Source organism: Nocardia sp. NPDC024068 (assembly GCF_040638875.1).
Classification (GTDB): domain Bacteria; phylum Actinomycetota; class Actinomycetes; order Mycobacteriales; family Mycobacteriaceae; genus Nocardia.
On sequence record NZ_JBEZYU010000044.1, the window covers coordinates 1 to 49,199 of the forward strand.

Here is a 49,199-nt window from a genome sequence, read left to right on the forward strand (position 1 = left end):
GCCGGCTGCTGCGCCGGGAACCCGGCGGCGATCTGGTGACGCATGCCGACCTGTCCGGGGTCACCGACAAACCATGGAACGATATCGTTGTCGACCACGAGTCTCGAGGGCTGACAGCAGACGCTAAGGGGGCCGAACCCCGCGCGCGCCAGCGCGCCAATAACGCAGTAGCCTGCGGGGGTGATCAATACTTCGGCGGATGAGGGGATTTACGGCGCCCCGGTTGAGATTCGGGTTGCGGCTTCGGTGTCACAGCTGCCGATCGTGCGTGGGCTCGCCGAAACCTTGGTCCTGCTCAGCGATTTCACCATGGACGAGATCGCCGATATCCGGCTTGCGGTGGACGAGGCCTGTTCCACATTGATCGGAGTGGCGGCCGCCGGGACCAGTCTGCGCTGTGTGTTCACCATCGGCGAGTCCGAGCTGCGGGTGCAGGTCGACGGAGTGGCCGCCCAGGAAGGTCTGCCCGACGCGCGGAGTTTCGGCTGGCATGTGCTGCGGACGTTGTCCGATGCCGTGGACGCCCGGCAGGAGCCCTTCGATCAGCAGGTTTCCGGATATCCGACAACGGTCGAATTCCGTCGGGTCCGGGGGAAAGCGTGACCGACAGGGAGAAACCGCTCGAATCCTCCGGTAGCGAGTACGACGGCCGAGCCGCGAATACCGAGCCCGCGGCGACCGAATCGGCGAACACCGAGGCCCCGAACACCGAGGCTGCCGGCGCCGACGACGCGAATACCGAGGACGACAGCACCGAGGACGACACCGAGCTGGCGGATCCGCCGCAGGTGAGCGGGTACGACGATGTCGCCGATCTTTTCACCCGGCTGGCGGCCACCGAACCGGAGTCGGCCGATCAGGCCCGGCTGCGCAACGAACTGATCGCCCGCTGCATCCCACTGGCCGACCATATCGCGCGGAAGTTCAGCGGCCGTGGGGAGCCGTTCGACGATCTGACGCAGGTGGCGCGGGTGGGTCTGGTCCACGCGGTGGATCGGTTCGATATTTCCCGCGGCTCGAATTTCCTGTCGTTCGCGGTACCCACCATCATGGGTGAGGTACGCCGCTATTTCCGGGACAACACCTGGGCGATGCGGGTGCCGCGCCGGGTGAAGGAAACCCATCTGCGGATCGGTGCCGCGGTCGATTCGCTGTCGCAGTCGCTGGGGCGTTCCCCGACGGCCAAGGAGATCGCGGCCGAACTCGATGTCGATCCGGATGAGGTGACGCAGGCCGTCATCGCCGGAAACGCCTACCAGCCGACCTCGATCGATGCGGCGTCGGTGGGCCGCGATACGGATGCTTCCCTGCTGGACACCCTCGGTGAGGAGGAGGCCCAGTTCGACCGTGTCGAGGAGTATGTGGCGATCCGGCCGCTGCTGGCGGGCCTGCCGGAGCGTGAGCGCCGGATTCTGACGATGCGGTTCTTCGAGTCGATGACGCAGACGCAGATCGCGCAGCAGATGGGGATTTCCCAGATGCATGTATCGCGGATTCTCGCTAAAACTCTGGCGCGGTTGCGGGACCAGTCGGCCCGCGAATAGCGCGTCGCGACTGTTGTGCCCGCTTCGCGGGTCGGTCTACCCTCAGACGTGAGAGTTTGAGTGGGAATTTGTCTCAGACGGCCATTTCCGGCCATTTTCGCTGACACCCACCCTTCCTCGGCAGTTCAGAGCAACCGACGAGCCCCGGGTCGGCCCGTAATCCGGCGCTCCTGCGGGTCGCGCGTCGATGACGACGCGGCGGAAAGTGATGACATGTGATGACCGCTGAGACCATCGCCCGGCAGTGCACCCTGTGCGAAGCGCACTGCGGCATTCTGGTGACCGTCGAGGATATGAAGGTCGGCCGGATCGAGGGCAATCCCGATGATGTCCTGTCCAAGGGCTATATCTGCCCCAAGGCGACCGCCATGGCCGGGCTACACGACGACCCGGACCGCTTGCGTACTCCGGTGCGGCGGGTGGGTGACCGGTTCGAACCCATCGGCTGGGACGAGGCGTTCCGCGAGATCGGCACCCGGCTGCGCCGGGTGCGCCGGGAGCACGGACCGCATGCGGTGGGCATGTACCTGGGCAATCCCGCCGCGCACAATTCGGCGATCATGTACGCCATGGCGCTGCGCGCCGGCCTGATGACCCGCAATTTCTACACCGCGTCCTCCATCGACCAGTTCCCGCAGGAATTCGTGGCGTGGCAGATGTACGGCTCGAATTTCATGATGCCCATCGCCGATATCGACCGCACCGACCGGCTGGTGATCCTCGGCGCCAACCCCGCGGTGTCCAACGGTTCGGTCACCACCATGCCGGGCGCCAAGAACCGGATCAAGGATGTGCGCGAACGCGGCGGGAAGGTCGTGGTGATCGACCCGCGGCGCACCGAGACCGCGCGGCTGGCCGACGAACATGTATCGGTCGTGCCCGGCGGGGACCCGTACCTCCTGCTGGCCGTCCTGCACGTCCTGATCACCGAGAAGCTCTACGACCGCACCGCAGTCCACGCGCAGTGCGGCGGACTGGACACACTGCGTGAGCTGGTCACCGGTTTCGCCCCGGAGGATGCCGCCCCGCACGCCGGGGTGGATGCCGAGACGATCCGCCGGCTGGCCCGGGAGCACGCCGCGGCGAAATCGGCGGTGATGTACGCGCGGATCGGGGTGTGCCAGACGCTCACCGGGACGATTACGCACTGGCTGGTCAACACCATCAACGCGGTCACCGGCAACCTCGACCGGCCCGGCGGGCAGATGTATGCCACTCCGGCGGTGGACCTGCTGCCGCTCGCCCGCCGGATGCCGCCGTTCTACGGCGCCTGGACCGATCGCTCCGGAAAATACAAATCGTTCCGTTTCGAGCTGCCGGTCGCGGCCCTCGCCGACGAGATTCTCGACGACGGGCCGGGGCAGATTCGCGCCATGATCACTTACGCCGGTAATCCGGTGCTGTCCACCCCACAGCGCGGACAGCTCGACAAGGCGCTCGGCTCGCTGGATTTCTATGTGGCCGTGGATATGTACATCACCGAAACCACCCGGCACGCCGATATCATCCTGCCGCCGCTGTCGCCGCTCGAGCGTGAGGACGTCGACATCCTGCTGACCATGTTCAGCGTGCACAACAACGTCCGGTACAACGCGCGGGCGGTCGAACCCGCCGGCGACGGTCTCGAGGACTGGGAGATCATGGCCCGGCTGACCACCGAGATCCTGCCGCTGCCCCTGCGTTCGGTCACCGGCCGGGCGCTCAACGCGGTATTCGCCCGCTTCAGTCCGCTGCGGGCGACGGCACTAGGGATGGCGGTCGGACCGCACGGAGTACTGCGGCGGGGACGCTCGGGCATCACCCTCCAGAAGGTCCGGGAGGCACGCGGCGGGATCGACCTGGGGCCGCTGCGGCCGCGGTTGCGTTCCCTGATCGCCACCGAGGACCGGCTGGTGCGGCTCGCGCCGCCGATGTTCGTCACCGAGGCACGCCGGTTGCTCGACGCGGTCCGGACCGCCGGCGCGCCCCGGAGTGACGGATACGATCTGCGGTTGATCGGCCGGCGGCACCTGCGCAGCAACAATTCGTGGCTGCACAATGTGCCGTCGATGGTGAAGGGGCGCGACCGCTGCACCGCGCTGATGAATTCGCACGACGCGCAGGTCCGCGGGCTTTCCGACGGTGCCCGGGTCACGGTCAGTTCGCCGATCGGATCGATCGTGGTGCCGCTGGAGATCAGTGACGATATCCGGCCGGGGACAGTCGCGATCCCGCACGGGTGGGGACACCGGGAACCCGGTGTCGGCTGGACGGTCGCCGCGGCGCTGCCGGGCGCGAATGTCAACCTGCTGCACGATCCGGAGCAGGTGGACCGCATCTCCGGCACAGCCGCCGTGAACAGCACCTGGGTGCGGATCGAAGCCGCCGATACCGCCACCGTGGCGGGGTGAGCCGGCTGCGGGCCCGGTTATTCCGGGCCCGCCCCGCGTTCCCGGTCCCGGCGCAGCTTCGCCGGGGCCACCAGCCACCAGGCGGCGTCCAGCAGTTCGCGCAACTGTTCGGCGTCGACGCGATCGAGGTCGATGAGGATGTACGGGTACCCGTCGTAGTGCGCGGTGGTGTAGAACGCCGGGTCACCGGAGGTCAGGAGGGCCTGCTTCTCCTCCATCTCGCAGCGCAGCGCGAGCCCGCCCTCGGCTTCGCTGCGCAAGCGCGCGAAACTCTTGCCCGCGACCTTCAACGCCGGGGTCCGGTAAGAGGTCGATTCGGCGACCTCCGGCAGCCCGGTGGCCATCCGCACGACGTGTGCCCAGGTGAGGCTCATACCTGCCAGTCTGCCCGGTCGCAGCGCACCGGGCTCGGATATTCGTCACCGCCGAATTCGCGCCCCCGGATGCCCCCGGACGGCTTCCCACCCGGACAGCGCGGGTGCTAGACGGGTTTGCGGAGTGCCGCCACGAACATGGCGTCGGTACCGTGCCGATGCGGCCACAACTGCACGCCGGGTCCGTCACCGATTCCGGTGACACCGGGGAGCAGCGGCCGTGCGTCCAGCTGTTCGGCGCCGGTGCGGCGCACCGTATCCGCGACCACCGCGACCGTTTCCGGGAGATGCGGCGAGCAGGTCGAATAGATGACCACGCCTCCGGGCCGTACCAGGTCCCAGGCGGCGCCCAGCAGTTCGCGCTGCAGCGTGACCAGATCGGCGAGATCCTCCGGCGTCCGGCGCCACCGCGCCTCCGGACGGCGCCGCAGCGCCCCCAGACCGGTACACGGCGCGTCCACCAGAACGCGGTCGTATCCGCCGGTCAGCCCGCTGTCGCGGCCGTCGGCGATATGGACCCGCACCGGCAGTCCGCGGGTGGCGTTGCGGACGAGTTCGGCCCGGTGCGGGGCCTGCTCCACCGCGTCCACCTGATAACCGTCGATACCGGCGAGAGCGCCGAGCAGCGCGGCTTTCCCGCCCGGGCCCGCACACAGGTCCAGCCAGCGGCCACCGTCGTCGCCGTGCAGAGGTGCGCGGGTGAGGGCCAGGGCCACCAGCTGGCTGCCCTCGTCCTGGACGGCGGCCATCTCCTGCTTCACCGGTTCCAGCGCGCCGGGGTCGCCACCGCTGTCGAGGTACACCGCGTACGGCGACCAGCGGCCTTCCTCGCCGCCGGTGACCAGGGCCAATTCCTCGGCGGTGATATCGCCGGGGCGGGCCACCAGATGCACCACCGGCCGGGCGTCGTCGGCGGCGAGCAGCTCGCGGAGTTCCCCGGCGTCGGCGCCGAGGGCGTCGGCGAAGGCCTGGGCGATCCACACCGGATGGGCGTATTCGAAGGCGAGCCGCCCGATGGGTTCCCGCGGCGCGAGCTGTTCGATCCACTCCTCCGGCTTCCGACCGGCGACCCGGCGCAGCACGGCATTGACGAAACCGGCACGCCCGGAACCACTTTCGATCCGGGCGAACTCCACCGACGTATGCACGGCGGCATGCGGTTCCACCCGGGTGCGCAGCAACTGGTAGGTGCCCAGCCGCAGGATGTCCAGCAGCGTCCCGTCGATCTCCTCGATCCCGCGTCCGGCGCATTCGGCGATCACCGCGTCGAGAACGCCGAGAGCGCGGCACGCACCGTAACCGAGTTCGGTGGCCAGCGCGGCATCCCGGCCCTCGACACCGTAGTCGCGGAGCAGTCCCGGCAGGACCAGGTTGGCGTAGGCATCGCGCTCGCGGACGGCCCGCAGCGTCTCCAGCGCCGCCTGCCGGGCGGGATCGGCGAGGACGCGGGCCGGCGTGTCCCGGCGGCCGGCGGATCGGCCGCCGGAACCGGCAGCCCGCTCCTCGGACCGATTCCGCTTGCCGGGTTCCGGTCCTCGGCGCCGCCCGTCGCCGGCCTCGGCGCCGCGGCCCGCGCCGCGTCGCGGCGCACCCCGGCTGCCCTCGACGCCGCGAGGCTCGTTGCGATCATCGGCCCGCCGGGCGCCGCCGCGATCACCGGTTCCGCCGACTCGCTCACCCGAACCGGAACCACCGCGGCCGTCCTGTCCCTGGCGCCGACCTCCACCGGAGGATTGTCCGCGGTCAACGGTCTTTCCTCGTCCTTCGCCGCGGCCGCCGCGCGTATCGCCGACGGCGGAATCACGCCCGCGCTCGTCCGCGCGACGGCTGCCCGGCCGGTCACGGCGTTGTCCCGGCTCTTTTCCCGAGGACGGCGAACCCGGCCGGCCACCGGACCTCGCGCGGGAGTCACCCCGCTCCGGTCCGGACGGCGGGACGTTCCGGCGGGGGTCGGTGTCCCGCTCCCCCCGCCCCGGGCCCTGCCGGCGCCCGTGCGGTTCGGCGCGCCGCTCATTCCGGCCGCCGCTCTCGTCCGGACGATCCCGCTCCGAATCGCCCTGATCCGGAGCGGGTTTCGGGTGGCGGCGGAAGCCGCGCGGCCGGTCGTTCGCCGGGCCGGTCACTCGGCCACCGTGCCCGATGCCGGGCGGGCGCCACGCGCCCAATCGACGGCCGCCATCGCGCGCTTTCCTTGTGGCTGCACCTGCCCCAGACGCACCGCGGTGGTCGCGGTGCCGACGAGCACACCCGATTTGCGCACGTCGAGCTGCCCTTCCGGCAGTGCTTCCTCCACCAGTTCCACCGGGCCGAGTTTCAGGCGGGTCCCCGCGACCGTGGTCCAGGCACCCGGGAACGGCGTGACCGCGCGTATCGCGCGGCCGACCGCGAGAGCGGGCTGATCCCAGCGAACCCGGGCCGCGTCGACAGTGATCTTGGGAGCGTAGGAGACACCGTCCGCGGGTTGCGGAATCGCCTGCAGGGTGCCGTCTTCGACACCGTCGAGGGTTTGTTCGAGCAACGCCGCACCGCTGTCGGCCAAACGGGTCAGCAGTTCCCCCGCGGTATCGGTGACACCGATACGTTCGGTCACGACACCGAAGACCGGACCGGTGTCGAGGCCCTTCTCGATCCGGAACGTGGAAGCCCCGGTGATCTCGTCACCGGCGGCGATCGCCGCCTGCACCGGGGCCGCGCCGCGCCAGGCGGGCAGCAGCGAGAAATGCAGGTTGATCCATCCGTGCGCCGGGATCTCCAGGATCTCCGGCGGCAGCAATGCCCCGTACGCGACCACCGGGCAGCAGTCCGGCGCCAGATCGCGGAGCGCGGCGACGAATTCGGGTTCCGCGGGTTTGTGCGGGGTGAGCACCGGAATACCGTGTTCGTCGGCCAGCTGCCCGACCGGCGACCGCCGCACCGAACGTCCGCGCCCGGCCGCGGCATCGGGCCGGGTCACCACCGCGGCCACTTCGTGGCGGGAGTCGAGCAGCCGGCGCAGCGAGGGGACGGCCGGGTCGGGGGTACCGGCGAAGACGATCCGCATCAGTGATCCCGCTCGGCCAGCGCGCGGCTCGGCCGGATCGTGATCCCGGCGGTGAACCAGTCGGATTCGCGGATGGTGCGCATGGCCTCTTTGCGCAGCGGGGCGTCGAGCCGGTCGATGAACAGGGTGCCGTCCAGATGATCGGTTTCGTGCTGCACGCACCGCGCGAGCAGTCCCTCGGCCTCGAAGTCGACCGGTGCGCCGTCGACGTCCACACCTGTGGCGCGGACCCGCATCGCCCGCCGGGTGTCGTGATTGACGCCGGGGATGGACAGACACCCCTCGGGACCGATCTGTTCCTCGTCGCCGAGTGCGGTCCACACCGGGTTGATCAGGTGACCGCGGGCGTCGCCGGTGTCGTAGACGAAGACCCGCAGACCGACGCCGATCTGCGGGGCCGCCATCCCGACGCCGCCGTCGTCGTACATGGTGTCGGTCAGATCGGTGACCAGCTGTCGCAGTTCGGGGCCGAATTCGGTGACCTCGGTCGCGCGGGATCGCAGGATCGGATCGCCGAAGAGGCGGACGGACTGGACGGTCACGATGACTCCCGAAGACAGGTGGCTGGGCAGGAAGATCTCATTCTAGTGACCCCCGCCCGCCGCTCAGATATTGCCGCCGATGATCACCTCGGGGATGCCGGTACCCAGCGCCACCGGTACGCAGGCGGGTTTCGCCGGGCGGGCGGGGTCGAGGGCGCCGAGCAGCAGTCCGAGTACGAACGGGTCGTACACCATATGGAAATGCCCGGTCAGGTTCGCCGGGCACAGATCCTGGATCACCAGGTTCTCGGCGCCGGGACCGCGGAGGGCGATGTTCTCGAACGGCTGGATCATCTCGTCGACCCGGCTGCCGATGGTGACGTAGCGAACGCCGGGCACGGTATCGCCGCCGGCGTTCAGTGCTTTCATGAACGGTGACCCCTGGGCCTGCTGCACCGCCGCCGGCGAGACGGCCAGCGCGGCCACATCCAGCACTCCGGGGATCTGCTGGGCCAACGGCACCAGGCCGTACATCACACCACCGTAGGTCGGCGAGGCCACGCCCACCCAGGTGCCGACTTTCGGTGCGCCACCGAGCTTGTTGGCGTAGTACCGGGTCACGTTGGCGCCCTGGGAGAATCCCACGAGATCGACGCGATCGGATCGGGTGGCGGCCCGGACCTCGTCGACGAACCACGCGATCTGATGCGCGCTGAGCACGATGTCCTCGGTGCCGTAACTCATGGAACCCGGCCGCCCGCCGTAGTTGAGCGCGAACACGCAGTAGCCCTCGTCCACCAGTCGCGGCCCGATGGCCGACCAGTCGGTGTAGGCGTTCGCGTCGGTGCCGTGCGCGAGGATCACCGGGCGCGGATGCGCGGCGTCCGGGACACATCCGAAATCATTGACGCCCCGGGGTACCGCGTCCGGATGGGATTTCATGAACAGCACCGCCGCCAGATGGTCCGGCTGTGGTGGGCCCGGGTCGGTGGGGATCACGGGCGGAAGGTATCCGGGAGGCTGGGCGATGCTGCCCGCGGTCGCGAGCACCACCGACCCAGCCAGTGCACCGGCCATCGTCAGCAGCCGTAGCGGAAACCTGCCACGCTGCGTACCGTCCCGCCCCGCCGGCCATCGAAGTCGTATCACCACATAATCTTCTCCCCTGCCGGCGCGGCGGGAAAACGGGGCACCGGGTCTTGATCACCCCGTTACTTTTCCGGTGTCTCATCCTCGGCGAGGATGCGATACAAGGCTTTCCGCGCGTCGGTGAGAACCGCCGCCGCCTTGGCCGCCTGATCCGGCGTCCCGGCCGCCGCGACCTGGGCAACAGCGCCCATGAGCGGCGGAATCAGGGCACGCAGATCACTGGTGTGTTCGCCTACTCCCTCCTTGACCTCGGCCCAGGGATCGCCGAGCTCCTCCCGGTGTTCGGTGACATGGGCGTTACCTGTCTCGGTCAGTTGCGCGGTCTTGCGGCCGGCCACCTTCTCGATCGTGATGAGCCCTTCGTCCTCCAACTGGGACAGTGCGGGGTAGATGGACCCCGGACTCGGCCGCCAGAGATCGTCGCTGCGCTCCCGGATCTGCTGGATGAGTTCGTAGCCGTGCATCGGGCGTTCGGTGAGCAGCAGCAGGATCGCCGCCCGCACGTCACCACGGCGGCCACGACCACCGCGCCCCCGGCCACGGCCGAACCCGGGACCGAAGCCCGGGCCGCCGAATCCGGGCCCGAACCCGGGGCCGAACTGCGGTCCGAAGCCCGGACCGAATCCGGGCGGCCCGCCGTGCCGGAACAGGGCTGCGCCCGGTCCGAAATCGGCGCCCGGCCGTTGCCGCCGGGCCCAGCGGCCCCGGCCACCTTTGCGGAATTCCGCGTTCTCGATGTTTTCCATGTTTTCCATAGCAGCCTCCTGCGCCACTCGATCGGTTTTCATAGCATCGACGATATATCGGCAATCTATCCAACGCAAGGGTCGCGGGAGAATTCCCGGCCCGCGATGATGGTCCGGTGCTCGACTACGACCGGGAAGCCGCCCACTACGACCACACGCGCGGCGGCCTGTCCAGGGCCCGTGCCGCGGCTTCCGCGCTCGACCGGCTGATCCCCGGCCCCGGTGTCGTGCTCGATCTGGCCGTCGGCACCGGAATCGTGGCGGCAGATCTGGAGACTGCCGGGCACAGGGTCATCGGCGTCGACCTGTCCGCGGGGATGCTCGCGCAGGCCGCCCGGCGGCTACCGGGACGTCTGGCCCGCGCGGACGCGGCCGCGCTGCCGCTGCCCGGCTCCTGTGTCGATGCGGTGACCGCGGTCTGGCTGCTGCACCTGCTCGACGATGCCGAGCCCGCGATCGCGGAATCGGCCCGGGTACTCCGGCCCGGCGGCTGGTTCGTCACCACCGCCGACAAGGCCGCCGCACACCGCATCGCCTCCGGCCTGCCCCCGGACGATCGGCCGCGAGCCGACGGCTGCGCACTGCTGACCACGCTCGGCGCCCGGTACGGGCTGCACCTCGCCGCCGCGACGTCGTTCATCGGGTTCGGGCAGGCCCGCGCCGGCGGATCCGACCCCATGTATCCCGTCCTCGGGTTCCGGCGCATCGGGTGACGCCGGAACGGCCCGATCAGCCGATATCGAGCGGATCGATCTGCACACGCAGCGGCGCGTCCGCGCGCTGACTGCTCCGGACGGCCTGCGCCGCGGTGAGCGCGCGGGCGAGCGCACCACCCTGCGCACGGGGCGCGCGCAACAGCACTCGCTCCACCTCGAGCGGTCCGCTGACACCGTCGCCGCGCGATCCGGCGGGCATCCGGGCAGCGACGGGAAGCGGGACCGGGCCCAGAATCTCCACCGACGGCGGTAACTCGGCCACGGCGAGCAGGTCGGCGACGGAATCGGGGGTGCCGTCGACCGCCGCCATCCGCGCCGCGGGCGGAAAACCCACCTCGGCACGCTGGGCCAGTTCGGCGGCAGCGTGGCCGGTCGGATCCCAGCGCAGCAGCGCCTGTACAACCGGCACGGCCGGGTCGGCCATGACGAGTACCTGCCCCTCCGGCGATACCAGCGCGGCCGCACCCAGCCAGCGGCGCAGGGTGTCCTCGGCGGCGCGCAGATCCGCGCGGCCCAGCAGCGCCCAGCCGTCCAGCAGCAGCCCGGCGCCGTACCCCCCGGGGAGCACCGGTTCGGCGCCGACCGTGGCCACCACCACCTGCGGTCCCGGTGGGACGGTGTCGAGGATCGCCGACCCGCTCGATCCCCGGATCGGCACTCCCGGGAAGGCCCGGCCCAGTTCTTCCGCCGTGCGCGCCGCCCCGATGACGACCGCGCGCAGGGCCCGGCCACCGCAGGAGGGGCACCGGAAGGCGGCCTCGGTGCGTCCGCACCACCGGCACACCGGGCTCTGCGGGGTCTGATCGCCGGTGGCACCCTGATCGGCACCGGGCAGCGAGAGCGGGCCCACACAGTGCCGGCACCGGGCGGGAACACGGCATTTCGTGCAGGCCAGCGCCGGTACATAGCCGCGGCGCGGCACCTGGACCAGAACCCCGTGTCCGGCGGCGAGGGTCCGGCGGGCGGCGGCGAACGCCGCGCCGGGTATCCGCACCGCACGGGCGATGGGATCACGTTCGAGGGCCATATCGGAATCGCCGGGTGCGCTGATACGCGGCGCGGCGGCCCGCAGGGTCGCGCGGTCGGCCAGCAGGTCGTGCGCCCAGCCCGATTCGACAACCGCCTGGATTTCCGCGGTCCGCGCGAAACCGGCCGCCACGAAGGCGGCGCCCGTGTCGTGCGCGCGGAGCATGGCGACCTCACGCGCGTGCGGATACGGAGAGCGCGGTTCGGCGTAGGTGTCGTCGCCGTCGTCCCACAGAGCGATGAGACCCAGGTCCGCCGCGGGTGCGAACACCGCACTGCGCGTGCCCACCACCACCCGCGCGGTGCCACGCAGGATCGCGAGCCAGCGCCGGTAGCGGGCGGCGGGGCCCAGCCCGGCGGACAGGCCGACCGCGCGATCGCCGACAAGTCGTTCACATTCCGACAACACCCGATCAAGATCGCGCTGGTCCGGGACCATCAGAATCGCGCTGCGCCCGGCGGCGGAGACGACGGCGGCGAGTTCGGCGAGGCGCCGGGCCCAGTTCTCCCCCGGCAGGGCCTGCCATGCCGCGCGCGGGCTCCGTCCCCCGGCCAGGGCGGCGAGGAACGCGTCGCCGTGCCGGTATCGCTGCCAGGCGACCGCCTCCACGCTCTCGGGCACGGCCGGACTCCCGGATTCCCCTGCAGGCGAATGCGTTGCGCTGGGCTCGCGCCGCGAGTCATCGTCGCGGTCCCCCCGCGCGGCGGAAGCCGTCCCGTCATCCGGCGGATCCCCGTCGGGACCATCCGGCGAAAGATCAGGTCCGGAGTGGCCCCGAGGCCGTGCGGGCCCGGGGAAACCGGAAGGTCGTGGGGTCACCGCGGGGATCTCCGCGGCTCCCGGTCCGGCCGGGCCGGTACCCGCGGGCCGCCCGGCCGCGGCCCCGGTCGGGTCGTGCGCTTCCGATCCGGGAACCGGTTCCGTCTGCCCGGACCCGGAGGTTTCGGGCTCGTCCGCTTCCGGCGCCCCCGACCCGGGATCCGCCTCCCGGATCTTCTGCTTCGCAGCGGTTTTCGCGGACCCGCCGTTCTCCACCCGCGCATGCCGGGGCGGAATCGCCAGCCGCAGCACATCGGCGCGGGTGCCCGCGCACCGGGCGGCGACCGTCGTGGCGAGCCGGAGGATCTCCGGGGTGAGGACCTGTTCCGGCGAGACCACGCGCTCGAGACGTACGAGCTTGCCCGAGTGTTCGGATTCGGTGAGCCTGCTCAGCAGGTAACCGTCCACCAGCCGCCCCGCGAACCGCACCCGGACACGGACACCGGGCCGCGCGGTCTCGTCGAACTCCGGCGGTACCAGATAGTCGAAATCGCGGTCCAGATGCGCAGGGGTGAGCAGCGGTAGCACTCTGGCAACCGGATGCGTCAGCGGTTCCGAAGCGGTCGCTTCCTGCACCGGGGCCCGGCGACGGCGTGGTTCCGGACGCGAGCGACCGCCTGCCCCGGACCGGGCCGGGCGGACCTCCGATGCGTCCGGCACGCCCGGCAACCCGGGTTCTGCCGGGCTACCGGACGCCGGGTGCTCCACGCGAGCGGAGACCTACAGTCCCGCGGCGGCGCGCAGCTTCTCCGCGCGGTCGGTGCGCTCCCAGGGCAGATCGATATCGGTGCGGCCGAAATGCCCGTACGCCGCGGTCGGCGCGTAGATCGGCCGCAGCAGGTCCAGGTCGCGGATGATGGCGCCCGGGCGCAGATCGAACACCTCGGCGATGGCCGAGGAGATCCGGGCCGGATCGGCCTTCTCGGTGCCGAACGTCTCGACGAACAACCCCACCGGAGCCGCCTTGCCGATCGCGTACGCCACCTGCACCTCGACCTTGTCGGCCAGACCCGCGGCGACCACGTTCTTGGCGACCCAGCGCATCGCGTAGGCGGCGGAACGGTCGACCTTGGACGGATCCTTACCGGAGAACGCGCCGCCACCGTGGCGGGCCATACCGCCGTAGGTGTCGACGATGATCTTGCGGCCGGTCAGGCCGGCGTCGCCCATCGGCCCGCCCAGGACGAACTTCCCGGTCGGGTTCACCAGCAGCCGGATATCGGAGGTGTCGAGGTCGGGGATCGCGATCTCGGCGAGTACCGACTCCACGACCTTTTCCCGGATATCGGGGGCCAGCAGATTGTCCAGGTCGATATCGGCGGCGTGCTGGGTGGAGACCACGACCGTATCGAGCCGGACCGCACGATCACCGTCGTATTCGATGGTGACCTGGGTCTTACCGTCCGGACGCAGGTAGGGAAGTACGCCGGTTTTCCGGACCTCGGTGAGCTTGCGGGACAGCCGGTGCGCGAGCGCGATCGGCAGCGGCATGAGTTCGGGGGTGTCGGTGTTGGCGTAGCCGAACATCAGGCCCTGGTCGCCGGCGCCCTGCTGTTCGATCTCGTCGTCGGAACCACCGACCCGCGCCTCGTGCGAGGTGTCGACGCCCTGCGCGATATCCGGCGACTGGGAACCGATCGCGATGTTCACGCCGCAGGAGTTGCCGTCGAATCCTTTTGCCGAGGAGTCGTATCCGATCTCCAGGATCTTCTCCCGGACGATATGCGGGATATCCGCGTAGGCCTCGGTGGTGACCTCGCCCGCGACATGCACCTGACCGGTGGTCACGAGCGTCTCCACGGCGACCCGGCTGCGCGGGTCCTGGGACAGCAGGGCGTCGAGGATGGAATCGCTGATGGCGTCACAGATCTTGTCCGGATGACCCTCGGTCACGGACTCACTGGTGAATAGCCGGCTACCGGACGTGCGCACAGTTTCCCTCTTCCTCACGGTTACTCGTGTCCCGGATGGACCGTAGCTCACGGCTCGCGGTCACGACCCTGGACTCTCAGACTATTAGAACGGGCCGACCGATTGGAGCTTCGGAACACTCCGCCGGACAGGTTTCCGAACAGTGCGCCCGTGGCCGGTGATTTTCCGCGTGCCCCGGTGCCGCCCCGGCGATGGCGGCGTGCTCGCCGGTCGTGCCGGCCGGTGCCCGATCCGTACCCGGTCGGCGGGGTGCGGCGCGGGCCGGGGGAGTTCGAATCACGCCGAGCCGAACCCGGTACCGGGCCGAATCGAGCGCCGAGCCGGACTCAGTGCAGCAACGGCGCCAGTGCGTCCAGGACCCGGCTGGCGAGCAGCGCCTTGGAGCCGTGGTCGAGCGCCTGCTCGCTCCCGTCGGCCCCCAGCAGCCAGCCGTCGTTGGTATCCACCTCGAAGGCCTTGCCCTCACCCACCGCGTTGACCACCAGCAGATCGCAGCCCTTCCGGGCCAGTTTGGCCCGGGCGTGGGTGATCACATCGCCGTCCTCGTCGCCCGTCTCGGCGGCGAAGCCGACGATCGCCGTGCCGGGCAGCCGGCCCTCACTTCGCGCCTGGACCAGACCGGCGAGAATATCCTCGGTCTTGGACAGTGCGATGCTATCGGGCTCGGCCTTGCCCTTCTTGATCTTGGCGGCGGCCACCGAGGTGGGCCGGAAATCGGCGACGGCGGCGGCCATGATCACCGCGTCCGCACCGACCGCGTGTTTGTCCACAGCGGTCTTGAGCTGGTCCGCGGTGGTGATGTGCACCAGATCCACCGCGGCCGGAGGCGCCATCTCGATGGTGTTACCGGCGATGAGCGTGACCTGCGCACCGCGCTGAGCGGCCACCCGGGCCAGCGCGTATCCCTGCTTACCGGAACTGCGATTGCCCAGGAAACGCACCGGATCCAGCGGCTCGCGGGTACCGCCCGCGGTGATCACCACCCGCTTGCCCTCGAGATCGCGGGGAACGGCGTCGGTTCGTTCGAGCAGCAGTGATGCCAGTCCGAAGATCTCCTCGGGCTCGGGCAGCCGCCCGGGGCCGGTATCGGTGCCGGTGAGACGGCCGGAGGCCGGCTCCATCACCGTGGCGCCCTGCGCGCGCAGTGCCGCCACATTCGAAACGGTCGCGGCGTGCTCCCACATCTCGGTATGCATGGCAGGCGCGAAGAGAACGGGACATCGCGCGGTCAGCAGGGTGGCGGTGAGCAGATCGTCGGCGCGGCCGTGCGCGGCCCGGGCCATCAGGTCCGCCGTCGCGGGGGCGATGACGACCATTTCGGCCTCCTGCCCCAAGCGCACATGCGGAACCTCGGGCACATCGGCGAACACCCCGGTGTGCACCGGGTGGCCGGACAGCGCCTCGAAAGTCGCCTTGCCCACGAACTGCAAGGCCGCTTCGGTGGGGATCACCCGGACGGTATGACCGGTCTCGGTGAACCGCCGCACCAGGGCGCACGCCTTGTAGGCGGCGATTCCGCCGCCCACCCCGACAACTACCCGCGCCATCGCGCGCCTCCTGCCCTATCGGCCGTTCGCCCCGTCAGCGGGTTGTTATTCGCCTTCGGTGTGCTCGAGCAGATCGCTGTGGATCTCCCGCATGGCCACCGACAGGGGCTTCTCCTGCGGCAGCGGCTCGACCAGGGGGCCGACGTATTCGAGGATTCCGTCGCCCAGCTGGTTGTAGTAGTCGTTGATCTGGCGGGCACGTTTGGCGGCGTAGATCACCAGGGCGTACTTGGACGAGGTGCGGTCCAGCAGCTCGTCGATCGGCGGGTTGGTGAGGCCGACCGGGGTGTCGTAGGCGGGCGCGGCGATATCCGTACTGCTCACTGAGGAAGCTCCTGCGGGGTCGGTGGCTCGGACGCGCGGCGACTCACCGGCCGCGCATCGGGCTACGAATTGGAATTCGTGCTGACGAACAACGATACCAACTGCGCACAGGCGCTGGTCACGGTGTCGTTCACGATCACTGTGTCGAACTCGTCACGTGCGGCCAACTCCACCCGTGCGGTCGCCAGCCGGCGTTCGATGACCTCCGGCGATTCGGTGCCGCGACTGCGCAGTCTGTTCTCCAGTTCCTGCCAGCTGGGCGGCGCGAGAAAGACGAGCACGGCCTCGGGCATCGCCCGGCGGATGGAGCGCGCTCCTTCGAGGTCGACCTCGATCAGTACCGACAGCCCCTCCGACAGGGCGGCGCGCACCGGCGCGGCGGGCGTACCCGACCGCTGCAACCCGCCGTGGATATCCGCCCATTCGAGCAGATCGCCGGACTCGATCATCCCGTCGAACTCGGCCCGGCTGACGAACCGGTAGTCGCGGCCGTCGACTTCATCGGGACGCGGGTCCCGTGTTGTCGCCGACACGCTGAAAACCAGTTCCGGCAGCCGTTCGCGGACACAGCGCACCACGGTGGACTTGCCCACGGCCGAGGGGCCGACCAGTACAACCAGCCGACCCTTCGTCATGTTCTCGATCACCGAGGGCGTCAGGCGCCGAGATCGAATTTGGCGAGCAGCGCCTTGCGCTGCCTGTCACCGAGACCACGCAGCCGTCGGGTCGGCGCGATCTCGAGCTCGTTCATGATCTCCTCGGCCTTGACCTTGCCGACCTTGGGCAGGGCTTCCAGCAGTGCGCGCACCTTCATCTTACCGATGATCTCATCGGTCTCGGCCTGGCCGAGGACCTCTTTCAAGTCGGTGCCGCCGCGCTTCAGGCGATCTTTGAGCTCCGCCCGAGCACGGCGAGCGGCAGCCGCCTTCTCCAGAGCAGCGGCGCGCTGCTCGTCAGTCAGCTGGGGAAGGGCCACGGTTCCTCCGTCTCATCGTTCATTGCATCCAGACCTGCCGAACAACCCGGCAGTCTCAGCGACCGTACCCACGACGCCCCCGGATTGCGAACCCACCCCCCAGGTCAGGGCATGAATCGAAGCCCGTCGCGACCCCTTGCGGAGCGGTACCTTCCCCGGCTTGCCGCGCGGCCCTGCACTCCGGATCGAATCGCGAAATACCTGTTCATCAGGCAGTTTTGGGAACGCGGACAGAGTTGCGGTGCGATAACCAGGACCCTCGACCGCCGTCCGGCTACCCTCCGGCCGCCCTACCAGGAATTTTCTCGGAAATTTTCGGTGGTGGGCGGCGTGGAGGGGTCGGAAGGGCCGAATTTCCCGAATCAGCCGGGCCCGGGCGACCGGCCGGTGTCCGGAAGGTCCGTTCCGGCGGGACGGAATTCCGGACGCCGTCAGGTCGTCGGGGTCTCCTCGATAACGGCAAGCACCGCTTCCAACAGTGGCTGCAACTCCTGTGGCTGTGCCTCACCGAGGGTCGGCATACCGATGACCCGCCGCATCAGCAGCGTGCCGGCGATCAGCGACAGCACGACTTCACCGCGGAGTCGCCCACCCGGACCCGGGATCCGATTCGCCAGGCGCCGGCCGACATGGCGTTCGAGAGCGTCGCGCACGATCTCGGTGGCGCGAGGATTCGACAGGGAACGCAGCATGATCAGAAACGGCTCCGGAGGCTCGGCGTCCGGATTCGTGCGTGCGACGAGTGCCGCGGCGGTCCAGGTTCCCGCCACCTCCGGCCGATCGGCAATGAAAACCGGGGGCGTGAACGAGATATCCACCGCCTCGGCGAACAACTGCTCCTTGGACCCGAAATAACGGTTCACCAGCATGGCGGTGACCCCGGCGTCGCGCGCGATCTCACGCACTCCGGCGCCGTCGTATCCGGCGCGGGCGAAGTGGCCGATGGCCGACTGCAGGATCGCCTCGCGGGTGGCGGCAGCATTGCGGCGGCGGGGCGGGGAAGACGACATACCTCATGGTAAAAGCGGCCGGGCATCTTGTCTACGTACGTAGACTTATGTACTGTGAAACGTAAGTCTACGGCTGTAGATATGGAGTGACGCATGGACACGGGCGATCGGGAAGGCGGACGCCGGTTACCGGCGGCGGGCTCGCCATCCAACCCGCGCGCCGTCTCCTGAGCATTCCTCGACTCGAGAAAGCAGTCACCATGAAAGAATCACAGGTTTTCCTGGTCTCGGGCGCATCCCGCGGTCTCGGGCGCGATATCGTCTCGGCCGCCCTGACCGCCGGGCACCGCGTCGTCGCCGGTGTCCGATCGACCTCGGCGCCGGCCGATCTCGCGGCTCGCTATCCGGATCGGCTGATCGTGGTCGGACTCGACGTGACCAGCGACGAGCAGGTCCGCGCCGCGGTGGCAACGGCTGTACAACGGTTCGGCCGGATCGACGTGCTGGTCAACAATGCCGGCTACGCCAATATGGCGCCGATCGAGGACGTCGATTTCGACGATTTCACCGCGCAGGTCGATACCGACTTCTACGGTGTGGTGCGGCTGACCAGAGCGGTGCTACCGCATATGCGGGCCGAACGCTCCGGTCATATCGTTCAGATCTCTTCCGTCGGCGGGCGACTCGTCCGTGCCGGACTGGCCGCCTATCAATCGTCCAAATGGGCGGTCACCGGTTTCTCCGGCGTCCTCGCCCAAGAGGTGGCACCGCTGGGCATCAAGGTCACGGTGCTGGAGCCGGGTGGTATGCGCACCGACTGGGCCGGATCCTCGATGCGCATCGACCCGATCCGCGCGGAGTACGCCGCCACGGTCGGCGCTGCCGCGGCGACGAGCCGTACAGGCAATCTCGGCGCCAGCGATCCCGCCAAGGTCGCCGATCTGGTGCTGCGGATCGTCGCCATGGCCGAACCGCCCGCTCGGTTACTGGTGGGCCCGGATGCCTACCGCTACGCCACCGCGGCCGGACGGGCCTTGCTGGCCGCCGACGAGCAGTGGGAGTCGCTGAGCGTGTCCACCGCCGCGGACGATGCCACCGCCGGGCAACTCGACCCCTTGGACAACGACAGCGCCACCCGGAGCCGGTGACCCGGCGACGGTGGTGGCCGGCGCCGTGCCGTCACATCAGATAGGCGAACTCGTCCTGGAAACGCGCCAGCCGCTCACGCAACGCTGTTACGGACGGCCCGGCCCGCAGGACGTCGCGGGACACACTGGGCACCGCTGTGGACCACACACGTTCCGGTAACAACGCCCGCACCGCGTCGGCGGTACCGCCCTGGGCTCCCACTCCGGGTAGCAGGATCGGCCCGTTCAACTCGGTCAGATCGGGGATCTCCGCGAGCGTGGCACCGACCACCACACCCACCGATCCCGGCTCGGTTCCCCGGTTGCTCGCCGCCGCCGCGTCGACCATCGCCTGCGCGAGGCTGCGGCCACCGGCATCGGCCCGCTGCACCTCGGCGGCATCCGGGTTCGACGTGGCAGCGAGAACGAATACGCCGCGCCCGTTGGCGCCGGCCAGATCCAGCGCGGGCCGCAGCGCCCCGTATCCGAGGTAGGGCGATACGGTGACCGCATCGGCACCGAGGGGACCGTCGCCGAGCCAGGTGCGGGCGTAGGCGTCCATGGTGGAGCCGATATCGCCGCGTTTGGCGTCGGCCAGGACCAGGGTGCCGGAGGCCCGCAACACCTCGATGGTGCGCTCGAGGACCGCGATTCCCGCCGCACCGTAGACCTCGAAAAACGCGACCTGCGGTTTGACGATCGCCGCGACGCCGTCGAAGGCCTCCACACAGATTTCGGCGAAGCTTTCGAGGCCGTTCGCGTCGTCGGCGAGGTCCCAGGCGGCGAGCAGCGCCGGATGCGGATCGATCCCGACACAGATCGGCCCGCGGGCGCGCTGGGCGGCGGCGAGCCGCCCGCCGAAGGTATTCGTCATCGTCTCGTCCTCCGCCGATTCCGCCTCGCCGCCCGCCACGACCGTCCCGTTAGCCACGCAGCGCCGAATGCAGTTCCTGCAGGGAACGCACACCCAACCCGCCGGCGATACTCGCCTCGATGCCCTGGACCGCCGCCGCCGCGCCCTGCACGGTGGTGATGCAGGGGATGTTCACACCGACGGCCGCGCTGCGGATCTCGTAGCCGTCCACGCGGGGACCCGCATTGCCATAGGGGGTGTTGAAGACCATATCGACCTCCCCGTCGCGGATCTGGTCCACGATGGACGGCTCGGGAGGTGCGCTGCCGCCGCCGGACGAAACGGGGTCGGAATGTTTGCGCACCTGTTCGCACGGGATCCCGTTGCGGCGCAGCATTTCCGCGGTTCCGGCGGTGGCCAGGATCCGGAAGCCGAGGTCGTGCAGGCGTTTCACCGGGAACACCATGGCGCGTTTGTCCCGGTTGGCGATGGAGACGAATACGGTGCCCTCGGTGGGCAGTGATCCGTAGGCAGCGGATTGGCTCTTGGCGAAGGCGGTCCCGAAATCGGCGTCGATCCCCATCACCTCGCCGGTGGATTTCATCTCCGGTGACAGCAGCGAATCCACCTGGCTGCCGTCTGGGCTGCGGAAGCGGTGGAACTGCAGTACCGCTTCCTTCACCGCCACCGGCGCGTCCAGCGGCACATGACCGCCGTCGCCCTCTGGCAGCATGCCTTCCTTACGCAGTTCGGCGATGGTGGTGCCGAGCATGATCCGCGCCGCCGCCTTGGCCAGGGGCACCGCGGTGGCCTTGGAGACGAACGGCACCGTGCGGCTGGCGCGCGGATTGGCCTCGAGGACGTAGAGCACATCGTCCTTGAGGGCGTACTGCACGTTCAGCAGACCTTTGACGCCGATCCCCTTGGCGAGCGCGATGGTGGAGCGCCGTACCGCCTCGATATCGCTGCGCCCCAGCGTGATCGGCGGCAGCGCGCAGGCCGAGTCGCCGGAGTGGATACCGGCTTCCTCGATATGCTCCATCACCCCGCCGAGGAACACCTCGTCGCCGTCGCAGAGCGCGTCGACGTCGATTTCGATGGCGTCTTCCAGGAATCGATCCACCAGCACCGGGTGTTCGGGGCTGAGTTCGGTGGCGCGGGAGATGTAGCCCTCGAGGGACTGTTCGTCGTAGACGATCTCCATTCCGCGACCGCCCAGCACGTAGGACGGCCGAACCAGCACCGGGTAGCCGATCTCGGCCGCGATCTTGCGGGCCTGTTCGAAGGTGGTGGCGGTGCCGTACTTGGGCGCGGGCAGCCCGGCGGCGACCAGGACGTCGCCGAATTCGCCGCGATCCTCGGCGAGGTCGATGGCGGCGGCACTGGTGCCGACCAGCGGGACTCCGGCGGCGGTGAGCTTCTCCGCGAGACCGAGCGGGGTCTGGCCGCCGAGCTGCACGATCACGCCGGCGACCGTGCCGGATTCGGATTCGGCGTGATAGACCTCGAGCACATCCTCGAAGGTGAGGGGTTCGAAATAGAGACGGTCGGCGGTGTCGTAGTCGGTGGACACCGTCTCCGGGTTGCAGTTGACCATGACCGTCTCGTATCCGGCCGCCGACAGGGTCTGCGCGGCGTGCACACACGAGTAGTCGAATTCGATGCCCTGGCCGATCCGGTTGGGCCCGGACCCCAGGATGATCACCTTGTCGCGATCGGGCTGGGGCGCGACCTCGGATTCGGCCGCGGGGTCGAGTTCGTAGGCCGAATAGTGATACGGGGTCTTGGCCTCGAACTCGGCGGCACAGGTATCGACGGTTTTGAACACCGGCCGGACACCGAGCCGGTGCCGCAGGGCCCGCACACCGGTCTCCCCCGCCAGTTCCGGCCGCAGCGCGGCGATCTGGCGATCCGACAGGCCGTGGTACTTCGCCCGCCGCAGCAGCGCTTCGTCCAGGACCGGGGTCTCCAGCAGCTCGGCACGCAGGTCCACCAACCCGGCGATCTCGGCGACGAACCACGGGTCGATTCCGGACGCCTCGGCGACGTCCTCGATGCTCGCGCCGAACCGCAGGGCGCGCTCCACCTGATAGATACGACCCTCGGTGGGCGTGCGCAGATCCGTGAGGATCTCGGTGATCGCGGCGTCGATATCGGCCTGATCGGCGGAGGCCGGCGCCCATCTGCCGTCCTCGGCGGTCCAGAAACCGGTGGCCTTGGTTTCCAGTGACCGCAGCACCTTGCCGAGCGCCTCGGCGAAGTTGCGTCCCAGCGACATGGCCTCGCCCACCGATTTCATGGTGGTGGTCAGCGTCGGGTCCGCGCCCGGGAACTTCTCGAACGCGAACCGCGGCGCCTTCACCACCACATAGTCCAGGGTGGGCTCGAAGCAGGCGGGCGTTTCCTTCGTGATGTCGTTGACGATCTCGTCGAGCGTGTACCCGATGGCCAGCTTCGCGGCGATCTTGGCGATCGGGAAACCGGTGGCCTTCGACGCCAGCGCCGAGGAACGCGAGACACGGGGGTTCATCTCGATGACGATGAGGCGGCCATCGGCGGGGTTCACCGCGAACTGGATATTGCAGCCGCCGGTGTCCACACCGACCTCGCGCAGGATCGCGATACCCAGATCCCGCATGCTCTGGTACTCGCGGTCGGTGAGGGTCAGCGCGGGAGCCACCGTCATCGAATCACCGGTGTGCACCCCCATCGGGTCCACGTTCTCGATCGAGCAGACGATCACGACGTTGTCGCGGCCGTCGCGCATCAGCTCGAGCTCGTATTCCTTCCAGCCCAGGATGGATTCCTCGATGAGGACGTTCGCGGTGGGCGAGGCCGCCAGCCCACCACCGGCGATCCGGTCCAGATCGTTGTCGTCGTAGGCCATCCCGGAACCGAGCCCGCCCATGGTGAACGAGGGCCGCACCACGACCGGGAAACCCAGTTCGTTCACGGTGTCACGGACTTCGTCCATGGTGTGGCAGACCCGGGAGCGGGCGCTCTCGCCACCGACTTTGGCGACGATGTCCTTGAACTTCTGCCGGTCCTCACCGCGCTGGATGGCGTCGAAATCGGCGCCGATCAGTTCGACCCCGTACTTCTCCAGCACCCCGCGCTCGTGCAGCGCGACGGCGGTGTTCAACGCGGTCTGCCCACCGAGGGTCGCCAGCAGCGCGTCGGGGCGTTCCCGCTCGATGACCTTTTCGACGAATTCCGGGGTGATCGGCTCCACGTAGGTGGAATCGGCGAATTCCGGGTCGGTCATGATGGTGGCCGGATTGGAGTTGACCAGCGATACCCGCAGGCCCTCCGCGCGCAGCACCCGGCAGGCCTGGGTGCCCGAGTAGTCGAACTCGCACGCCTGACCGATGACGATCGGACCCGAACCGATGACCAGAATATGTTCGAGGTCGGTACGGCGTGGCATCAGACTCCCTTCATCAGACCGGCGAACCGGTCGAACAAGTACGCGGCGTCATGGGGTCCGGCGGCCGCTTCCGGGTGGTATTGCACGGAGAAGGCGCGGCCGTCGATCAGGCGCACCCCCTCCACGACGCCGTCGTTGGCGCAGACATGGCTGACCTCGGCTTTGCCGAACGGGGTGTCGAACTGCTCGCCGCGCTCCCCTTCCAGCGCGAACCCGTGGTTCTGCGCGGTGATGGAGATACGGCCGGTTTCGTGTTCGACCACCGGGATGTTGATGCCCCGGTGCCCGAACTTCATCTTGTAGGTCCCGCGGCCGAGGGCGCGGCCCAGGATCTGGTTGCCGAAGCAGATTCCGAACAGCGGCAGGCCCTTGTCGAGCAGCCCCTGGGTCAGCGCGACCGCGCCGTCCGCGGTGGCCGGGTCGCCCGGGCCGTTGGACAGGAAGGCACCGTCGGGTTTCAGTTCCAGGATCTGGTCCAGGGTCGCCGACGAGGGCACCACGTGCACCCGCATGCCGCGCTCGGCGAACATGCGCGGGGTGTTGGATTTGATGCCGAGGTCGACCGCGACGACGGTGAATCGGGGGGCCCCGGCGGGTTCGATCGTGTAGACCTGCTCGGTACTCACCTCACCGGCGAGATCGGCACCCAGCATGGACTGCTGACCGTTCACCCGGCCGAGGAGTTCCTCGGTCCCGGCGAGCGCCGGGCCGGAGAAGATACCGGCCTTCATCGACCCGCGGCTGCGCAGATGCCGCACCACCGCGCGGGTGTCGATACCGGCGATACCGACGATGTTCTGCTGTTCCAGCTGATCCGGCAGGGTGCCGGTGGCGCGCCAGTTCGAGGCGCGGCGCGCGGGATCGCGCACCGCGTACCCGGCGACCCAGATGCGCTGCGATTCGTCGTCCTCGTCGTTCCAGCCGGTGTTGCCGATCTGCGGTGCCGTGGCCACCACGATCTGGCGGTGATAGCTCGGATCGGTCAGGGTTTCCTGATAGCCGGTCATCGCGGTGCAGAACACCGCTTCGCCGAGGGTCTGGCCCAGCGCACCGTAGGAGGTGCCCCGGAACACCCGTCCGTCCTCGAGAACCAGGGCCGCGGCCGTCGTCGTGCTCGTCATTGTTCGTCGTCTCCCGTCGTTGCCCGCGCCCAGGCCGGATACACCGTCTTGTCGTCGCCGCGGAATCCGGTGTCGATCTCGGTCCCGGTGGGCAGTGTCCAGCGGATCACCAGCACTCCGCCTTCGGTCATCACCTTGCCCGCGTGCCCGCGTTCGGTCCGGATCACGGTCACGGATTCCTGCGGGATCCAGATCGGCGTGGCGCCCTGGCGTTCCAGCAGGATCCCCTTCTCGTAGCGGCTCAGTTCCGCGGTGGCCCGGTACCCGAGATCGCCCACCGCGATGCGGTCCTGCCAGCTCGGCGCCATGGTGCTGCCGAGGTAGAGGCCCGTGGTCGGCTCCAGCACCCGCGCGCCGGTGTCCTGCGGTACCGGCGGCAGTTCGCCGATCCGCTCGGCCTGCCGGGCCGCGCGATTGCGCCAGCCCCGATACATCAGGTACATCGCCAGCAGCCACAGCGCGACGCAGAGGATCACCCAGAGTGTGCGTTCCATCAGCGCTCTCCTGCCCCGGCGCCGGCGGTCACGGCGACCACACCGTCGCGGGCGGTGATCCGGCCGCGCAGCAGTGTGGTCGTCACCCGGCCGGGCAGCGACATCGTCTCGAAAGGGGTGTTGTTCGCGATACTCGCGAGATCCGCGCCGGCGACGGTCCAGGTGGCGTCGGGATCGACCAGCACCAGGTTGGCAGGCTCGCCCACCGCGATCGGCCGGCCCTGATCGTCGAGCCCGACGATTTCGGCGGGGCGTTCGCTCATCACCCGGGCCACCCCGCGCCAGTCCAGCAGACCGGGCCGCACCATGGTCTCCACGATGATCGACAGCGCGGTCTGCAAACCCAGCATGCCGGGCCGGGCCGCCGCGAACTCGCAGCATTTGTCCTGTTCGGCGTGCGGGGCGTGATCGGTGGCGACACAGTCGACGATCCCCTCGGCCAGCGCCCGCCGCAGCGCCTCGGTATCGGAGAGTTCACGCAGCGGCGGGTTCACCTTGTTCACCGCGTCGTAGGTCTCGAGCCGGGCATCGGTGAGCAGCAGATGATGCGGGGTCACCTCGGCGGTGATCTCGATACCCTGCCCCTTGGCCCATTTCACCAGCTCCACGGTGCCCGCGGTGGAGGCGTGACAGATATGCACCCGCGCACCGGCGTCGCGGGCCAGCAGCGCGTCGCGGGCGACGATGGATTCCTCGGCGGCCCGCGGCCAGCCCGCCAGACCCAGCCGGGCCGCCGTCGGACCCTCGTGCGCGACCGCGCCGCGGGTCAGCCGGGGCTCCTCCGCATGCTGGGCGATGAGCACACCGAGCGAGCGGGCGTATTCGAGCGCGCGCCGCATGATCAGCGGGTCGTGCACACAATGACCGTCGTCGGAGAACATCCGCACCGCGCCCACACCGGAGGCCATGGTGCCCATCTCGGCGAGCTGTGCGCCGCCGAGACCCACCGTGACCGCGCCGACCGGGTACACGTCGACGAGCCCGACCTCCTGCCCGCGCCGCCAGACATGGTCGGTCACCACCTGGGTGTCGGCTACCGGGGAGGTGTTGGCCATGGCGAAGACCGCCGTGTATCCGCCCAGCGCCGCGGCGGCCGAACCGGATTCGATGGTCTCGGTGTCCTCGCGGCCGGGTTCGCGCAGGTGGGTGTGCAGATCCACGAAACCGGGCAGCAGCACCTGCCCCGCGCCGTCGATGATCTCCGCGTCCTCGGTGGTCAGGCCGGTACCGATCTCCCGGATGACACCGCCCGAGATCAGGACGTCGACAGGTTCGCCGTCCCCGTACAGACGCACCCCGGTGATCAGCACCGCCTCCGCCCCCGACCCGCTCACGCCGCGACCTCCTGCACACCGATCAGCAGGCGGAACAGCACCGCCATCCGCATATGGACTCCATTCGTCACCTGTTGCAACACCGCGGCGCGCGGCGAATCGGCCACCGACGACGCGATCTCCATACCGCGCAGCATCGGCCCGGGATGCAGTACCACCGCATGCTCGTCGAGCAACGCCAGCCTGCGCTCGGACAGGCCGTAGCGGATCGAGTACTCCCGCGCCGACGGGAAGAATCCGCCGTTCATCCGTTCCGCCTGCACCCGGAGCATCAGCACGGCGTCCGCGCCCGGCAGTTCGGAGTCCAGGTCCGTGGACACCCGGACCGGCCAGCCCTCGACGCCCACCGGAAGCAGCGTCCGAGGCGCCACCAGCACCACTTCCGCACCGAGGGTGGAGAGCAGGAACGCGTTGGACCGCGCGACGCGGCTGTGCAGGATATCGCCGACGATCACCACTCGCCGCCCGGCGATATCCCCGAGCCGCTGCCGCAGGGTCAGCGCGTCCAGCAGCGCCTGGGTGGGGTGTTCGTGCGTACCGTCGCCGGCGTTGATCACCGCCGGCACGCCGCTACCCGATCGGCGCGACCAGTCCTCGAACCAGCGGGTGATCTGGTGAGCCGCACCGGACGCCGGATGCCGCACGATCAGCGCGTCGGCGCCGGCGGCGTGCAGGGTCAGGGCGGTATCACGCAGCGATTCACCCTTGGAAACCGAGGAACTGCTCGCGCTCACGTTGATCACATCGGCGCTCATCCACTTGCCGGCGACCTCGAACGAGACCCGGGTGCGGGTGGAGTTCTCGAAGAACACGGTCATCACCGTGCGCCCACGCAGGGTGGGAAGTTTGTGCACCTCGCGGCCGAGCAGCGCCTGTTCGAAGCGTTCGGCTTCGTCGAGCAGTTCGGTGGCGGTGTCCCGATCCAGGTCGGTCACCGTCAGCAGATGTCTCACTGTCCCTCCCCCTGATGCAGGAAAACACCGTCGCGGCCGTCGTGTTCGGTCAGCAGCACCGAAACGTCCTCGGTGCGCGCGGTGGGCACGTTCTTACCGACGAAATCGGCCCGGATCGGCAGTTCGCGATGCCCGCGGTCGACGAGGACCGCGAGCTGGACGGCGCGGGGCCGGCCCAGATCGCGCAGCCCGTCCAGGGCGGACCGGACCGTGCGTCCGGAGAACAGCACATCGTCGACCAGGACGACGAGTGCGTCCTCGATCCCGCCCTCGGGCACCGAGGTCCGCTCCAGCGGACGATGGGGTTTGCTGCGCAGATCGTCGCGGTAGAGCGTGATGTCGAGCGATCCCAGCGCCGGGCGTACGCCGGAGAACTCCTCGATCTTGTCGGTGAGCCGGGTCGCGAGCGTGGTGCCGCGGGTCGGGATCCCGATCAGCACCACCCGGGGGACATCGGAATCGCCGGAATCGAGGGCGGTGCGTTCGATGATCTGATGCGCGATACGCGCGATGGTCCGGCCGACATCGGAGGGAGACAACAGCTCCCGGCCCGCCGCCACCCATTCCGGCGTATGCCGTTGCGGGGGTGGCGTCGATTCGGCAGCGCCGGATGTGGCGGCCCGTTCTTCGGGCACAGCCATGCCGACCTCCTTCCCCGCCTCACCGGACGGTCCGTTAAAGGATGTCTTACGCGGAGCAGCCTATCAGCCGCCCACTGGCGTCTTTCACCAGGTGAGAACGCGCACAGGAGTGTGATCCGCGCCATGAACGGGCGCGCCCGGCGCGGATGTGAGGGCGATTACGCCGCCGGCCCGCAATACCTCCGGCCCCGGTCAGCACCGTGATCACGCTGCCCGCCGCCCCGGCAACCGGAAAAGCATGGCCGCCAGCGCACCCACGACCGCGGCCATACCGAAGAAGGCCCCCGCGTACCCGGCGCTGCCGATGAACCAGCCGAGCGCCGCGGCACCGGCACCCAGGCCTCCGTCGTAGGCGATATTCCAGATCGTGCTCGCCGTCCCGCTGCGGCCGCGGCCCAGACGTTCGAGGGTGAGTACGAACGAATCATTCTGACAGGCACCGAATCCCGCGCCCAGCAGCGCCGCCCCGAGGATCAGCAGCGGCCCCGGCGCGGCCGCGAGGGATGCGCCCAGGCATCCCAGCCCGGCCGCGCAGGACAGCACCGCGAACGGCAACAACCGCCCGGCACCGTACCGATCTCCGAACGCGCCCGCCGCCAGCCGCGCGCAGACCAGCCCCGCCGAGGCCGCCAGTAGCGCCCGGAAGCCGGTTCCGGGCTCCTCGATCGCCACCGGCAGGAAGGTGGTGGCCGCCCCGAACGACGCCGCCGTCGCCAGGAACAGCACGATCGGTGCCCCGACCCCCGCGGCGTCGGCCATCGAGGTGAACCGGAACTTCCCGCGCCGTCGGGCCGGCAACCACACCGCCAGCAGCGCACCCGCCAGGCAGGCCACCGTGGCACCCCAGAACACCACCGCGAAACCCCAGGTGCGCGCCGCCCAGACACCACCGGCGAGAACGGCGAGGTTCGGCAGCGCCGCCGCGACTCCGTACCGGGACGCCGCCGAGGCCAGCCGGCCTTCGGCCGCGAGATCGGCGACCAGCGTCGCTCCCGCTGTCACCACCAGCGCGAAACCCACACCGCGCAGCACCGTGATCGCGGCGATCGGCGCCCACTCCGCGGACAGCAGGTACAGCGGCGTCGGCGCCCCGAGCAGCACGGCGCCGACGACCACCATCGTGCGCAGTCCGGCAATCTCGAACAGCCACGGGACCGCCAGTTGCGTGGCCACGGTGGCCGCCATCATGACTCCGGTGGTCGCCCCCACAGCCACACTGTCCGCACCCCCGGAGGCCGCCCACAGCGGCACCACCGGCAGCAATGCGGCGTAATCGACGAACGCCAGGAAGGTCACCGCCAGCAGTACGGCGAATCCGCGCGAGGATCCGGGCCCACCGGACGATCGCGACGCCACCCGCGTACGGAAGCTTCCACCGCCGCCCTCGATCTCCCTGGTCATTCGCCCCTGCACTCCTTCCTTCGGTCTCCACCCACCCTCACCGTCGCGGGGTATTCTGTCCAACAATGAGTTTCTATCCAGGTCATCACGAAACTCGATAGCACCACGACCACACCACCACCCGACTCCACGGACACCGTCGATGGACACCAGGATTCTGCGCAGCTTCCTCGCGGTCGCGCGCACGGGAAGTTTCACCACGGCGGCGCTCGATCTCGGTTACACGCAGTCCACGGTCACCGGGCATATTCACAGGCTCGAACAGCAGCTGGGCCGGCGCCTGCTCGACCGCCTGCCGTCGGGTGCCGTGGTGACCGATATCGGCGCCCGGCTCATCGAACACGCGGAGGACATACTCGACGCCGAGCACCGCCTCCACGACGCGACGCGCGGTAGCACCCGCCCGACCGGCACGGTGCGGATCGTCGCCCCCGAATCCCTGTGCACCTACCGGTTACCGGCGATCATCTCCGCGCTCCGGATCCGGGAACCCGGTATCCAGATATGGGTCGGACCGGCCGGTCTCGGCGAGGCCACCGAGGCGGTGCGCCGGGGTAGCGCCGAACTGGGTCTCATCATGGAACCTCGGGCCCCCGTCACCGAACTGGGGGCGGAACGGATCGGCGCCGAACCGCTTCTTCTCCTCGATCATCCGGACCGATCCGGCACCCCCGCCACCTGGGATGATCTTGCCGCGCGCGACGCGCTCCTGATCGAAGAGGGCTGCGGGTACAGCGACGAGGTGGCCGCCCGCCTGGCCGCCACCGGAGTCCGGCCGGGCCGCCGCTCCCGGTTCGGCAGCGTCGAGGCCATCAAACGGTGTGTGGTCAGCGAATTGGGCTGGACGGCGCTGCCTACGGTCACCGTCGAATCCGAGATCCGCGCCGGCGTCCTGGGCGTGCTCCGCGGCCCGGAGCTACCGCCCTGCGAAATCCGCGTCCTGACCCACCCGCGCCGCCTGCCCGGGCCCGCCACGCTCGCGGTCCTCGCCCGGCTGCGCACGCACTGGAGCCCCTGACGAAGCGAGGAATCACCCCGCCCGGCCGATCATTCGCGGATGGCGAGCACCGTCCCCATCCCGGGAACATCCCCCATGCCGGGACGGCCGTACGGCGCGACGAGATCGTTCCAGGCGCGAAACACGGTGCGCCAGCCGTGCTCGGCGAACCAGGATTCGGAGTCCGGGCCGAGCCCGTTGACCGGGCGCACGGCAGCGCTGTCGTCCGCCACCAGTTCTCGCAGCGCCCGGTACTGCGGCGCGGCGGAATCGACCTCGAACCGGCCGATACCGAATCGACTGCCCGGCGCCGACAATCCGGTAATCGTCTCCGCCACCGCGTGGGCATCGTTTCTCGGGAGATAGTTGAGAACCCCCTCGTCCACCCACAGCGTGGGCACCCCGGGCCCGAACCCCTGCCCCGCCAGCGCACCCGCCCAGTCGCCGCGCAGATCGGCCGACACGACCCGGCGAACACAATCCGGCCGCGCGTCGTGGGCGGCCAGCACCGGCTCCTTGAACTCGAACAGTTCGGGCAGGTCCACTTCGAAGAACACGGTCTCGGCGGGCAGCCCGAGCCGGAATACCCGGGTGTCCAGCCCCGCGCCGAGCAGGACGATCTGCCCGCATCCCTGCGCCACCGCTTCGGTGACACTGTCGTCCACCACGCGGACCGCCAGCGAACGGCCTTCGAAGAACTGGTCGGCCAGTTCCTCCAGCCGCGCCCAACGCCGCGGGTCGAATCCGGTCCGGGCCGCCGCGACGAACGCCGCGGCGAGCGGATCGTCGTAGAGCCGGTCCGGCCGGCGGCTCTCCCGCTCCCTGATCAGCGCCACTCCGATCGCGGTCATGGCCACACCGGCCGTCGGCACATGTACAGAAGGGTCGGTCATCGACGGTTCTCCCCTGCCAAGACTGTTGTGGACCGGCCCGGTGGCCGGCACCACCCGAGACGTTAGCTCCGGGGATCGGCCGCGGCGGTGGGATCCGGCGAGATCTCCCACCGGGAACATTCGGCACAGGACGCACCTACCGGCCGGCGCGACCTATGGGAACATATGTTCGAAGATTGGGTTAGGCTGTGCGCATGGCACTACAGGGATCGCTGTTCGACGGATTCGGCGCGGCGGAACTCGTCCCGCTCACCGGCGTCCGGCGGACCCACCTCACGGCCGGCGCCTGGGTCGACCTACGCCCGGGCTGGCTGCTCGGTGCCGACGACCTGTTCGATCGGCTCGCCGCGACCGTGCCGTGGCAGGCCGAGAAACGGCCCATGTACGACCGGATCGTCGATGTTCCGCGATTGCTCTGCTTCTTCGGCGAATCCGACCCGCTGCCCGACCCCGTTCTGGCCGAGGCACGCGAATCGCTCAGCGAGTACTACGCCCCGGAACTCGGTGAACCGTTCCGCACCGCGGGGTTCTGCTACTACCGTGACGGCCGCGACAGCGTCGCCTGGCACGGCGACACCATCGGGCGCGGCGCCACCCACGACACCATGGTCGCCATCCTGACCCTGGGCGCGCCCCGACCGCTGCTGCTACGCCCCCGGACCGGCGGGCCGAGTCTGCGCTTCCACCCGGGCCACGGCGACCTTCTCGTCATGGGCGGCTCCTGTCAGCGCACCTGGGAACACGCGGTACCCAAGACCCGCCGGGCAACCGGGCCGCGAATCAGCATCCAGTTCCGCCCGCGCAACGTGCGCTGAACCCCGCTACGCGCGCAGCACCGCGCCCACCTGCTGCGCGACCGCCGCCAGCAGCCGATCGGACGATCCCGCCCGGACCATATCCGGCACGGTTTGGCCGGCCAAACCGTCCATCAGCAGCCGGCCGACCGTCTCCGCATCCAGGTCGGGCCGCGCTTCACGCAGTAATGCGGTGATGTGGTCCCGCCAGAACCGATGGAACTCCCCGGTGCGCGGATGCGGCGGGACCGACCGATAGACCTCCATCAGCGCCAGATTGTCGATCACCAACCGCGCCATGGCGTCGAAGAAGGCGAGCAGCCGGTCGGCCGCGGCCGCCCCGGGCCCCAGGGGCGGCGGACCGTCGGTGACGGCCGCCATCAAATCGGCCGCACTTTCGGCCACCAGTTCGTGCAGGAGACCCGCCCGGTTTCCGAACCGATGGAAGATCGTCCCCTTTCCCACTCCGGCCGCGGCGGCGACCCGATCCATCGTGACGGCCTCGGGTCCGTGTTCGGCGAGCAGTGCCGCGGTGACATCCAGGATGACGCGCCGGTTGCGTGCCGCGTCCGCACGTTCTCTGGGAGCCATCACACCACTTTCGTTGACAACTTGACCGTCGGTCCATATCTTCGGAGAAAGTAAATGGACCAGCAGTCAACTTATGGAGTTCCAATGCAGGCAATCGTAATGACGGGTACGGGCGGACCGGAGGTACTGGTGCCGCGGGAGACACCGGCGCCACAGCCCGCTCCCGGCGAAGTCCTCATCAGAGCCGAGGCGATCCCCGTCCTGTATCCCGAGACCCGATTGCGGTCCGGCGACTTCCCGATGGCGTCGCCGCTGCCGGTGGTGTTCGGCTTCCAGGCAGCCGGAGAGGTGATCGGTGTGGGCGCGGGCGTCGGCCGCGAACATCTGGGCCGGCGGGTGGTGGCCGATACCGCCGGTACCGGGTCCTATGCCGAATCCGTGTGCGCGAGAGTCGAATCGACGACACCGATACCGGCACATGTTTCGGCCGCGGATGCGGCCGCGGTGATGATGAGCGGATCGGTCGCACTGGCCCTGCTGGAAACCGCGGCACTCACCGGGAGCGAAACGGTGCTGGTCGAAGCGGGAGCGACCGGAGTGGGCAGCTACCTGGTCCAGCTGGCCCGGGAATTCGGCGCGGCGCGGGTGATCGCCACGGCAGGCGGTCCCGAGAAGACCCGGCGCGCGAAAGAACTCGGCGCCGACCACGTGATCGACCACCGCTCGCCCCAGTGGACCGAGGAGCCGAACACCAGACCGGACGGTGCCATCGATATCGTCTTCGACTCCCTGGGCGGCGCCTCGGCAACCGCACTACTCGATGCCATGACCCCCGGAACCGGGCGGATGCTGAGCTACGGCTGGCTCTCCGGCGAACCCGCACGCGTCTCGGCGGCGGACCTGATCCCGCGCGGACTCACCCTGACCGGATGCTCCGGCCCGGCCTTTCACGCGCGGGTGGGCCGGGCCCGCACCGCCATCCTCGAACGGGTCCCGGCGCTCGCACCTCCGGTGGAGACGATCCTGCCGCTCGACCGTGCCGCCGAAGCGCATCGGCTGGTGGAATCCCGGGTTCCGCTGGGCCGGATCATCCTGCGGCCGGACCACGCACAGCCGTGAGCGATCGTGGTCGCCGATTTCGGCGCCCGCGCGCCGTGGCTCAGCGCTTCAGTACGAAGAAATACGGTTCGGCCAGACCTCGCATATCCATGACACCGAGCAGGGAGTCGTCGTCGAGCCGGCGGAAATGGTCGATGATGGGCAGGTGGTCGTAGACCATCGCGGCGCTCACCACCCCGCGATACTCGATATCGCGCAACCGCGCCGTGGCCTTGCGGGTGCGCAACAGCGGCGCCAGGGTGCGCAGATTGCCACGAACCGGCCGCAGCCAGCGCGCCGGGATCTTACCGGCCAGCGACAGCGGAACCCGGCGCGGATCCACCGCGAACACGGTGCCGCGCTCATCGGTGAACAGCAGCGGATGCACCTGATCTGGAGCGTCGAATTGTTTGCCGTACCAGCCGGATTCGGACAATGTGCCGTCCATCGGATGACCGGTGGGCAACTCCTCGCCGCGCCAGCGGCCGGTGGTCACCTCGTCCACCCGCGCGGCCGGCAGCCGATCGAAGATCTGCCAGGCTTCCGCGGCGGTGCACCCGCCCTCGGGCAAGGTCACGCCCGCGTTCTCGGTCATTGTCCGCGCTCCTCGATATCAAGGGATGTTGCGATAGATACCCTATCGTCCTCTCAATGAGGCGTGCGGCGCACGCGACCGCGGAATCCGGGAGCCCCGGCACCGGTCAGCCGGTGATCTCCCATTCGTGGACCGTGATCTGCGACGAGCCGGTGGTGTGCAGCGGATCGGTGTACACCACCGCCTCGGCGGCCGGCCGCGAATCCGCGAGCACGAGATAGGCGCCGCCGCTGCCGTCGGTGAACGGCCCGGACTCCTGCAACATGCCCGCGGCCCGCAATTCGGCGAGGAACCGGCGGTGCGGTTCGGCGACCGCCGGATCGTAGGCCGGGGTACGCATGGCCAGCACCAGGTACTTACGCACCTCAGTCCTCCGCATCGGGTTCGGCACGCCCGGCGGCCGCCGCGGCCGCACGGATCTGCGGGGCCACCAGGACGACCTGCCCCAGCACCCCGTTCACGAACCCGGGAGAGTCATCGGTCGACAGCTCCTTGGCGAGCTCCACCGCCTCGTCCACCGCGACGATCGGCGGGACGTCCGGGGCGTACAGCAGCTCCCACACCGCGACCCGCAGGATCGCGCGATCCACCGCGGGCAATCGGCCCAGCGTCCAATCCTGCAGATAGGACTCGATGGTGCCGTCGACCCGGTCGAGGTCCTCGGCGATCCCGTCGACCAGGGTGCGCGTATAGGCGTGCACCGGCGCGACGGCCTGATCGCGCCCGGCGAGCTCGATCCGCTCGTCGGCCAGATCCGAGGGATCGATATCGCGGGCCTCGGCCTCGAACAGCAGGTCGACCGCGCGGCGCCGGGCCTTGTGGCGGGCGCCGAGTTTCTTGTACGCGGATTTCTTGTCCGCGGGCTGGTCTGCCACGTCAGGAGTTGACGCGGCCCAGGTAGCTGCCGTCGCGGGTGTCGATGCGGAGCTTGTCGCCGGTGTTGATGAACAGCGGGACCTGCACCTCCGCCCCGGTCTCGACGGTCGCCGGCTTGGTTCCGCCGGTGGAGCGGTCGCCCTGCAGGCCGATATCGGTATGGGTGACCGAGAGCTCCACCGAGACCGGGAGCTCCACGTACAGCGGCGCGCCCTCGTGGGTGGCGACCTGCACGGTCATGTTCTCCAGCAGGAACCGGGCCTGTTCGCCGATGGTGCCCTCTTCGATGGTGATCTGGTCGAACGTCTGGCCGTCCATGAAGACGTAGTCCGAACCGTCGTGGTACAGGTAGGTCATATCCCGGCGGTCCACGGTGGCGGTCTCCACCTTCACACCGGCGTTGAAGGTCTTGTCGACGATCTTGCCGGACAGCACGTTCTTCAGCTTGGTCCGCACGAAGGCGGGACCTTTGCCCGGCTTCACATGCTGGAATTCGACGATCTGCTGGAGATTACCGTCGATCTTCAGCACGAGGCCGTTCTTGAAGTCGCTGGTGTCCGCCACTGTCCTCGGGTCTCCTCGGTTCTCGGTCGACCGGCGTCATTCGACGACGGTCAGGTCTTTGCTGGTATTGGTGAGCAGGTCGGGGCCCTCTTCGCGCACCACGAGCGTGTCCTCGATACGGACCCCGCCGCGGCCGGGAAAGTACACACCTGGTTCGACGGTCACCGCCACGCCAGACTGGAGTGTACCCGTGCCCGTTTTGGCGATCCCGGGCGCTTCGTGGATGCGTAACCCCACTCCGTGACCCAGGCCGTGGACGAACAACGGCCCGTGACCGGCGGCCGCGATGACCTCCCGCGCCGCGGCGTCCACATCGGCGCACGGTATTCCGGGCCGCAGGGCCTCCCGCCCGGCGCGCTGGGCGGCGTGCACGAGATCATAGACCTCACGCTGCCACTGCGCGGGGGCGCCGAGAACGAAGGTCCGGGTCATATCCGAGTGGTAGCCGTCCACGACGGCCCCGAAATCCATCTTCACGAAATCCCCCGTCGCCAGCACCGCGTCGGTGGGGCGGTGATGCGGTATCGCGGAGTTGGCCCCCGTGGCCACGATGGTCTCGAAGGCGATTCCCGCCGCACCGCGCTCGAACATGGCCCATTCCAGATCCCGGGCGACCTGGCGCTCGGTGCGTCCGGGTCGCAGTGCCCCGTTCTCCAGCAGCGCGGCAAGGGCCTCGTCGCCGACCGCGCAGGCGGCGCGGAGCCGGTGCACCTCGTAGTCGTCCTTGACCATCCGCAACTGTTCGACCAGGCCGGGGGTGGCAACGAACTCCAGTCCCGTAGCCAGCTCGAGCAGCGCGCGATGCTGATCGACGGTGACGATATGGCTTTCGTAGCCGAGCCGCCCGAATTTCCATTCGCCCGCGAGTTCGGCCACCCGTCGCGTGACTGCGCGGGCTATCTCGGCCCGCAGATCGGGCACCTGGGCGGCCACCTGGGTGTCGTATCGGCCGTCGGTGGCGATCACCGTGCGATCCTCGGCACCGGGGGTGTCCCAGGAGTGCACCAGGAGCGCGGCGTTGGAGCCGGTGAAACCGGTGAGGTAGCGGATATTCACCAGATCGGTGACCAGCAGGCCGTCGATCTCGTTTTCCACCAGCAGGTTGCGCAGCAACCCGCGCCGGGTGGCGTAATCGGGCCGGACCAGTGGGCCACGGCCGGCATCAGCAGACATGGAACAAAGTTACCGCCGACCGGCGGGCCGGACACAAGGTCGGGCGGGCAAGAAGAATCCGGAGCACTCACTGTTCACATTTCGCGGGTGCCCGCGGAGTTGTCCACATTCGACGATCGTGGCCCCTACCGGGGCGCTCCGGCCGCGATCGTGAAGGCATGGCGGAACTCGGATTTCTCCTCGTACTCCTGTGGTGCTGCGCGCTGAGCGTCGCCGATATCCGGACCCGGCGGCTGCCGAACCGGCTCACGCTGCCGGGCGCCGGCGTCGTGCTGGGCTGTGCCGCCGCGGCCGGGGAGTTCGGCACGGCGATCCGCGGCGCGGTCCTGCTGGCGGTGCCGTATCTCGTCGTCCATCTGCTGCGACCGGCGGCACTCGGCGCCGGTGATGTGAAGCTGGCGCTCGGGCTGGGTGCGGTGGCGGCCCTCGGCGGCGGTACCCACGCCTGGGTGTGGTCGGCGGTGGCGGCACCGCTGTGCACGGCCGCGGCCGGTGCCGGGCTGTTGCTGGCCGCGCGCACGGGATCCGCCGCGGCACCCGGGGATCCCGGCATTCGCGCCCGGTCCCGCTCCCCGGACCACCACGTGGCGACCGTGCCGCACGGGCCGTCCATGTGTGTCGCGACGCTGATCGGGCTGGTTGTGTGGTGATCACCCGGCAATCCCGGTCGGCGCCTCCCCGGCGGGCCGCCGAACTCCGTCGACCACGTGCCCCGGTCGTCGCGCCGACATGGGAAGATGGTCGGCGTGCTGCGCTGGATAACTGCTGGAGAATCTCACGGACCCGCTCTCGTCGCCATCCTCGAGGGGATGGTCGCCGGTGTCGAGGTGACCTCGGAGGAGATTTCCGCGCAACTGGCCCGCCGGCGGCTCGGTTACGGCCGCGGCGCCCGGATGAAGTTCGAGGCCGACAAGGTCACCGTGATCGGCGGAGTCCGGCACGGCCGCACCATGGGTGGGCCGGTCGCCATCGAGGTGGCCAATTCCGAATGGCCCAAATGGACCACCGTCATGTCCGCCGACCCGGTGGACGAGGCCGAACTCGCCGATCAGGCCCGCAACGCCCCACTGACCCGGCCGCGGCCCGGCCACGCCGATTATTCGGGGATGCTCAAGTACGGCTTCGACGACGCCCGGCCCGTACTGGAACGCGCCAGCGCCCGCGAAACCGCCGCCCGGGTGGCGGCCGGTACCGTCGCGCGCGGCTTCCTGCGCCAGGCGGTCGGCGTGGAGGTCGTCTCCCATGTCGTCTCCATCGGTACCGCGGCGAACACCACCGGTGTGGTACCCGCCGCCGGTGATCTGGCCGCGATCGACGCGAGCCCGGTCCGCGCCTTCGATCCGGCGGCCGAGGCCGCGATGATCGCCGAGATCGAGGCGGCGAAGAAGGACGGTGACACCCTCGGCGGGGTGGTCGAGGTCGTCGTATCGGGGCTGCCGATCGGTTTGGGCTCGTTCACCAGCGGCGAGAACCGGCTCGATTCCCGGCTCGCGGCCGCGCTCATGGGCATCCAGGCGATCAAGGGTGTCGAGGTCGGCGACGGCTTCGAGACCGCGCGCCGGCGCGGCAGCCTGGCACACGACGAGATGCGGCCGGGCCCCGACGGCGTGCTGCGGTCCACCAACCGCGCGGGCGGCCTCGAAGGCGGCATGACCAACGGCGAGGCGCTGCGGGTCCGGGCCGCCATGAAACCGATCTCCACGGTGCCGCGGGCCCTGGCCACGGTCGATATGAGCACCGGCGAGGAAGCGGTGGCGATCCACCAGCGCTCCGATGTCTGCGCGGTGCCCGCGGCCGGCGTGGTGGCCGAATCGATGGTCGCCCTGGTGGTGGCCCAGGCCGTCCTGGAGAAGTTCGGCGGCGATTCGATGGCCGAGACGGTGAGCAATCTGGACGGCTACCGCAAGCGGATCAGCGGGCGCCTGCATGTGAGCGCGGGCGATCCGGTCGCCGCCGACCCGGCGTAATGACCACGCAGACCGATCCGCACACCCTGCCGGTGGTGCTGATCGGACCTCCCGGGGCGGGAAAAACCACGATCGGGCGGAAACTGGCCCGCGAGCTGGGCGTCGAACTCTACGACACCGACGCCGGGATCGAGGAGGCGGCCGGCCGGACCATTCCGGAGATCTTCGCCGCCGAAGGCGAACCCGGATTCCGCCGGATCGAGGAAGAGATCGTGGGCCGGGCGCTACGGACCGAACGCGGTGTGGTGTCGCTGGGCGGCGGTGCCGTGCTGTCCGAACGCACTCGGGCGCTGCTGCGCGAGCGGACTGTGGTCTACCTGGAGATCAGCCTCGCCGAAGGGCTGCGCCGCACCGGCGCGAGCACCCACCGGCCGCTGCTGGGCGGCGCCGATCCGGGCGCGAAGTACCGGGAGCTCATGCGGATCCGGCGCCCGCTGTACCGGGAGGTCACCACTGTGCGCGTGCGGACCGACGGTCGCAGCCCCGGCCGGGTGGTCCGATCGATTCTGGGCAAACTGTCCTTGGAATCGGTGCGGGTCACCGCGGACCCATCCACTCCCGACACCACCGCGAACCCGCAGCGCACCAGCAGGTCCCGGGCGCGCCGCAGGGCCCGGGCGCGTCGCTCGGCCACCCAGCAGCGCGCCGCCACGGCGGCCACCGAGACCGCCGATACCACGAACGCCCCCGGCGACCAGGCCGCCGGAAACCCGGCCGGACCCGAGTCCGGCACCGAGATGCGAACCCCGGGCCGCTCGCGCCGGGCGCGGGCGCGGCGGGCGCGGGCCCGCCGGCAGCAACGAGAACAGGCCGAGCAGACAGAGACAGGATCGGAGCAGCACACGTGACAGAACCGACGCGTATCGAGGTCCGCACCGACCGGCCCTATCCGGTGATCATCGGCCGCGGCCTGCTCGGTGACCTCGTGGACGTGGTCACCGGCGCGGGCGGTGTGCGCACCGTCGCGCTCTTCCACCAGCCGTCGCTGGTGGAGACCGCCGAGGTGGTCCGCGGCACGCTGGCCGAGGCGGGACTCGACGCCCACCGCGTCGAGATCCCCGACGCCGAGGCCGGCAAGGAACTCGCGGTCGCCGGTTTCTGCTGGGAGGTGCTGGGCCGGATCGGCCTCACCCGCAGCGATGTGGTCGTGAGCCTGGGCGGCGGCGCGGCCACCGATCTGGCCGGCTTCGTCGCCGCGACCTGGATGCGCGGCGTGCAGATCGTGCATGTGCCGACCACGCTGCTCGCCATGGTGGACGCCGCGGTGGGCGGTAAGACCGGGATCAACACCGAGGCCGGTAAGAACCTGGTGGGCTGCTTCCACGAACCGTCGGCCGTGCTGGTGGATCTGGTCACCCTGGAAACCGTGCCGCGCAACGAGATCGTCGCCGGGATGGCGGAGATCATCAAGGCCGGTTTCATCGCCGACCCGGTGATCCTCGATCTGGTGGAGCGCGATCCGCAGGCGGCGCTCGACCCGGCGGGCGAAGTCCTTCCGGAGCTGATCCGCCGGGCCATCGCGGTCAAGGCGGAGGTGGTCGCCGCCGATCTGAAGGAATCGGCGCTGCGCGAGATCCTGAACTACGGCCATACCCTGGGCCACGCCATCGAACGCCGGGAACGCTATCGCTGGCGGCACGGCGCGGCGGTATCGGTGGGCCTGGTGTTCGCCGCCGAGCTGGGACGGCTCGCCGGGCGTCTCGACGACGTGACCGCCGACCGGCATCGCAGCATTCTGGAAAGCGTCGGCCTGCCCACCACCTACGACCCGGACGCGCTGCCCCAGCTGCTGGAGGGGATGCAGACCGACAAGAAGACCCGTTCCGGTGTGCTGCGGTTCGTGGTACTCGACGGATTGGCCAAACCCGGCCGCCTCGAGGGCCCCGATCCGGCTCTGCTCGCCGCGGCTTACTCGGCGGTCGCCGGCGCCGGATCCGCCGGGGGCGGCGCCGTACTCCTCTGACGCGCGATCCCCGTCCCGGCTCGCTGTGTCCTCGGCCCGCGGCCGCGATCACCGCCCGGGCCGGGGATCCCGTCCGCCGCTCTGGATCGGGAACGAGTTGGCAGGTCCAGTTGTGAGCGTACGGCGGAATTCGGCCGGAGTGGTCCCCGCGAACTCCCGGCATTCCTCACCTGGGGAGCACGCCCGGGAAGATACGCGGCCGGACGGACACCATCGGGCCTGGACCGAATCGTTCTGGCAGGCACTCGCCCCGCATACTTCCACCCAGCGGCCCGGCCCGCACCGCGGATTCATCCGCGGCCGGAGATCAGGCCGCCGACCCCGCCGGGCTCAGGACATCGGTGTTCGCCGAGCGCTTACGGTCCCGTTTGGCCAGCCGCCGGCCCACCCCGACGCCGATCAGCGCGGGAACGAAGATCAGCAGCACGATGAAGGCCGAGGCCGCGGTCGCTTCGAAGAGCAGCCCCGCGTCGCCGAGATCGACGCCCGGGACGAAGTCCAGGACCCACGAGACCAGACCGCACAAGATACCGCCGAGCACTCCGGCCTGCAGCCACAGAATGGTCAGATCGGCGCCGTGTTCCGGGTTCGCATGCTTGCGGCGGTCGGCGCGGCCGTCGTTCAGACCCCACGCGACGGCCGCCCCGATGAGGATCACCAGGCACAGCAGGCGCAGCCATATTCCGTAGGTGGGGATGAAGCCCATCGCGAATCCGAGCAGTACTCGCAACACGACGGCCAGGCCTCCGAGCGCCAATGCCCGCAACAACCACGCAGTCATGGAGATCACCATAACGCCCCGTGACGCCGGCTAGAACCCGTTACAGAATATCGCCCGGTGTCCGGCGCCCCGTCATACGAGCGCGGCAGCCATTTCCGCACGCGGCGCGGGCCGCCCGGTGAACTGCTCGACCTGCCCGTATGCCTGTTCGAGCAGCATCCGCAGGCCACTGACAACGGTATGCCCGGCCGCGGCCACGGCCTCCGCCAACGGCGTGGGCCAGGGGTTGTAGAGCGCGTCGAGCACCACCGGCGCCCGCGCCACCGAACCGGCCACCGCGGCCGCCGCCTGATGAGGCACGGTGCTCACCACCGCCGCTGCCGCGGCGCACCGGCCCTCCAGTTCGGGTGAATCGAAGCCGATCACTTCCGTGTCCGCGCCCAGTTGCTCGGCCAGCGCGCGGGCTCCGGCCGCACGACCGGCATCCCGCGCGACAACGGTGACGTCACGGGCCCCCAGTTCGGCCAGGGCGAGCAACGCGGGCCGGGCGGTGCCGCCGGCTCCCAGCACGACCGCCCGCGACACCTCGGTGACCCCGCCGCTACGCAGCGCGCCGAGCACACCGTCCACATCCGTACAGTCGGCACGCCATCCGGTCGCGGTCCGTACCAGCGTATTGGCCGATCCGACCAGCACCGCCCGTTCGGTGCGCTCGTCCGCGTACGCCAGGGCGGCTTCCTTGCCGGGCATGGTCACCGACAGGCCGACCCATTCCGGGCCCATCCCGTCCACCAGGCCCGGCAGCCGGTCGGCGGTGCATTCGATGCGCTCATAGGTCCAGTCCAGGCCCAGCGCGCGATAGGCGGCCAGATGCAGCAGCGGTGATTTCGAATGGGCGACGGGACTACCCAGCACCGCGGCGCGGCGCGGCGCCGGACCGGCCGCCGCCGAATCAGCGGCCACTGTCGAGGATCCCGCTCTCCATGGCCAGATCGATGTTCTGCAGATGCTCGCTGTAGCTCTGCGTGAACAGCGTGGTGCCCTCTTTGTCGACGGTGACGAAGTACAGCCAGTTACCGGGCTCGGGTGTCTCCATCGCCTCCATCGCCGCCAGTGACGGCGCGGAGATCGGCGTCGCGGGCAGTCCGGGCATGGCATAGGTGTTCCACGGGGTGGTCTGGGAACGATCGGAGTCGGTGGTGGCGACCTCGGTCTTGTCCAGCGCGTAGTTGACCGTCGAATCGAACTGCAGCGGCTGATCCACCTCCAGGCGGTTCACGATCACCCGGGCGACCTTGCTCATGTCCTGGGGCAGGGCTTCCCGCTCGATGAGGGAGGCGCCGATCAGGGTCTGGTAGGGGCTCAGACCGTTGATGTTGCCCGATTCGAGCAACCCGGTGGCCTCGTAGCTGCGGGCGCTCTCGGTGACCAGCTGGCGCAGGATGTCCTGAGCGGAACCGCTCGGATCGAAATCCAGGCTGCCCGCCGCGATCAGCCCCTCGAGCTGACGGCGCCGATCCGGGACCTGACGGACCCCTTCCACCGCCCATTCCGGTACGCCGAGCGCGGCCGGATCGGGATTCGCGCCGGCTTCTTCGAGCTGTTCGTAGGTGACGCACCGGCGTTCGGGCTCGGCACCGACGCAGCTGGCGGCGGCGATCTTGGTGTAGATCCCCTCCTTGCGGGCGCCGGTGTTCACATCGTGCTGATCGTGCAACTGGCGGCCCTCGGAGATCACCACATTGCCGACCCTCGATCCGGGCGACACCAGCGCCGCCACCGCGTCGGCGGCCGGGCTGCGCTCGGGCACCGCGTAGAACCCGGGCTGCACGGCGTTCATCCCCTCGCTCTGCACAGCGGCCTCGTAGAACGCCGCGGAGCTGGCGACGACACCCGCGTCCGCCATCGTCTCGGCGATCTCGGTGGCGGTATCGCCGGATTTCACCTGCACCACCACCGCCGCACCACCGGGGCCCGCGAAATCCTCGGCCGGGGTGTAGCGGTTGACGAATTTGTAGACGCCGGTGCCGAGAACCAGGACGAGGAGTACCGCGGCGGCCACCCAGATCATCCGGCGACGGCCGCCCTCGTCTTTCCGGGCGGCCTTACGGGCGGCGGCACGCCCGCCCCGGGGTGCGGTGCGGGTCCCGGGACGGGCGCGGCGATGGCTGCGTGGTCTGGGTTCGGGCTCGTCGAGTTCGTCGTCGTCGAAATCCTCGTCGTCGAAATCCTCGTCGACATAGCGCGGGATGACGGCGGTGTCGTCGTCCTCATACGGGTCCCAGCCGGTATCCGGTTCGGCGAACCCGTCCGGTTCGGCGGCGACCGGCGCCGGGGCCCGGCGCGACTGCGCCCAGGCCCGGTCGTCACGGCGGTACTTCCGCTCGGCCTCACGCTGCCGGAATCGCGCCTCCGCCTGCGCCCATCGATCCGTCATTCATCGTCTCCGGACAACGCGGCGTGCCCCGCGTCCTCGGCCGACCTCATCATCGAACTCCGTTCGTCCAACCAGCTCTGCAGGATCGAAACGGCGGCCGCTTGGTCGATAACCTGCCGCTGTCCGCGCGCTCGAACACCGCTGTCCCGCAGAGCGCGTGCAGCAGACACCGTAGTCAAACGTTCGTCGGAAAGGCGGATCGGCACTTCGGGCAGCGCGTCGCGCAACCTTCCGGCGAACTCCGACGCCATAGCCGCCGAGACCCCCTTCTCGCCGCGCAGCGTCCGCGGCAGGCCGACGACGACCTCCACGACCTCGTACTCGTCCGCGAGAGCGGCGAGACGCGTGATATCCGTACCGGCCGCCGGGGTGGGCGCAGGAGGTTTGCCGGTACCACGCCCCGCCCCGGCATCCGGCACTTCCGAACCGGCGCGGGGATTCCCGCCGCGACCGCCGCGCCGCGACCGGCCGGCCTTCTCGTCACGCGGCACGGTTTCCACCGGGGTCGCCAGGATCCCGTCCGGATCGCTCACCGCCACACCGATACGGACACTGCCCACATCGATACCCAGCCGCCGGCCCCGGCCCGGATCACGGCGGGGATCGGGCCGGTCGACCGAGGGTCCGGCACCGGACGCCGCCATCAGCGGGCGTGCGCGCCGATATGGCCGCGGACCGCCGCCAGACCCGCCTCGATACCCGAGGGGTCCGAACCGGCGCCCTGGGCCATCTCCGGCTTGCCCCCACCCCGGCCCGAGATACTCGGACCGAAGACACCGACGAGCTCCCCTGCGGCGAAACCCTTCTCCTGGGCCGGTTTGTTCACGGTCACCACGAACGGCACCTTGCCCTCGTTATTTCCGAGCAACACCACGACGGCGGGGGTGCTACCCAGCCGCCCCCGGATATCGGTGGCCAGTGTCCGCAGGTCGCCGGCCGCCACACCCTCCGGTGCCGCCGCCGCGACCAGCAGCACCTCACCGAGGCGTTCGGCGGCGTCGGCGTACGCGCCCGCCGAGGACAGCACCGCGGCGGCCTTGGTCCGTTCGATCTCCTTCTCGGCCACCTTCAGCCGGTCCACCAGCTGTTCGACCCGGCCCGGCACCTCGTCCGAGGGCACCTTCAGCATCGACGCGACCCCGGCGAGCAACGCCCGTTCCTTGGCCAGATGCCGATATGAATCCAGGCCCACGAACGCCTCCACCCGCCGAACCCCCGAACCGACCGAGGATTCACCCAGCAGCGTGATCGGGCCGATCTGCGAGGAATGGCCCACATGGGTGCCGCCGCACAGCTCCATGGAGAACGGCCCGCCCATCTCCACCACACGCACCCGGTCACCGTAGTTCTCGCCGAACAGGGCCAGTGCACCCATCTCGCGCGCCTTCGGCAGGTCGGTGACGAAGGTGTTCACCGGGTAGTCGGCGCCCACACCGTCGTTGGACACGGCCTCGATATCGGCCTTCTGCTGCTCACTGAGCTGGCCCTGCCAGTTGAAGTCGAAGCGCAGATAGCCGGGCTTGTTCATCGAACCCGCCTGCACCGCGTTGGGCCCGAGGATCTGCCGCAGCGCGGCATGCACCATATGCGTACCGGAATGCCCCTGGGTGGCGCCCCGCCGCCAGGCCGGATCCACCTGGGCCAGCACCACATCACCTTCGGTGATCTGCCCCTGATCCACCGTGCACCGGTGCACCCAGAGCTTCTTCGCGATCTTCTGCACATCGTTGACGGTGAGCTTGGTTCCCGCCGCCGTGATGCTGCCGCGATCGGCGATCTGGCCACCGGATTCGGCGTAGAGCGGGCTGCGGTCCAGGATCACCTCGATATCGGTTCCGGCGACCGCGGTCGGCACCCGGACACCGTCGGCGATCAAGGCCAGCACCTGCGCCTCGGAGGTCAATTCGTCGAAACCGGTGAACTCCGTATCACCGCGGTCGACCAGCTCCTTGTACACCGACAGGTCCGCGTGGGCGTGCTTACGCGCGTGCGCGTCCTCCTTCGCCCGGCGCCGCTGCTCGGCCATGAGCGACCGGAAACCCGACTCGTCCACCGACAACCCGGCCTCGGCGGCCATCTCCAGGGTCAGATCGATCGGGAAGCCGTAGGTGTCGTGCAGGGTGAAAGCGTCGGCGCCGGAGATGGTGCCGGTCTTACCGGACGCAGTGGCGGCCTTCACCTGCTCGGCCGTCTCGTCGAACAGTTTCGACCCGGTGCTGAGGGTCTTGCGGAAGGCGGTCTCCTCACCTACGGCGACCGTTTCGATCCGCCCGAAGTCGGTGGCCAGCTCCGGATAGGACGGCGCCATCAGCTCACTCACGACGCGCATGAAATCACTCATCACCGGTTGTTCGGCGCCGAGCAGCCGAGCCGAGCGCACGATCCGGCGCAACAACCGGCGCAGCACATAACCCCGGCCGTCGTTCCCGGGATTGACACCGTCGGCGATCAGCATCGCCGAGGTGCGGGCGTGGTCGGCGATAACCCGGAATCGCACATCATCGGCATGCTCGACACCGTAGGAGCGGCCGGTGAGTTCCTCGGCCCGGTCGATGATCGGGCGCAGCAGATCGGTCTCGTACACGTTCTCGACGCCCTGCAGCAGCATCGCGATCCGCTCGACACCCATACCGGTATCGATGTTCTTCTTCGGCAGCACGCCGACCGGCGGGAACCCGAGCTTCGGGCTGTCCTCGCCGCGAATGTCCTGCATGAAGACCAGGTTCCAGATCTCCAGGTAGCGGTCCTCGTCGGCCACCGGCCCGCCGTCACGCCCGTGTTCGGGGCCGCGGTCGTAGTAGATCTCCGAACAGGGCCCACCGGGACCGGGTACACCCATATCCCAGTAGTTGTCCTTACCGTCGCGGAACTGGATCCGCTCCTCGGGAATCCCCACGACCTCCCGCCAGATCCGGGCGGCCTCCGGATCGGCTTCGTAGGCGGTGACCCAGATGCGCTCCGGATCGAATCCGTACCCGCCGTCCTCCTGGGATCTGGTGATCAGGTCCCAGGCGAAGCGGATGGCGCCTTCCTTGAAGTAGTCGCCGAAGGAGAAATTGCCCGCCATCTGGAAGAAGGTGTTGTGCCGCGTGGTAACGCCGACTTCCTCGATATCACCGGTGCGCACACATTTCTGCACACTGGTCGCCCGGGGGTAGGGCGGGGTCTGCTGGCCGAGGAAGTACGGTTTGAACTGCACCATGCCCGCGTTCACGAACAGCAGATTCGGATCGTCGAGGATCAGCGATGCACTGGGCACCTCCGTATGCCCGGCACTAACGAAATGGTCCAGGAACCGCCGTCTGATCTCGTGGGTCTGCACGAATATCCAGCCTACCGGTGCCGTGCACCCCGTTTTTCACCGAGCCGGGTTTCCGGATCGCAGGCCGCGAACGATCCTGCGCAACGTGCTCACCCGGGGTCCCACGGTCCGTTCGTGCCCGTGACCGGTGGGTTGGTAGTAATCCACGCCCACGAGTTCGTCGGGAGGATACTGCTGCGCCAGCACCCCGTCCGGATCGTCGTGCGGGTACCGGTAACCCTGTGCGTTTCCCAGGGCCGCGGCGCCCGGATAGTGCCCGTCACGCAGATGCGGCGGCACCGCCCCCGCCTTACCCGCCGCCACATCGGCCATCGCCGCGCCCAGCGCCGCCACCACCGCACCCGATTTCGGCGCCGTCGCCAGATGGATGGTCGCCTGGGCCAGCGCCAGCCGAGCCTCCGGCAACCCCACCAGCTGCACGACCTGCGCCGCGGCCGTGGCCGTCTGCAGCGCGGTGGGATCGGCCATCCCGATGTCCTCACTGGCATGGATCATCAGCCGCCGCGCGATGAAACGGGGATCCTCACCCGCGGTCAGCATCCGGGCCAGATAGTGCAGGGCGGCGTCGACATCCGAACCGCGGATCGATTTGATGAACGCACTGATCACGTCGTAGTGCTGATCGCCCGCCCGGTCGTACCGGACGGCGGCCCTGTCGACGCTCGCCGCCACCAGATCGAGATCGATGCGGCCGTCGAGCGACGATTCCGCCGACGCCTCCAGCGCCGTCAGCGCCCGCCGGGCATCACCTCCGGCGATCCGGACAATATGGTCGAGTGCCTCCTCGGACACAGTGAAATGCCCGTCCAGCCCCCGCGGATCGGCCAGCGCCCGGGCCAGCACGGCCCCGATATCCTCCGGCTCGAGCGAATGCAACTGCAACACCAGCGACCGCGACAGCAGCGGCGACACCACCGAGAACGACGGATTCTCGGTGGTGGCGCCCACCAGCAGCACGATCCGATTCTCGACCGCGGCGAGCAGGGCGTCCTGCTGGGTCTTGGAGAAACGGTGCACCTCGTCGATGAACAACACCGTCTGCTCCCCCGCCGTCAATCGCCGGCGGGCCACATCGATCACGGCCCGCACCTCCTTGACACCCGCAGACAATGCCGACAATGCCTCGAACCGGCGGCCGGTGGCATAGGAGATGAGCGACGCCAGGGTGGTCTTACCCGTCCCGGGCGGACCGTAGAGCAGCACGGAAGCCGCACCGGAACCCTCCACCAGCCGCCGCAGCGGGGAACCGGGGCCGAGCAGATGCTGCTGCCCCACGACCTCGTCCAGCGAAGCCGGACGCATGCGAACCGCGAGCGGAGCCCGGACCCCCGCCTCACGCGCGGCCTGATCCGGGGACCCCAACCCCTCCGTGACCGGCCCCGCACCGGGCATATCGAACAGACCGTCACTCATGTCACCGAGTCTATTTGTGACGACCGCGACGGCGTGGGGGCCGGGGTGCGCGTCTGTGGATGCGGACACCCGAGGTCGGCATCGGAGGGTTGGGGGTGGGGCGTACCCGGGGATGCGTCCGGCCGGGATCCGAAACGGATAGTTGCGGAGGGGCGGGCCACTTGCAGGGCAGGTTGCGGAGCAACTGCCGGGCGCACGGTCCACGGAAGCGTTGAAGCACGGCTGCTCGCAGGGGTGGGGAGGTGGCCTTACCCGCGAAGGTGGGCAGGTGACCTTGCTCGCCAAGGTGGGGCAGGTGACCCTGCTCGCCAAGGTGGGGCAGGTGACCCTGCTCGCCAAGGTGCTGTGTTTATTGGCGCGCTGGCGCGCGCGGGGTTCGGCCCCCTTAGCGTCTGCTGTCAGCCCTCGAGACTCGTGGCTTCGCCACATGCGCTTCGAGGGCTGCCAGGTTGCCCCAGAAGAAGCCCGCGGCCGCCGAGGCGAGGGTT

Annotated in this window: 45 protein-coding genes and 3 pseudogenes; 14 read left to right on the forward strand and 34 right to left on the reverse strand. The window is 69.5% G+C overall.

Translation table 11 applies throughout. The features are described 5' to 3' along the window. The 4 genes and pseudogenes from AB0F41_RS24355 to AB0F41_RS24370 all read left to right on the forward strand — a co-directional run. Nucleotides 1-203 (forward strand): annotated as a pseudogene (locus AB0F41_RS24355) (hypothetical protein); the annotation flags it as partial. A 43-nt stretch (nucleotides 204-246) separates the two neighbouring features. Beyond that, nucleotides 247-603, forward strand: coding sequence for an anti-sigma factor (locus AB0F41_RS24360; RefSeq protein WP_357427525.1), 357 nt, complete (start codon nucleotides 247-249; stop codon nucleotides 601-603). A 167-nt stretch (nucleotides 604-770) separates the two neighbouring features. Then, complete coding sequence (locus AB0F41_RS24365; RefSeq protein WP_357427606.1) at nucleotides 771-1,544, forward strand: SigB/SigF/SigG family RNA polymerase sigma factor; 774 nt, start codon at nucleotides 771-773, stop codon at nucleotides 1,542-1,544. 218 nt (nucleotides 1,545-1,762) lie between these two features. Beyond that, complete coding sequence (locus AB0F41_RS24370; protein WP_357427527.1) at nucleotides 1,763-3,934, forward strand: molybdopterin-dependent oxidoreductase; 2,172 nt, start codon at nucleotides 1,763-1,765, stop codon at nucleotides 3,932-3,934. Nucleotides 3,935-3,951: 17 nt separating this feature from the next. On the opposite strand, the gene AB0F41_RS24375 is transcribed toward AB0F41_RS24370, so the two are convergent. The 6 genes and pseudogenes from AB0F41_RS24375 to AB0F41_RS24400 all read right to left on the reverse strand — a co-directional run bounded on the left by AB0F41_RS24375 (nucleotide 3,952) and on the right by AB0F41_RS24400 (nucleotide 9,725). Further along, nucleotides 3,952-4,308, reverse strand: coding sequence for an MmcQ/YjbR family DNA-binding protein (locus AB0F41_RS24375; protein WP_357427529.1), 357 nt, complete (start codon nucleotides 4,306-4,308; stop codon nucleotides 3,952-3,954). A gap of 107 nt (nucleotides 4,309-4,415) precedes the next feature. Then, nucleotides 4,416-5,741 (reverse strand): annotated as a pseudogene (locus AB0F41_RS24380) (RsmB/NOP family class I SAM-dependent RNA methyltransferase); the annotation flags it as partial. Between the two features lie 686 nt (nucleotides 5,742-6,427). Continuing rightward, nucleotides 6,428-7,348, reverse strand: a complete 921-nt coding sequence (gene fmt / locus AB0F41_RS24385; RefSeq protein ID WP_357427531.1) for a methionyl-tRNA formyltransferase — start codon at nucleotides 7,346-7,348, stop codon at nucleotides 6,428-6,430. Beyond that, on the reverse strand, nucleotides 7,348-7,890 hold the full coding sequence (gene def, locus AB0F41_RS24390) for a peptide deformylase (protein ID WP_357427533.1): 543 nt from the start codon (nucleotides 7,888-7,890) through the stop codon (nucleotides 7,348-7,350). Before def ends, fmt begins: the two co-directional genes overlap by 1 nt. A gap of 63 nt (nucleotides 7,891-7,953) precedes the next feature. Continuing rightward, nucleotides 7,954-8,907 (reverse strand): alpha/beta fold hydrolase, encoded by a 954-nt coding sequence (locus AB0F41_RS24395; protein WP_357427535.1) that lies wholly within the window; start codon nucleotides 8,905-8,907, stop codon nucleotides 7,954-7,956. 134 nt (nucleotides 8,908-9,041) lie between these two features. Then, nucleotides 9,042-9,725 (reverse strand): PadR family transcriptional regulator, encoded by a 684-nt coding sequence (locus AB0F41_RS24400; protein ID WP_357427608.1) that lies wholly within the window; start codon nucleotides 9,723-9,725, stop codon nucleotides 9,042-9,044. A gap of 116 nt (nucleotides 9,726-9,841) precedes the next feature. Between AB0F41_RS24400 and AB0F41_RS24405 the strand changes: the two genes are divergently transcribed. Next, nucleotides 9,842-10,438, forward strand: a complete 597-nt coding sequence (locus AB0F41_RS24405) for a class I SAM-dependent methyltransferase (RefSeq protein WP_357427537.1) — start codon at nucleotides 9,842-9,844, stop codon at nucleotides 10,436-10,438. 16 nt (nucleotides 10,439-10,454) lie between these two features. Here AB0F41_RS24405 and AB0F41_RS24410 read toward each other — a convergent pair whose 3' ends face one another. From AB0F41_RS24410 to AB0F41_RS24440, 7 genes are all read right to left on the reverse strand, one after another. Beyond that, nucleotides 10,455-12,815, reverse strand: coding sequence for a primosomal protein N' (locus AB0F41_RS24410; RefSeq protein WP_357427539.1), 2,361 nt, complete (start codon nucleotides 12,813-12,815; stop codon nucleotides 10,455-10,457). 192 nt (nucleotides 12,816-13,007) lie between these two features. Then, a complete protein-coding gene (metK, locus tag AB0F41_RS24415; RefSeq protein ID WP_357427541.1) occupies nucleotides 13,008-14,219 on the reverse strand; it encodes a methionine adenosyltransferase in 1,212 nt (403 codons plus the stop codon). Between the two features lie 326 nt (nucleotides 14,220-14,545). Beyond that, nucleotides 14,546-15,766 carry a bifunctional phosphopantothenoylcysteine decarboxylase/phosphopantothenate--cysteine ligase CoaBC gene (gene coaBC / locus AB0F41_RS24420; protein WP_357427543.1) on the reverse strand — a complete coding sequence of 407 codons (1,221 nt, stop codon included), beginning with the start codon at nucleotides 15,764-15,766 and terminating at the stop codon, nucleotides 14,546-14,548. A 45-nt stretch (nucleotides 15,767-15,811) separates the two neighbouring features. Next, on the reverse strand, nucleotides 15,812-16,090 hold the full coding sequence (gene rpoZ / locus AB0F41_RS24425; protein ID WP_033241620.1) for a DNA-directed RNA polymerase subunit omega: 279 nt from the start codon (nucleotides 16,088-16,090) through the stop codon (nucleotides 15,812-15,814). A gap of 62 nt (nucleotides 16,091-16,152) precedes the next feature. Next, a complete protein-coding gene (gmk, locus tag AB0F41_RS24430) occupies nucleotides 16,153-16,725 on the reverse strand; it encodes a guanylate kinase (protein ID WP_357427544.1) in 573 nt (190 codons plus the stop codon). 20 nt (nucleotides 16,726-16,745) lie between these two features. Next, complete coding sequence (mihF, locus tag AB0F41_RS24435) at nucleotides 16,746-17,066, reverse strand: integration host factor, actinobacterial type (RefSeq protein WP_033241619.1); 321 nt, start codon at nucleotides 17,064-17,066, stop codon at nucleotides 16,746-16,748. Between the two features lie 431 nt (nucleotides 17,067-17,497). Continuing rightward, nucleotides 17,498-18,076, reverse strand: coding sequence for a TetR family transcriptional regulator (locus AB0F41_RS24440; protein WP_357427546.1), 579 nt, complete (start codon nucleotides 18,074-18,076; stop codon nucleotides 17,498-17,500). A 200-nt stretch (nucleotides 18,077-18,276) separates the two neighbouring features. Here AB0F41_RS24440 and AB0F41_RS24445 point away from each other — a divergent pair, with 200 nt between their 5' ends. After that, nucleotides 18,277-19,164, forward strand: a complete 888-nt coding sequence (locus tag AB0F41_RS24445; RefSeq protein WP_357427548.1) for an SDR family NAD(P)-dependent oxidoreductase — start codon at nucleotides 18,277-18,279, stop codon at nucleotides 19,162-19,164. A 31-nt stretch (nucleotides 19,165-19,195) separates the two neighbouring features. On the opposite strand, the gene pyrF is transcribed toward AB0F41_RS24445, so the two are convergent. The 8 genes from pyrF to AB0F41_RS24485 all read right to left on the reverse strand — a co-directional run bounded on the left by pyrF (nucleotide 19,196) and on the right by AB0F41_RS24485 (nucleotide 29,367). Then, complete coding sequence (gene pyrF, locus AB0F41_RS24450) at nucleotides 19,196-20,017, reverse strand: orotidine-5'-phosphate decarboxylase (protein ID WP_357427550.1); 822 nt, start codon at nucleotides 20,015-20,017, stop codon at nucleotides 19,196-19,198. 49 nt (nucleotides 20,018-20,066) lie between these two features. Beyond that, a complete protein-coding gene (gene carB / locus AB0F41_RS24455; RefSeq protein ID WP_357427552.1) occupies nucleotides 20,067-23,423 on the reverse strand; it encodes a carbamoyl-phosphate synthase large subunit in 3,357 nt (1,118 codons plus the stop codon). Continuing rightward, a complete protein-coding gene (carA, locus tag AB0F41_RS24460) occupies nucleotides 23,423-24,544 on the reverse strand; it encodes a glutamine-hydrolyzing carbamoyl-phosphate synthase small subunit (RefSeq protein WP_357427555.1) in 1,122 nt (373 codons plus the stop codon). The genes carB and carA overlap by 1 nt, the downstream gene beginning before the upstream one ends. Then, nucleotides 24,541-25,038: a transporter gene (locus AB0F41_RS24465; protein ID WP_357427557.1), complete on the reverse strand. Its 498-nt coding sequence runs from the start codon at nucleotides 25,036-25,038 to the stop codon at nucleotides 24,541-24,543. The genes carA and AB0F41_RS24465 overlap by 4 nt, the downstream gene beginning before the upstream one ends. Continuing rightward, on the reverse strand, nucleotides 25,038-26,372 hold the full coding sequence (locus tag AB0F41_RS24470; protein WP_357427558.1) for a dihydroorotase: 1,335 nt from the start codon (nucleotides 26,370-26,372) through the stop codon (nucleotides 25,038-25,040). The genes AB0F41_RS24465 and AB0F41_RS24470 overlap by 1 nt, the downstream gene beginning before the upstream one ends. Then, the gene (locus AB0F41_RS24475; RefSeq protein ID WP_357427560.1) at nucleotides 26,369-27,325 is read right to left on the reverse strand and encodes an aspartate carbamoyltransferase catalytic subunit; all 957 of its coding nucleotides are present in this window, start codon (nucleotides 27,323-27,325) and stop codon (nucleotides 26,369-26,371) included. Before AB0F41_RS24475 ends, AB0F41_RS24470 begins: the two co-directional genes overlap by 4 nt. Further along, complete coding sequence (gene pyrR / locus AB0F41_RS24480; RefSeq protein WP_357427562.1) at nucleotides 27,322-27,966, reverse strand: bifunctional pyr operon transcriptional regulator/uracil phosphoribosyltransferase PyrR; 645 nt, start codon at nucleotides 27,964-27,966, stop codon at nucleotides 27,322-27,324. The genes AB0F41_RS24475 and pyrR overlap by 4 nt, the downstream gene beginning before the upstream one ends. Before the next feature lie 204 nt (nucleotides 27,967-28,170). Further along, a complete protein-coding gene (locus AB0F41_RS24485; protein ID WP_357427564.1) occupies nucleotides 28,171-29,367 on the reverse strand; it encodes an MFS transporter in 1,197 nt (398 codons plus the stop codon). 142 nt (nucleotides 29,368-29,509) lie between these two features. Here AB0F41_RS24485 and AB0F41_RS24490 point away from each other — a divergent pair, with 142 nt between their 5' ends. Further along, complete coding sequence (locus tag AB0F41_RS24490) at nucleotides 29,510-30,385, forward strand: LysR family transcriptional regulator (RefSeq protein ID WP_357427566.1); 876 nt, start codon at nucleotides 29,510-29,512, stop codon at nucleotides 30,383-30,385. A 29-nt stretch (nucleotides 30,386-30,414) separates the two neighbouring features. Here the strand turns inward: AB0F41_RS24490 and AB0F41_RS24495 are convergent, their stop codons facing one another. Beyond that, the gene (locus AB0F41_RS24495; protein WP_357427568.1) at nucleotides 30,415-31,257 is read right to left on the reverse strand and encodes an SAM-dependent methyltransferase; all 843 of its coding nucleotides are present in this window, start codon (nucleotides 31,255-31,257) and stop codon (nucleotides 30,415-30,417) included. 194 nt (nucleotides 31,258-31,451) lie between these two features. Between AB0F41_RS24495 and AB0F41_RS24500 the strand changes: the two genes are divergently transcribed. After that, on the forward strand, nucleotides 31,452-32,072 hold the full coding sequence (locus tag AB0F41_RS24500) for an alpha-ketoglutarate-dependent dioxygenase AlkB (protein WP_357427570.1): 621 nt from the start codon (nucleotides 31,452-31,454) through the stop codon (nucleotides 32,070-32,072). Nucleotides 32,073-32,078: 6 nt separating this feature from the next. Here the strand turns inward: AB0F41_RS24500 and AB0F41_RS24505 are convergent, their stop codons facing one another. Beyond that, nucleotides 32,079-32,642 (reverse strand): helix-turn-helix domain-containing protein, encoded by a 564-nt coding sequence (locus AB0F41_RS24505; protein WP_357427572.1) that lies wholly within the window; start codon nucleotides 32,640-32,642, stop codon nucleotides 32,079-32,081. Between the two features lie 84 nt (nucleotides 32,643-32,726). Here AB0F41_RS24505 and AB0F41_RS24510 point away from each other — a divergent pair, with 84 nt between their 5' ends. Further along, complete coding sequence (locus tag AB0F41_RS24510) at nucleotides 32,727-33,701, forward strand: zinc-binding dehydrogenase (protein ID WP_357427574.1); 975 nt, start codon at nucleotides 32,727-32,729, stop codon at nucleotides 33,699-33,701. 40 nt (nucleotides 33,702-33,741) lie between these two features. On the opposite strand, the gene AB0F41_RS24515 is transcribed toward AB0F41_RS24510, so the two are convergent. The 5 genes from AB0F41_RS24515 to AB0F41_RS24535 form a co-directional block, all read right to left on the reverse strand. After that, the gene (locus AB0F41_RS24515) at nucleotides 33,742-34,275 is read right to left on the reverse strand and encodes a DUF4334 domain-containing protein (protein ID WP_357427576.1); all 534 of its coding nucleotides are present in this window, start codon (nucleotides 34,273-34,275) and stop codon (nucleotides 33,742-33,744) included. Nucleotides 34,276-34,381: 106 nt separating this feature from the next. Further along, a complete protein-coding gene (locus AB0F41_RS24520; RefSeq protein ID WP_357427578.1) occupies nucleotides 34,382-34,639 on the reverse strand; it encodes a YciI family protein in 258 nt (85 codons plus the stop codon). Between the two features lies 1 nt (nucleotide 34,640). Beyond that, nucleotides 34,641-35,150, reverse strand: coding sequence for a transcription antitermination factor NusB (gene nusB, locus AB0F41_RS24525; protein ID WP_357427580.1), 510 nt, complete (start codon nucleotides 35,148-35,150; stop codon nucleotides 34,641-34,643). Nucleotide 35,151: 1 nt separating this feature from the next. Then, on the reverse strand, nucleotides 35,152-35,715 hold the full coding sequence (gene efp, locus AB0F41_RS24530) for an elongation factor P (protein WP_357427582.1): 564 nt from the start codon (nucleotides 35,713-35,715) through the stop codon (nucleotides 35,152-35,154). A 36-nt stretch (nucleotides 35,716-35,751) separates the two neighbouring features. Beyond that, nucleotides 35,752-36,888: a Xaa-Pro peptidase family protein gene (locus tag AB0F41_RS24535; RefSeq protein ID WP_357427584.1), complete on the reverse strand. Its 1,137-nt coding sequence runs from the start codon at nucleotides 36,886-36,888 to the stop codon at nucleotides 35,752-35,754. A 158-nt stretch (nucleotides 36,889-37,046) separates the two neighbouring features. Between AB0F41_RS24535 and AB0F41_RS24540 the strand changes: the two genes are divergently transcribed. From AB0F41_RS24540 to aroB, 4 genes and pseudogenes are all read left to right on the forward strand, one after another. After that, a complete protein-coding gene (locus AB0F41_RS24540; protein ID WP_357427586.1) occupies nucleotides 37,047-37,538 on the forward strand; it encodes an A24 family peptidase in 492 nt (163 codons plus the stop codon). A gap of 96 nt (nucleotides 37,539-37,634) precedes the next feature. Then, nucleotides 37,635-38,855 (forward strand): chorismate synthase, encoded by a 1,221-nt coding sequence (aroC, locus tag AB0F41_RS24545; protein WP_357427610.1) that lies wholly within the window; start codon nucleotides 37,635-37,637, stop codon nucleotides 38,853-38,855. After that, nucleotides 38,855-39,376 (forward strand): annotated as a pseudogene (locus tag AB0F41_RS24550) (shikimate kinase); the annotation flags it as partial. The gene aroC and the pseudogene AB0F41_RS24550, both read left to right, overlap by 1 nt. Nucleotides 39,377-39,699: 323 nt before the next feature. Beyond that, nucleotides 39,700-40,818 (forward strand): 3-dehydroquinate synthase, encoded by a 1,119-nt coding sequence (aroB, locus tag AB0F41_RS24555; RefSeq protein ID WP_357427589.1) that lies wholly within the window; start codon nucleotides 39,700-39,702, stop codon nucleotides 40,816-40,818. A gap of 307 nt (nucleotides 40,819-41,125) precedes the next feature. Here aroB and AB0F41_RS24560 read toward each other — a convergent pair whose 3' ends face one another. The 6 genes from AB0F41_RS24560 to AB0F41_RS24585 all read right to left on the reverse strand — a co-directional run bounded on the left by AB0F41_RS24560 (nucleotide 41,126) and on the right by AB0F41_RS24585 (nucleotide 48,711). After that, nucleotides 41,126-41,599, reverse strand: a complete 474-nt coding sequence (locus tag AB0F41_RS24560) for a B-4DMT family transporter (protein ID WP_357427591.1) — start codon at nucleotides 41,597-41,599, stop codon at nucleotides 41,126-41,128. Between the two features lie 72 nt (nucleotides 41,600-41,671). Next, entirely contained in the window at nucleotides 41,672-42,502 is an 831-nt protein-coding gene (locus AB0F41_RS24565) for a shikimate dehydrogenase (protein WP_357427593.1), read from the reverse strand. Continuing rightward, nucleotides 42,492-43,976, reverse strand: a complete 1,485-nt coding sequence (locus AB0F41_RS24570; protein WP_357427595.1) for an endolytic transglycosylase MltG — start codon at nucleotides 43,974-43,976, stop codon at nucleotides 42,492-42,494. Before AB0F41_RS24570 ends, AB0F41_RS24565 begins: the two co-directional genes overlap by 11 nt. Beyond that, complete coding sequence (gene ruvX / locus AB0F41_RS24575) at nucleotides 43,973-44,620, reverse strand: Holliday junction resolvase RuvX (protein ID WP_357427597.1); 648 nt, start codon at nucleotides 44,618-44,620, stop codon at nucleotides 43,973-43,975. The genes AB0F41_RS24570 and ruvX overlap by 4 nt, the downstream gene beginning before the upstream one ends. Continuing rightward, on the reverse strand, nucleotides 44,620-47,298 hold the full coding sequence (alaS, locus tag AB0F41_RS24580) for an alanine--tRNA ligase (protein WP_357427600.1): 2,679 nt from the start codon (nucleotides 47,296-47,298) through the stop codon (nucleotides 44,620-44,622). The genes ruvX and alaS overlap by 1 nt, the downstream gene beginning before the upstream one ends. A 36-nt stretch (nucleotides 47,299-47,334) precedes the next feature. Continuing rightward, a complete protein-coding gene (locus AB0F41_RS24585) occupies nucleotides 47,335-48,711 on the reverse strand; it encodes a replication-associated recombination protein A (RefSeq protein ID WP_357427602.1) in 1,377 nt (458 codons plus the stop codon). Nucleotides 48,712-48,979: 268 nt separating this feature from the next. On the opposite strand from AB0F41_RS24585, the gene AB0F41_RS24590 reads away from it, so the two are divergent. After that, a partial coding sequence (locus AB0F41_RS24590) for a hypothetical protein (RefSeq protein WP_357427604.1) occupies nucleotides 48,980-49,199 on the forward strand: 220 nt, incomplete at its 3' end.

Bases quoted from the DNA above. Each gene is read 5' to 3' on its own strand.
- coaBC (WP_357427543.1), bottom strand. From the start codon at position 15,766: ATGGCGCGGGTAGTTGTCGGGGTGGGCGGCGGAATCGCCGCCTACAAG.
- AB0F41_RS24490 (WP_357427566.1), top strand. From the start codon at position 29,510: ATGGACACCAGGATTCTGCGCAGCTTCCTCGCGGTCGCGCGCACGGGA.
- AB0F41_RS24505 (WP_357427572.1), bottom strand. From the start codon at position 32,642: ATGGCTCCCAGAGAACGTGCGGACGCGGCACGCAACCGGCGCGTCATC.
- AB0F41_RS24510 (WP_357427574.1), top strand. From the start codon at position 32,727: ATGCAGGCAATCGTAATGACGGGTACGGGCGGACCGGAGGTACTGGTG.
- AB0F41_RS24570 (WP_357427595.1), bottom strand. From the start codon at position 43,976: ATGACGGATCGATGGGCGCAGGCGGAGGCGCGATTCCGGCAGCGTGAG.
- AB0F41_RS24540 (WP_357427586.1), top strand. From the start codon at position 37,047: ATGGCGGAACTCGGATTTCTCCTCGTACTCCTGTGGTGCTGCGCGCTG.
- gmk (WP_357427544.1), bottom strand. From the start codon at position 16,725: ATGACGAAGGGTCGGCTGGTTGTACTGGTCGGCCCCTCGGCCGTGGGC.
- AB0F41_RS24445 (WP_357427548.1), top strand. From the start codon at position 18,277: ATGAAAGAATCACAGGTTTTCCTGGTCTCGGGCGCATCCCGCGGTCTC.
- AB0F41_RS24440 (WP_357427546.1), bottom strand. From the start codon at position 18,076: ATGTCGTCTTCCCCGCCCCGCCGCCGCAATGCTGCCGCCACCCGCGAG.
- AB0F41_RS24395 (WP_357427535.1), bottom strand. From the start codon at position 8,907: ATGGCCGGTGCACTGGCTGGGTCGGTGGTGCTCGCGACCGCGGGCAGC.
- AB0F41_RS24375 (WP_357427529.1), bottom strand. From the start codon at position 4,308: ATGAGCCTCACCTGGGCACACGTCGTGCGGATGGCCACCGGGCTGCCG.
- AB0F41_RS24535 (WP_357427584.1), bottom strand. From the start codon at position 36,888: ATGTCTGCTGATGCCGGCCGTGGCCCACTGGTCCGGCCCGATTACGCC.
- fmt (WP_357427531.1), bottom strand. From the start codon at position 7,348: ATGCGGATCGTCTTCGCCGGTACCCCCGACCCGGCCGTCCCCTCGCTG.
- AB0F41_RS24465 (WP_357427557.1), bottom strand. From the start codon at position 25,038: ATGGAACGCACACTCTGGGTGATCCTCTGCGTCGCGCTGTGGCTGCTG.
- AB0F41_RS24515 (WP_357427576.1), bottom strand. From the start codon at position 34,275: ATGACCGAGAACGCGGGCGTGACCTTGCCCGAGGGCGGGTGCACCGCC.
- AB0F41_RS24370 (WP_357427527.1), top strand. From the start codon at position 1,763: ATGACCGCTGAGACCATCGCCCGGCAGTGCACCCTGTGCGAAGCGCAC.
- AB0F41_RS24500 (WP_357427570.1), top strand. From the start codon at position 31,452: ATGGCACTACAGGGATCGCTGTTCGACGGATTCGGCGCGGCGGAACTC.
- AB0F41_RS24560 (WP_357427591.1), bottom strand. From the start codon at position 41,599: ATGACTGCGTGGTTGTTGCGGGCATTGGCGCTCGGAGGCCTGGCCGTC.
- carB (WP_357427552.1), bottom strand. From the start codon at position 23,423: ATGCCACGCCGTACCGACCTCGAACATATTCTGGTCATCGGTTCGGGT.
- AB0F41_RS24400 (WP_357427608.1), bottom strand. From the start codon at position 9,725: ATGGAAAACATCGAGAACGCGGAATTCCGCAAAGGTGGCCGGGGCCGC.
- pyrF (WP_357427550.1), bottom strand. From the start codon at position 20,017: ATGACGAATACCTTCGGCGGGCGGCTCGCCGCCGCCCAGCGCGCCCGC.
- AB0F41_RS24585 (WP_357427602.1), bottom strand. From the start codon at position 48,711: ATGAGTGACGGTCTGTTCGATATGCCCGGTGCGGGGCCGGTCACGGAG.
- carA (WP_357427555.1), bottom strand. From the start codon at position 24,544: ATGACGAGCACGACGACGGCCGCGGCCCTGGTTCTCGAGGACGGACGG.
- AB0F41_RS24495 (WP_357427568.1), bottom strand. From the start codon at position 31,257: ATGACCGACCCTTCTGTACATGTGCCGACGGCCGGTGTGGCCATGACC.
- ruvX (WP_357427597.1), bottom strand. From the start codon at position 44,620: ATGGCGGCGTCCGGTGCCGGACCCTCGGTCGACCGGCCCGATCCCCGC.
- pyrR (WP_357427562.1), bottom strand. From the start codon at position 27,966: ATGGCTGTGCCCGAAGAACGGGCCGCCACATCCGGCGCTGCCGAATCG.
- AB0F41_RS24485 (WP_357427564.1), bottom strand. From the start codon at position 29,367: ATGACCAGGGAGATCGAGGGCGGCGGTGGAAGCTTCCGTACGCGGGTG.